Source organism: Mycobacterium sp. (assembly GCF_049683355.1).
Taxonomy (GTDB): domain Bacteria; phylum Actinomycetota; class Actinomycetes; order Mycobacteriales; family Mycobacteriaceae; genus Mycobacterium.
On record NZ_JBAUJB010000218.1, the window covers coordinates 1 to 43,313 of the forward strand.

42 protein-coding genes, 3 pseudogenes and 1 riboswitch are annotated in these 43,313 nt (G+C 68.6%); of the genes and pseudogenes, 21 read left to right on the top strand and 24 right to left on the bottom strand.

Annotated features, from left to right (window positions below; genetic code table 11):
• Both WA944_RS13060 and satS read left to right on the top strand, forming a co-directional pair.
• A partial coding sequence (locus WA944_RS13060; protein WP_526647012.1) for a C40 family peptidase occupies positions 1-576 on the top strand: 576 nt, incomplete at its 5' end.
• Positions 577-657: 81 nt separating this feature from the next.
• Positions 658-1,908, top strand: coding sequence for a protein export chaperone SatS (satS, locus tag WA944_RS13065; RefSeq protein ID WP_526647013.1), 1,251 nt, complete (start codon positions 658-660; stop codon positions 1,906-1,908).
• A gap of 25 nt (positions 1,909-1,933) precedes the next feature.
• Here satS and WA944_RS13070 read toward each other — a convergent pair whose 3' ends face one another.
• The 3 genes from WA944_RS13070 to WA944_RS13080 are packed head-to-tail and all read right to left on the bottom strand — an operon-like array spanning position 1,934 to position 4,738.
• On the bottom strand, positions 1,934-3,022 hold the full coding sequence (locus WA944_RS13070; protein ID WP_526370781.1) for an adenosine deaminase: 1,089 nt from the start codon (positions 3,020-3,022) through the stop codon (positions 1,934-1,936).
• A 10-nt stretch (positions 3,023-3,032) separates the two neighbouring features.
• A complete protein-coding gene (locus tag WA944_RS13075) occupies positions 3,033-4,337 on the bottom strand; it encodes a thymidine phosphorylase (protein ID WP_526370779.1) in 1,305 nt (434 codons plus the stop codon).
• Positions 4,334-4,738, bottom strand: a complete 405-nt coding sequence (locus WA944_RS13080) for a cytidine deaminase (RefSeq protein WP_526370777.1) — start codon at positions 4,736-4,738, stop codon at positions 4,334-4,336. The genes WA944_RS13075 and WA944_RS13080 overlap by 4 nt, the downstream gene beginning before the upstream one ends.
• 236 nt (positions 4,739-4,974) lie before the next feature.
• Here WA944_RS13080 and sdhC point away from each other — a divergent pair, with 236 nt between their 5' ends.
• The 4 genes from sdhC (at position 4,975) to WA944_RS13100 (ending at position 8,461) form a co-directional block, all read left to right on the top strand.
• The gene (gene sdhC, locus WA944_RS13085) at positions 4,975-5,412 is read left to right on the top strand and encodes a succinate dehydrogenase, cytochrome b556 subunit (RefSeq protein ID WP_370330550.1); all 438 of its coding nucleotides are present in this window, start codon (positions 4,975-4,977) and stop codon (positions 5,410-5,412) included.
• 77 nt (positions 5,413-5,489) lie between these two features.
• Positions 5,490-5,909 carry a succinate dehydrogenase hydrophobic membrane anchor subunit gene (locus tag WA944_RS13090; protein ID WP_163895766.1) on the top strand — a complete coding sequence of 140 codons (420 nt, stop codon included), beginning with the start codon at positions 5,490-5,492 and terminating at the stop codon, positions 5,907-5,909.
• Positions 5,910-5,922: 13 nt separating this feature from the next.
• Complete coding sequence (gene sdhA / locus WA944_RS13095; protein ID WP_526647014.1) at positions 5,923-7,677, top strand: succinate dehydrogenase flavoprotein subunit; 1,755 nt, start codon at positions 5,923-5,925, stop codon at positions 7,675-7,677.
• Position 7,678: 1 nt separating this feature from the next.
• The gene (locus WA944_RS13100) at positions 7,679-8,461 is read left to right on the top strand and encodes a succinate dehydrogenase/fumarate reductase iron-sulfur subunit (protein WP_526370773.1); all 783 of its coding nucleotides are present in this window, start codon (positions 7,679-7,681) and stop codon (positions 8,459-8,461) included.
• A 42-nt stretch (positions 8,462-8,503) separates the two neighbouring features.
• Here the strand turns inward: WA944_RS13100 and WA944_RS13105 are convergent, their stop codons facing one another.
• Complete coding sequence (locus tag WA944_RS13105; RefSeq protein WP_526370771.1) at positions 8,504-9,685, bottom strand: AI-2E family transporter; 1,182 nt, start codon at positions 9,683-9,685, stop codon at positions 8,504-8,506.
• Positions 9,686-9,768: 83 nt separating this feature from the next.
• Positions 9,769-9,957 (bottom strand): annotated as a pseudogene (locus tag WA944_RS13110) (alpha/beta fold hydrolase); the annotation flags it as partial.
• A 15-nt stretch (positions 9,958-9,972) separates the two neighbouring features.
• Between WA944_RS13110 and WA944_RS13115 the strand changes: the two are divergent.
• Positions 9,973-10,464, top strand: a pseudogene (locus WA944_RS13115) (amino acid transporter); the annotation flags it as partial.
• Positions 10,465-10,479: 15 nt separating this feature from the next.
• On the top strand, positions 10,480-11,340 hold the full coding sequence (locus WA944_RS13120; protein ID WP_526370769.1) for a universal stress protein: 861 nt from the start codon (positions 10,480-10,482) through the stop codon (positions 11,338-11,340).
• Between the two features lie 73 nt (positions 11,341-11,413).
• Here WA944_RS13120 and WA944_RS13125 read toward each other — a convergent pair whose 3' ends face one another.
• Positions 11,414-12,889 carry an aminobutyraldehyde dehydrogenase gene (locus WA944_RS13125; protein WP_526370768.1) on the bottom strand — a complete coding sequence of 492 codons (1,476 nt, stop codon included), beginning with the start codon at positions 12,887-12,889 and terminating at the stop codon, positions 11,414-11,416.
• A 122-nt stretch (positions 12,890-13,011) separates the two neighbouring features.
• Between WA944_RS13125 and WA944_RS13130 the strand changes: the two genes are divergently transcribed.
• From WA944_RS13130 to WA944_RS13140, 3 genes are all read left to right on the top strand, one after another.
• On the top strand, positions 13,012-13,533 hold the full coding sequence (locus WA944_RS13130) for an Lrp/AsnC family transcriptional regulator (protein WP_526370766.1): 522 nt from the start codon (positions 13,012-13,014) through the stop codon (positions 13,531-13,533).
• Positions 13,530-14,918: an aspartate aminotransferase family protein gene (locus tag WA944_RS13135; RefSeq protein ID WP_526370764.1), complete on the top strand. Its 1,389-nt coding sequence runs from the start codon at positions 13,530-13,532 to the stop codon at positions 14,916-14,918. Before WA944_RS13130 ends, WA944_RS13135 begins: the two co-directional genes overlap by 4 nt.
• A gap of 84 nt (positions 14,919-15,002) precedes the next feature.
• Positions 15,003-16,010, top strand: a complete 1,008-nt coding sequence (locus tag WA944_RS13140; protein ID WP_526611701.1) for an SMP-30/gluconolactonase/LRE family protein — start codon at positions 15,003-15,005, stop codon at positions 16,008-16,010.
• A gap of 611 nt (positions 16,011-16,621) precedes the next feature.
• On the opposite strand, the gene WA944_RS13145 is transcribed toward WA944_RS13140, so the two are convergent.
• A complete protein-coding gene (locus WA944_RS13145; RefSeq protein ID WP_526370762.1) occupies positions 16,622-17,782 on the bottom strand; it encodes a metallophosphoesterase in 1,161 nt (386 codons plus the stop codon).
• A gap of 161 nt (positions 17,783-17,943) precedes the next feature.
• On the opposite strand from WA944_RS13145, the gene WA944_RS13150 reads away from it, so the two are divergent.
• Positions 17,944-19,170, top strand: a complete 1,227-nt coding sequence (locus WA944_RS13150) for a D-alanyl-D-alanine carboxypeptidase family protein (RefSeq protein ID WP_526370760.1) — start codon at positions 17,944-17,946, stop codon at positions 19,168-19,170.
• Between the two features lie 15 nt (positions 19,171-19,185).
• Here WA944_RS13150 and yhjD read toward each other — a convergent pair whose 3' ends face one another.
• The 3 genes from yhjD to WA944_RS13165 are packed head-to-tail and all read right to left on the bottom strand — an operon-like array spanning position 19,186 to position 21,744.
• On the bottom strand, positions 19,186-20,256 hold the full coding sequence (yhjD, locus tag WA944_RS13155; RefSeq protein WP_526370758.1) for an inner membrane protein YhjD: 1,071 nt from the start codon (positions 20,254-20,256) through the stop codon (positions 19,186-19,188).
• An 8-nt stretch (positions 20,257-20,264) separates the two neighbouring features.
• Positions 20,265-21,281: a tryptophan--tRNA ligase gene (gene trpS / locus WA944_RS13160; protein ID WP_526647015.1), complete on the bottom strand. Its 1,017-nt coding sequence runs from the start codon at positions 21,279-21,281 to the stop codon at positions 20,265-20,267.
• 34 nt (positions 21,282-21,315) lie between these two features.
• Complete coding sequence (locus WA944_RS13165; RefSeq protein ID WP_526371177.1) at positions 21,316-21,744, bottom strand: MarR family winged helix-turn-helix transcriptional regulator; 429 nt, start codon at positions 21,742-21,744, stop codon at positions 21,316-21,318.
• A 283-nt stretch (positions 21,745-22,027) separates the two neighbouring features.
• Here WA944_RS13165 and WA944_RS13170 point away from each other — a divergent pair, with 283 nt between their 5' ends.
• Positions 22,028-22,270 (top strand): hypothetical protein, encoded by a 243-nt coding sequence (locus tag WA944_RS13170; RefSeq protein ID WP_526371172.1) that lies wholly within the window; start codon positions 22,028-22,030, stop codon positions 22,268-22,270.
• Here the strand turns inward: WA944_RS13170 and WA944_RS13175 are convergent.
• Complete coding sequence (locus WA944_RS13175) at positions 22,267-23,076, bottom strand: exodeoxyribonuclease III (protein ID WP_526371179.1); 810 nt, start codon at positions 23,074-23,076, stop codon at positions 22,267-22,269. The two genes, WA944_RS13170 and WA944_RS13175, sit on opposite strands and share 4 nt — an antisense overlap.
• Before the next feature lie 130 nt (positions 23,077-23,206).
• Here WA944_RS13175 and ephH point away from each other — a divergent pair, with 130 nt between their 5' ends.
• From ephH to WA944_RS13195, 4 genes are all read left to right on the top strand, one after another.
• Positions 23,207-23,989 carry an epoxide hydrolase EphH gene (gene ephH / locus WA944_RS13180; RefSeq protein ID WP_526371173.1) on the top strand — a complete coding sequence of 261 codons (783 nt, stop codon included), beginning with the start codon at positions 23,207-23,209 and terminating at the stop codon, positions 23,987-23,989.
• Between the two features lie 91 nt (positions 23,990-24,080).
• Positions 24,081-24,197: riboswitch (SAM riboswitch) on the top strand.
• A 127-nt stretch (positions 24,198-24,324) separates the two neighbouring features.
• On the top strand, positions 24,325-25,668 hold the full coding sequence (locus WA944_RS13185; protein WP_526611656.1) for a bifunctional o-acetylhomoserine/o-acetylserine sulfhydrylase: 1,344 nt from the start codon (positions 24,325-24,327) through the stop codon (positions 25,666-25,668).
• Positions 25,669-25,678: 10 nt separating this feature from the next.
• On the top strand, positions 25,679-26,809 hold the full coding sequence (gene metX / locus WA944_RS13190) for a homoserine O-acetyltransferase MetX (protein WP_526369939.1): 1,131 nt from the start codon (positions 25,679-25,681) through the stop codon (positions 26,807-26,809).
• On the top strand, positions 26,806-27,534 hold the full coding sequence (locus WA944_RS13195; RefSeq protein WP_526647016.1) for a class I SAM-dependent methyltransferase: 729 nt from the start codon (positions 26,806-26,808) through the stop codon (positions 27,532-27,534). The genes metX and WA944_RS13195 overlap by 4 nt, the downstream gene beginning before the upstream one ends.
• A gap of 79 nt (positions 27,535-27,613) precedes the next feature.
• Here the strand turns inward: WA944_RS13195 and WA944_RS13200 are convergent, their stop codons facing one another.
• The 4 genes and pseudogenes from WA944_RS13200 to WA944_RS13215 form a co-directional block, all read right to left on the bottom strand.
• Positions 27,614-28,846, bottom strand: coding sequence for a fatty acid desaturase family protein (locus tag WA944_RS13200; protein ID WP_526369935.1), 1,233 nt, complete (start codon positions 28,844-28,846; stop codon positions 27,614-27,616).
• Between the two features lie 10 nt (positions 28,847-28,856).
• A pseudogene (locus WA944_RS13205) lies at positions 28,857-29,959 on the bottom strand (ferredoxin reductase).
• 107 nt (positions 29,960-30,066) lie between these two features.
• Positions 30,067-30,384, bottom strand: coding sequence for a DUF3017 domain-containing protein (locus WA944_RS13210; RefSeq protein ID WP_526369933.1), 318 nt, complete (start codon positions 30,382-30,384; stop codon positions 30,067-30,069).
• A complete protein-coding gene (locus WA944_RS13215) occupies positions 30,357-31,262 on the bottom strand; it encodes a bifunctional methylenetetrahydrofolate dehydrogenase/methenyltetrahydrofolate cyclohydrolase (protein WP_526647018.1) in 906 nt (301 codons plus the stop codon). The genes WA944_RS13210 and WA944_RS13215 overlap by 28 nt, the downstream gene beginning before the upstream one ends.
• A 46-nt stretch (positions 31,263-31,308) precedes the next feature.
• Here WA944_RS13215 and WA944_RS13220 point away from each other — a divergent pair, with 46 nt between their 5' ends.
• Positions 31,309-32,517: an NADH:flavin oxidoreductase gene (locus WA944_RS13220; RefSeq protein WP_526611653.1), complete on the top strand. Its 1,209-nt coding sequence runs from the start codon at positions 31,309-31,311 to the stop codon at positions 32,515-32,517.
• Here the strand turns inward: WA944_RS13220 and WA944_RS13225 are convergent.
• Positions 32,501-33,064 carry a TetR/AcrR family transcriptional regulator gene (locus WA944_RS13225; protein WP_526368406.1) on the bottom strand — a complete coding sequence of 188 codons (564 nt, stop codon included), beginning with the start codon at positions 33,062-33,064 and terminating at the stop codon, positions 32,501-32,503. The two genes, WA944_RS13220 and WA944_RS13225, sit on opposite strands and share 17 nt — an antisense overlap.
• A gap of 58 nt (positions 33,065-33,122) precedes the next feature.
• Between WA944_RS13225 and WA944_RS13230 the strand changes: the two genes are divergently transcribed.
• From WA944_RS13230 to WA944_RS13240, 3 genes are all read left to right on the top strand, one after another.
• On the top strand, positions 33,123-33,518 hold the full coding sequence (locus WA944_RS13230; protein ID WP_163888501.1) for a nuclear transport factor 2 family protein: 396 nt from the start codon (positions 33,123-33,125) through the stop codon (positions 33,516-33,518).
• Between the two features lie 54 nt (positions 33,519-33,572).
• Positions 33,573-36,134, top strand: a complete 2,562-nt coding sequence (locus WA944_RS13235; RefSeq protein ID WP_526607856.1) for an FHA domain-containing protein — start codon at positions 33,573-33,575, stop codon at positions 36,132-36,134.
• Between the two features lie 67 nt (positions 36,135-36,201).
• On the top strand, positions 36,202-36,810 hold the full coding sequence (locus tag WA944_RS13240; RefSeq protein ID WP_526647017.1) for a TetR/AcrR family transcriptional regulator C-terminal ligand-binding domain-containing protein: 609 nt from the start codon (positions 36,202-36,204) through the stop codon (positions 36,808-36,810).
• Here the strand turns inward: WA944_RS13240 and WA944_RS13245 are convergent.
• The 8 genes from WA944_RS13245 to WA944_RS13280 all read right to left on the bottom strand — a co-directional run.
• Positions 36,807-38,018 (bottom strand): globin domain-containing protein, encoded by a 1,212-nt coding sequence (locus WA944_RS13245; RefSeq protein WP_526374506.1) that lies wholly within the window; start codon positions 38,016-38,018, stop codon positions 36,807-36,809. The two genes, WA944_RS13240 and WA944_RS13245, sit on opposite strands and share 4 nt — an antisense overlap.
• A 35-nt stretch (positions 38,019-38,053) precedes the next feature.
• Complete coding sequence (locus tag WA944_RS13250; protein ID WP_526374508.1) at positions 38,054-38,500, bottom strand: RrF2 family transcriptional regulator; 447 nt, start codon at positions 38,498-38,500, stop codon at positions 38,054-38,056.
• Positions 38,501-38,592: 92 nt separating this feature from the next.
• Positions 38,593-40,167 carry an FMN-binding glutamate synthase family protein gene (locus WA944_RS13255; RefSeq protein ID WP_526374510.1) on the bottom strand — a complete coding sequence of 525 codons (1,575 nt, stop codon included), beginning with the start codon at positions 40,165-40,167 and terminating at the stop codon, positions 38,593-38,595.
• 54 nt (positions 40,168-40,221) lie between these two features.
• Positions 40,222-40,773 (bottom strand): pentapeptide repeat-containing protein, encoded by a 552-nt coding sequence (locus WA944_RS13260; RefSeq protein WP_163888496.1) that lies wholly within the window; start codon positions 40,771-40,773, stop codon positions 40,222-40,224.
• Between the two features lie 4 nt (positions 40,774-40,777).
• Positions 40,778-41,350, bottom strand: a complete 573-nt coding sequence (locus WA944_RS13265) for a GTP-binding protein (protein WP_163888495.1) — start codon at positions 41,348-41,350, stop codon at positions 40,778-40,780.
• A complete protein-coding gene (locus WA944_RS13270; RefSeq protein WP_163888494.1) occupies positions 41,331-41,696 on the bottom strand; it encodes a DUF742 domain-containing protein in 366 nt (121 codons plus the stop codon). Before WA944_RS13270 ends, WA944_RS13265 begins: the two co-directional genes overlap by 20 nt.
• Positions 41,697-41,703: 7 nt before the next feature.
• Entirely contained in the window at positions 41,704-42,111 is a 408-nt protein-coding gene (locus WA944_RS13275) for a roadblock/LC7 domain-containing protein (protein WP_163888493.1), read from the bottom strand.
• The coding region (locus tag WA944_RS13280) for a sensor histidine kinase (RefSeq protein ID WP_526610511.1) at positions 42,108-43,313 on the bottom strand (1,206 nt) is incomplete at its 5' end. The genes WA944_RS13275 and WA944_RS13280, both read right to left, overlap by 4 nt.

A 43,313-nucleotide genomic window follows, 5' to 3' on the forward strand; every position in this document is an offset into this window, starting at 1 on the left:
GGGTTCAGCGGCGGCCCGGCGATGGGCTCCGGGATGGGCTCCGGGATGGGCTCCGGCTTCGGCGGCGGTGGCGGCGCACCGCTGGGAACGTCGGGCTGGTCCGGGTCGGGCGGCGCGGCGGATATGGCTGGGTTCACCCGTGCGGATTTCGCGGAGACTACGGACGCGGCGGCGTTCGGCGAGGGGGTGGCGGTGCGGCTGCCTGACGGAACCGTGGTGATGGCACCGAACGCGGTTGCCGCCGCCGCGGTCCGACATGCGCTGACCCAGCTCGGAGTGCCCTACCAGTGGGGCGGCACCACTCCGGGTGTCGGGCTCGACTGCAGTGGCCTGACCCAGTGGGCGTACCGCGAAGCGGGGTTGAACCTTCCGCGGCTCGCCCAGGAGCAGGACATCGGTGCGACGGTCGACGCCGGCTCGTTGCGTCCCGGCGATCTGGCGGTCTGGGACGGTCACGTCGCGATGATCGTCGGCAACGGCATGATGGTCGAGGCCGGTGACCCGGTGCAGCTGTCGCCGATCAGAACCGCCAACGCCGGACAGGGTTTTCAGGGGTTCTGGCGGCCGACGGGGTGACAGTCGGGTCGCACGGCAGCGAAACTGCGAGGGCGGGCCTGCTGAACCGCCATTTCGGCGTCACTGGTTAGGCTGTGCCGCATGGCTGCTGACATCGTGCCGATCCGGCTCAGGCTGACCAAGGGCGACGTGTACACGTTGTGGGCGCCGCGGTGGCGCGCAGACGGTGACGATTGGGAAGCCTTTCTCGGCAAGGACGAGGACCTGTACGTCTTCGACACGGTCGCCGACCTGGTGGCCTTCGTGCGCACCAACACCGACAACGACATCGTCGATCACCCGGCCTGGCAGAAGCTGACCGAGGCCAACGCCCACAAGCTGGACCCGACCGAGAGCCACACGCACGACCTCGCCGGCCTCGAGGAACTGCTCGCCGACAAGCCGACGGACGACAACGTCGCCGAAGTGCACCAGGCGCTGGCCGTGGTGTCGTCCATCGGGACGGTCTGCGAGTTGCCGTCGGTCACCAAGTTCTTCAACGGCAACCCGGTGCTCGGGACCGTCGGCGGCGGGTCGGAGGCGTTCGCCGGGCGGGCCGGACGCAAGCGTTGGGCCGAGATCGCGAAGATCATCGCGCGCGGCTGGGACAAGGTGGTCGACGCGATCGACGAGATCATCACCACCCCCGAGGTCGACAAGGCAGCCGCGGAGAAGGCCCAGGCCGAGCTCGACGAGCCGGCGCCCGAACCCGACGAAGACGACATCGTCATCGACGACGTCGTCGACACCGAGGAGGAGTCCGACGAGCTGACCGCCGCGGCCGAAACCAAGGTTCTCGGCGGTGACGAGGACTTCTGGCAGCGCGTCGGCATCGACCCGGTGCGGATCATGACCCGCAGCGGCACGTCGTTCACGTTGCGCTGCTACCTCGACGACCAGCCGATCTTCCTGGGTCGCAACGGGCGCATCAGCGTGTTCGGATCCGAGCGGGCGCTGGCGCGCTACCTGGCCGACGAACACGACCACGACCTGTCCGATCTGGCCACCTACGACGACATCCGCACGGCGGCCACCGACGGCTCGCTGAGCGTCGAGGTCACCGACGACAACGTCTACGTGCTGACCGACATCGTCGAGGAGCTGGCCGAGGGCCCCGACAGCCTGGACCGCGACCAGCTGGCGCTGGCGGTGGAACTGCTGCGCGACATCGGTGACTACGCCGAGGACACCGGCGTCGACGCCAAGCTCGCGCCCGACGCGCCGCTGGGTCAGGTGATCGCCTACGCGCTGGATCCCCAGTCGGTCGCCCGGCCGAGCCCGCCGTACGCCGACGCGGTCGCGCAGTGGGAGTCGCTGGAGACGTTCGTCGAGTCCCGGCTGCGGGAGGAGTAGCGCGCTCGCGGAACGGGGAGACCCGTCAGCCGATCAGGACCGCGTAGCGCGGCTTGATCACCTCGTCGATGATCGCCAGCCGCTCGTCGAACGCGATGAACGCCGACTTCATCGCGTTGATCGTGAACCGCTCCAGGTCGCTCCACCCGTAGCCGAACGCCTCCACCAGGCGCAGCATCTCCAGGCTCATCGAGGTGTCGCTCATCAACCGGTTGTCGGTGTTGACGGTGACCCGGAAACGCAGCCGGGCCAGCAGGTCGAACGGGTGCTCGGCGATGCTGTCCACCGCACCGGTCTGCACGTTGGAACTCGGACACATCTCGAACGGGACCCGTTTGTCCCGCAGCAGCGACGCCAGCCGGCCCAGCCGCGCCGAACCGTCGGCGCCCAGCTCGATGTCGTCGACGATGCGCACCCCGTGGCCGAGCCGGTCGGCCCCGCAGAACGCGATGGCCTCGTGGATGGAGGGCAGGCCGAACGCCTCGCCGGCATGGATGGTGAAGCGGGCGTTGTTGCCGCGCATGTACTCGAAGGCATCCAGGTGCCGGGTCGGCGGGTAGCCCGCCTCGGCCCCGGCGATGTCGAAGCCGACGACGCCCTTGTCCCGGAACCGGACCGCCAGCTCGGCGATCTCACGCGACCGGGCGGCGTGCCGCATCGCGGTGACCAGGCAGCGCACCACGATCGGGTGACCGCCGGCGGCGGCGGCCTTCTCCCCGTCGGCGAAGCCGGCGAGCACCGCGTCGACGACGGCGTCCAGGGACAGTCCGCCGTCGATGTGCAGCTCCGGTGCGAACCGGATCTCGGCGTAGACGACGTTGTCGGCGACCAGGTCCTCGACACACTCGTAGGCGACCCGGTGCAGCGCGTCGGGCGTCTGCATGACGCCGACGGTGTGCGCGAACGGTTCCAGGTAGCGCACCAGCGATCCGCTGTGCGCGGCGGTGCGGAAGAACGTCGCCAGCGCGTCCGGGTCGGTGGCGGGCACCCCGTCGTACCCGTGCCCCTCGGCCAGTTCCAGCACGGTCGCCGGCCGCAGCCCGCCGTCGAGGTGGTCGTGCAACAGTGCCTTCGGTGCCTGCCGGATGGTGTCCAGCATCAACGGTGTCGTCATGAGCTGCTCCTCACGTGATGCGGTCGATGATCAGCGGCCGGGCGACCGGCGGTTCGTCGTCGACGCTCCATGCGCCGTCGAGTTCGGCCAGCACCGCCGGGAACCGCTCCGGGGTGTCGGTGTACAGGGTGAACAGCGGTTCACCCGCGGCGACGGGTTCCCCCGGCCTGCGGTGAACGCGCATCCCGGCGCCGAACTGCACCCGCGCTCCCGGCTCGGAGCGGCCCGCTCCGAGCCGCCACACCGCCAGCCCCACCGCCATCGCGTCGATATCACCCATCGTGCCACCCCGGGTCGCCGTCACGGTCTCGCTGTGCGCACCGATGGGTAACGCCTCGGCCGACAACATGCCGGCGTCACCGCCCTGGGCGGCGACCAGCGCCCGGAACCGGTCCATCGCGGACCCGTCCTGCAACGTCTGCGCCGGGTCGACCCCGTCGACCCCCGCGGCGTCGAGCATCTCGCGGGCCAGCGCGAGCGTCAGTTCGACGACGTCGTCGGGCCCGCCGCCGGAGAGCACCTCCAGCGATTCGACGACCTCGACGGCGTTGCCGACGGTTCGGCCCAGCGGGGTGTTCATGTCGGTGAGCAGCGCCCGGGTCAGCAGCCCGTGCTCGGTACCGAGATCGACCATCGTGCGGGCCAGCTCGCGCGACTCGGCCTCGGTGTCCAGGAACGCCCCCGAACCCACCTTGCAGTCGAGCACCAGCGCGCGGGTACCCTCGGCGATCTTCTTGCTCATCACCGAGCTGGCGATCAGCGGCAGCGACTCTGTGGTGCCGGTGACGTCCCGCAGCGCGTAGATCTTGCGGTCGGCGGGGGCCAGCTCGCCGGCGGCGAAGATCGCCGCACCCGGGTCGCAGAGTTGTTGGCGGATCTGGGCTTTGGTGATCTCGGCGGTGAAGCCGGGGATGGCCTCGAGCTTGTCCAGGGTGCCGCCGGTGTGGCCGAGTCCGCGCCCTGCCGCCTGCGGCACCACCCCGCCGCAGGCCATGATGACGGGCACCAACGGAATCGTGATCTTGTCGCCCACGCCCCCGGTGGAGTGTTTGTCCACCAATGCCAGCGGGCTGCCGCCGCGACGAAGATCCGAGAAGTCCAGCTTGTCCCCCGAAGCGACCATTGCGGCCGTCCACCGGGCGATCTCGGCGGTCGTCATACCTCGCAGGAAGATCGCCATCAACAGCGCCGACATCTGCGCGTCGGCGACCCTGTCGTGGGTGTAGGCGTCGATCACCCAGTCGATGGCGTCGTCGGACAGCACCCCGCCGTCTCGCTTGGTCCGGATGACGGTGGGCGCATCGAATGACGTCACCGCACCGCCCGGGCCAGATCGTCGGGGCCGAAGGCGTCGGGCAGCAGTTCGGACAGCTTTCGCGGCCCATGAGGATGGTCGATGAGCATGTCGGGTCCGCCGTGCTCGAGGAGCACCTGCCGGCATCGCCCGCAGGGCATCAACGTGTTGCCCGCACCGTCGACACACGACAGCGCGACCAGCCGGCCACCCCCGCTGGAATACAGGGCGCAGACCACAGAACACTCGGCACAGAGACCTAGGCCATATGAGACATTCTCCACATTGCAGCCGGTCACGATTCGGTCATCGTCCACCAGTGCGGCGGCCCCCACCGGGAAGCCCGAGTACGGCGCATAGGCCCCCGCGGACGCTGCGATAGCCTTGTTCCGCAACGTCTTCCAGTCAACAGTCACCGTCACCGCACTCTCCCTGAACATAATTCTGAATGCATTCCGAAACCTCGCCCGTCGACCGCGCTTTGTGGACAGGTACGCCTAACTTTGCCAATGAGCGCCCTGATCGGCTCCACGGTAGTTCGATTAGCAGTAGAACTGGGTTTAGAGTCGCCCCGAGGTTAGGGGCAGCGGTCCGGGCCACGCCTGTCGGAGCCAGTGGACCACCGCCCCGAGCGTCCACCGATGGCGTTGGAGGCCAGATGAGCACTCAGACACCGAGTCTGACACCCGGTAGCGAGGAAGTACCCGCTCCGCGTACCCAATCGCGGAGATGGACCCTCTACCGCGGCGATCCGGGTATGTGGTCATGGGTGCTCCACCGCATCACCGGCGCGACGATCTTCTTCTTCCTGTTCGTCCACGTGCTCGACACCGCGCTGGTGCGGGTCAGCCCGGAGGCCTACAACCAGATCATCGAGACCTACAAGACCCCTCTGATCGGCCTCATGGAGATCGGCCTGGTCGCCGCGGTCCTCTACCACGCGCTGAACGGGGTGCGCATCATCCTGGTCGACTTCTGGCAACACGGACCCAAGTACCAGCGGCAGATGCTGTGGGTGGTCGCAGGCGTCTGGATCGCCGTCTTCATCGCCTCACTCGGGGTCATCGGCATGCACATGGCGGAGCGGTTCCTGTGAGCACCACCGAGCATTCACGGGGCCGGGGCGAGAACCCGTATGACCACATCAGCGACCGCGGCGGCCCCGCGCCGGTGATGCAGCGCAGCTACGACCGGCCGCCCGGGCTGGACAATCCGCGGTCGGCGCGCCGCGGCAGCGGGATGCCCAACTTCGAGAAGTACACCTGGCTGTTCATGCGGTTCTCGGGCGTCGTGCTGGTCTTTCTGGCCCTCGGCCACCTGTTCATCATGCTGATGTGGGACGGCGGTGTGTACCGCATCGACTTCAACTACGTCGCGCAGCGGTGGTCCTCGCCGTTCTGGCAGACCTACGACCTGTTGCTGCTGTGGCTGGCACAACTGCACGGCGGCAACGGAATGCGCACCATCATCGCCGACTACAGCCGCAAGGACTCCACGAAGTTCTGGCTCAACGCCCTACTGGCGCTGTCGATGGTGTTCACGCTGGTGCTGGGCACCTATGTGCTGCTGACCTTCGACGCGACGATCGCCTGACCGGGAGCTGGACATGATTGTTGAACATCGCTACGACGTCGTCATCGTCGGCGCGGGCGGCGCCGGGATGCGTGCCGCCGTCGAGGCCGGTCCCCGGGTCCGCACCGCGGTGCTGACCAAGCTCTACCCGACCCGCAGCCACACCGGCGCGGCCCAGGGAGGCATGTGCGCGGCGCTGGCCAACGTCGAAGAAGACAACTGGGAATGGCACACCTTCGACACCGTCAAGGGGGGCGACTACCTGGCCGACCAGGACGCCGTGGAGATCATGGCCAAGGAGGCCATCGACGCGGTGCTCGACCTGGAGAAGATGGGGATGCCGTTCAACCGCACCCCCGAGGGCCGCATCGACCAGCGCCGGTTCGGTGGGCACACCCGCGACCACGGGAAGGCCCCGGTGCGTCGCGCTTGCTACGCCGCCGACCGCACCGGCCACATGATCCTGCAGACGCTGTACCAGAACTGCGTCAAGCACAACGTCGAGTTCTTCAACGAGTTCTACGCGCTCGACATCACGTTGACCGAGACGCAGTCCGGCCCGGTGGCCACCGGCGTCATCGCCTACGAACTGGCCACCGGTGACATCCACGTCTTCCGCGCGAAGTCGATCGTGTTCGCCACCGGCGGTTCCGGCCGGATGTACAAGACCACCTCCAACGCCCACACCCTCACCGGCGACGGTCTGGGCATCGTCTTCCGCAAGGGACTTCCGTTGGAGGACATGGAGTTCCACCAGTTCCACCCGACAGGTCTGGCCGGTCTGGGCATCCTGATCTCCGAGGCGGTGCGCGGCGAGGGCGGCCGGCTGCTCAACGGCGAGGGTGAGCGCTTCATGGAGCGCTACGCGCCGACGATCGTCGACCTGGCGCCCCGCGACATCGTGGCCCGCTCGATGGTGCTCGAGGTGCTCGAGGGCCGCGGCGCCGGCCCCAACAAGGACTACGTCTACATCGACGTGCGTCACCTCGGCGCCGACGTGCTCGAGGCGAAGCTGCCCGACATCACCGAGTTCGCCCGCACCTATCTGGGCGTGGATCCGGTCAAGGAACTCGTCCCGGTGTACCCGACCTGTCACTACGTGATGGGCGGCATCCCGACGACCGTCAACGGCCAGGTGCTGTCCGACAACACCACGGTGGTCCCCGGGCTGTACGCCGCCGGCGAGTGCGCGTGTGTGTCGGTGCACGGCGCAAACCGGTTGGGCACCAACTCGCTTCTCGACATCAACGTGTTCGGCCGGCGCGCGGGGATCGCCGCGGCCAACTACGCCCGCGGCCACGACTTCGTCGACCTGCCCGCCGAGCCCGCCTCGATGGTGACCGGCTGGGTCGGTGACATCCTCTCCGAACACGGCAACGAACGCGTCGCCGACATCCGCGGCGCGCTGCAGCAGTCGATGGACAACAACGCCGCGGTGTTCCGCACCGAAGAGACCCTCAAGCAGGCCATGACCGACATCCACGCCCTCAAGGAGCGGTACTCGCGAATCACCGTGCAGGACAAGGGCAAGCGCTACAACAGCGACCTGCTGGAGGCGATCGAACTGGGTTTCCTGCTCGAGCTGGCCGAGGTCACCGTGGCCGGGGCGCTGAACCGCAAGGAGTCCCGCGGCGGGCATGCCCGCGAGGACTACCCCAACCGCGACGACACCAACTACATGCGCCACACGATGGCCTACAAGGAGGGCAGCGACCTGGTCTCCGATGTGCGGCTGGACTACAAGCCGGTGGTCCAGACACGGTACGAGCCGATGGAACGGAAGTACTGAGATGAGTGCACCCACGATCGACAAGCAGGACACCCCGCCCGTTCCCGACGGCGCGGTGATGGTGACGCTGAAGATCGCGCGGTTCAATCCGGAGGACCCCGACGCCGCCGGCTGGCAGAGCTTCCGGGTGCCGTGCCTGCCGTCGGACCGGCTGCTCAACCTGCTGCACTACGTGAAGTGGTACCTCGACGGCACCCTGACGTTCCGGCGGTCCTGTGCGCACGGGGTGTGCGGATCGGATGCGATGCGCATCAACGGCGTCAACCGGCTGGCGTGCAAGGTGCTGATGCGCGACATGCTGCCCAAGAACAAGGCGGGCAAAGCGGAAAAGGCACTGACGATCACCATCGAGCCGATCCGCGGCCTGCCGGTGGAAAAGGATCTGGTCGTCGACATGGAGCCGTTCTTCGACGCCTTCCGCGCGATCAAGCCGTACCTGATCACCAGCGGCAACCAGCCGACGCGGGAGCGGATCCAGAGCCAGACCGACCGGGCCCGCTACGACGACACCACCAAGTGCATCCTGTGCGCGTGCTGCACCACCAGCTGCCCGGTCTACTGGACAGAGGGGTCGTACTTCGGGCCGGCGGCGATCGTCAACGCGCACCGCTTCATCTTCGATTCCCGCGACGAGGGCGCCGCCGAGCGGCTGGACATCCTCAACGACGTCGACGGCGTGTGGCGCTGCCGGACCACGTTCAACTGCACGGAGTCGTGCCCGCGTGGCATCCAGGTGACCAAGGCGATCCAGGAGGTCAAGCGCGCGCTGATGTTCGCACGCTAACTGCCCGCCCACTTCTCGCCGGAACGGTGTTCCAGCAGGGCGTCACTCGACTTCTTCCTGCTGGAATACCGTTCCGGCGGGGTCTGGGTCGGGGTCTGAGTCGGCGGGCTCTGGGTCGGCGGGCTCTGGGTCGGCGGAGTCGCTGGCCCGCAGGCTCACCTGCTCGTCGTAGTACCGCAACACCACCGCCAACCCAGCCGCCACCGGTACGGCCAGGAACGCGCCGATGACCCCGAACACCGTGGCGCCCAGGGTCACTGCCAGCAGGACGACCACCGCGTGCAGCTTCATCGACTTCGACTGCAACCACGGCTGCAGGACGTTGCCCTCGAACTGCTGCACCGCCAGGATGATCCCCAGCACGATGAGCGCGTTCACCGGACCGTTGGCGACCAGCGCGACGAGCACCGCCAGACCACCGGCGACGAATGCGCCGACGATCGGCACGAAGCCGCCGATGAACGTGATGATCGCGAGCGCGTAGGCCAACGGCACCCCGAGGATCACCAGGCCGATCCCGATCAGGACCGCGTCGACCAGGCTCACCAGCGCCTGGGTCCGGATGAAGCCGCCGAGAGTCGACCACACGCGCTCGAGTAGCTCCGCCACATGCGTCGCCGCAGGCCTGCCGACAACGCGACGCAACCATGGGACGAACCGCGGACCGTCCTTGAGCAGGAAAAAAGTCACGACGATCATCGTGAACAAGGTGACCAGGGCCGAGGTCGCAGCCCCGACCCCGGTGAACAGACCCGACGCGATCTGGGCGCTGCTCGAGTTCAGGGTGTCGTTGATCGCCTCTACCGCCGAGTTCAGTTGCGCTTCACTGATGTTCAGCGGTGGGCCGCCCAGCCAGTCCCGCACCTCGACGATGCCCGCCGTCGCCTGCTCGGCCAGCTCGCCGGACTGGTTGACGATCGTCGGCGCCAGGGCGGACACCACGCCGGCGATCACGCCCGCGGCCAGCACGAGAACGGCCATCACTGCCGCCGCCGGGGGCAGGCCCCTGCTCCGCAACCACCGCACCGGCGGCCAGAGCACCGTGCACACGATCACCGCCAGCACCACCGGCAGCACGATCACCCATGTCTTGCCGACCACCCACGCCAGCACCCACAGCGCCGCCGCCACCGCGACGAACTGCACCGCCACCGTCGCGCTCCGTTGGAGATGGGCACTGTAGACCGGCCCGCGGGCAGGAAGTTCCGATGTCTGATCGTCCACGCGTCACTTCTACCCGCCGCGCACCCGATTACCCGCGAGTTCGGCGTGTTCGTCGTCGCCGAGCGATGATCTTCACGCCGAAATCACAGCCGCCGGCTCAGAAAATCGCGGATCAGCGCGGCCACTTCGGTGCCCGCACTCTCCAGCAGGAAGTGGCCACCGTCGAGCAGGTGGATCTCCGGGTCGACGGCGTCCTCGGCGAACGCGCGGGCACCGTCAGGCCCGAAGATCTGGTCGTTCTCGCCCCAGACCGCCAACACCGGGACACCGCTGCCCACCGCGCGCGGATCCCCAAGCGATTCGCCAACGTGCACCCGCGCTACATGACCCCGGCGTTCGGCACCATCGTGATGGGCGTCTCGGCGCTGTCGTTCTACCTGCTGCTGACGGCTCTGTCGGAGAACGCACTCGCCGACTCGGTGGCCTCGCTCGGCCTGGCCGTTGCGTTCTACTACGGCGACACCGCCTACGCCTGCGTGTGGTACTTCCGCAGAACCCTGTTCGCCTCGGCGCGAAACCTGATGTTCCGCGGCATCTTCCCGCTGATCGGCGCTCTGGCCATGACGTGGGCGTTCTTCCAGAGCGCCAAGGACATGATCCAGCCCGACTACGGCTACACCGCCTTCGGGCCGGTGGGTGGGGTGTTCGTGCTCGGGCTCGGGATGCTGGTGCTGGGCATTCCGTTGATGCTTGCGTGCTTCGCATTCGGCACCAAGAGGTTCTTCCGCGGTGAGACGCTGAACGCACAGACTGAAGTCAAGGTCCCGGACGTCTACTAGAGAGCAGGACCCGCCATGCACTTGACCGTCGGTTATCTAGCCACCCCTACCGGTGACGATGGGGTCGCACTGGCCAGCGCGCTGGCCAAGACGTTCGGCGCCCGCGTCGACGTCGTGCTCGTCGTCCGCGAGGAGCTGCCCGACGGCCACCCCGGACGTGCGGAATACCAGCGGATGCTCGTCGAGCGCGGCGAGCAGTGGGTCGCCAGGGCGATCTCACTGCTCGCCGACGACGGGGTGGCGGCAAAGTCGACGGTGACCGTCGGCGAGTCATTCGCCCAGTCGCTGATCGACTTCGCGGTGGAGAAGTCGTCGGACCTGATCGTGGTCGGCGGTGCGCGCGACGGGTTCTTCGGCCGGCACACCATCGGGCCGGTCACCGGCGCGCTGCTGCACTCCTCGCCGATTCCGGTGGCGCTGGCGCCGCGCGGCTATGCCGAGGATCCCGACGAGGTGATCGAGGCCGTGACCGCCGCGGTGCCGACGCGGCCGGGTGACGACAACCCGCTGCCGTTCGCGATCACGCTGGCCAGCGCGGCCGGGTTGCCGATCCGGATGCTGTCGCTGGTGTCGGCGGAGAATCTCGCCGAGGCCGGCAGCGCGCGCGAGGTGCGGCAGATTCAGGTGGCGGCGGCCGAGGAGAACCTGGTGCTCGCGGCCCGCGCGCTCCCGGATTCCCCCGAGATCGCGTCGCTGGTGGCCGACGGCATGACGCTGGAATCGGCGCTGAAGAAGCTGCGGTGGGACGACGGCGATCTTCTTGTCGTGGGCTCGAGTCGGTTCGCCGCGCCTCGGCGCATCTTCTTGGGGTCGACGGCGGCGCGCATCCTGGCCGGGGTCGACGTGCCGGTGATCGTCGTCCCGCGCGAAGCGTAGACCCGCGGAAGCGCATTCCGGGCTGCGATCGAGGGCCCGATCACGACCCGGAACGCTATTCCGCGGCGGGCGGCTAGCGCTGGGTGAATACCGTTCGGTGCCAAGCCTTGTCGACGGTGCCGGTGATATCGCTCATCACATGCTTGATCGACAGGTACTCCTCGAGCGAGTACTGGCTCATGTCCTTGCCGAAGCCCGACGCGCCGAAGCCGCCGTGTGGCATCTCGGAGATGATCGGGATGTGGTCGTTGATCCACACGCAGCCCGCGTGGATCTCCCGCGACGCCCGCTGCGCCCGGTACACATCACGCGTCCAGGCCGAGGCCGCCAGCCCGTAGACAGTGTCGTTGGCCTGCCGGAGAGCGTCGTCGTCGTCGGTGAACGCGCGCGCGACCAGGACCGGGCCGAAGATCTCCTCGCGCCACACCTCCGACGACTCCGACACATCCGCGATCAGCGTCGGCCGGTAGAACGATCCGGGCCCTTCGGGCGCCACGCCACCGGTGACCACGCGCCCGCCCTCCCCCGGCGCCCGCGACACCATGTCGGCCACCTTGTTCCGATGCGCCGAGGTGATCAGCGGGCCGAGGTCGGTGTCGGGATCGTGCGGATCGTCGACCACGATCTTGCCCATCAGCTCGGCCACCCCGGCGACGAAGTCGTCGTACAGATCCTGCGCGACGATCGCCCGCGTCGCCGCGGTGCAGTCCTGGCCGGTGTTGATCAGCGAGCCCGCCACCGCGCCCTGGATCGCCGCGTCGAGATCGGCGTCGTCGAAAACCACGAACGGCGCCTTGCCGCCGAGCTCCAGTTGCGTGCGATGACCGTGCACCGCGGCCGCAGCCATGACGCGACGTCCCACCGGCGTCGACCCGGTGAACGTCACCATGTCGACGTCCGCGTGACCGGCCAGGGCGGTGCCGACGTCCCCGCCGGCGCCGGTGAGCACGTTGAACACCCCGTCGGGCAGTCCGGCCTCGGTGGCCAGCCGCGCCAAGGTCAGCGTCGTCAGCGGGGTGATCTCGGCGGGCTTGATCACGACGCTGCAACCGGCGGCAAGCGCCGGGATCACCTTCCACACCGCCATCTGCAGCGGGTAGTTCCACGGCGTGATCGTGGCGACCACACCGACGGCCTCGCGGCGGATCGAGGACGTGTGATCGCCGGAATACTCCGCGGACGCCTTGCCCTCGAGGTGGCGCGCGGCCCCGGCGAAGAAGTCGATGTTGTCGACGCTGCCCGGGATGTCGAACTCGCGGGCCAACCGCACCGGCTTGCCGCACTGCGCGACCTCCTCGGCGATGAACAGATCGGTGGCCTCGTCGGCCAACTTCGCGAGCTTGGCCAACACCGCCGACCGCTCAGCGGGGGTGGCGCCGGACCAGTCCCGCAGAGCGGCGCGCGCCGAGGCGACGGCGGCGTCGACGTCGGCGGGCTGGGCCAACGCCATGTCGGCGACGGTTTCACCTGTCGCGGGGTTGATCACCGTGTGCACGGCGCCCCCGGTCAGCACCGGCGCACCATCGATCCAGCTGCTTGCCACAGTCATGGCACAACGCTATCGCGACCCCGCGGCCGAGTGCTACGTATTACGGCAGTGCCAGCCACCCGAGACAAGTGATTTCATGGTCATGGTTGCTTGGCACGACGGATTCCGTGCACAATCACTGCATGGCCAATCCGGGGGTTCCGCACGCCGTCGGGCCCGTCTCGTTCCGCGTCAACCAATCGCGCCCCGGTGCCGCATTCCAGCTCGACGACCTGTCCAAAGCGATCATCGAGAAGCTGCAACAGGACGGCCGCCGCTCCTATGCGGGCATCGGCAAGGCGGTCGGCCTGTCCGAGGCCGCCGTCCGGCAACGGGTGCAGCGCATGGTCGACGCCGGGGTGATGCAGATCGTCGCGGTCACCGATCCGATGCAGCTGGGCTTCGCCCGCCAGGCGATGATCGGCATCAAATGCACCGGTGACACCACAATGATCGCCGAGAAGCTCGCCGCGATGGAGTCGGTCGACTATGTGGTGCTCACCGCGGGATCGTTCGACGCGATCATCGAAGTGGTCTGCGAGGACGATGACAGCCTGCTCGAACTTCTGAACACCAAAATCCGCGCGTTGCCGGGAGTGATATCCACCGAGACCCTTGTCTATCTGAAACTTGTTAAACAGCAATATAATTGGGGTACACGATGACGATCATTTCCGAAACCGAGCAGAGCGCCACCTCCGATCTCGCCGCCAAGGCCAACCGCCACCTGTGGGGCCACTTCGCCCGGCACGGCGCCGGCATCAACCCGCCGATCATCACCCGCGGCGAAGGCGTGCACATCTTCGACGACAAGGGCAAAAGCTACATCGACGGGCTCTCAGGCCTGTTCGTGGTCCAGGTCGGCCACGGCCGCAAGGAACTCGCCGAGGCCGCCGCCAAGCAGGCCGAGACGCTGGCGTTCTTCCCGCTGTGGTCCTACGCCACACCCACCGCGATCGAGTTGTCCGAACGGCTCGCGGGCTACGCGCCCGGCGATCTGAACCGGGTGTTCTTCACCACCGGCGGCGGCGAGGCCGTGGAGAGCGCCTGGAAGCTGGCCAAGCAGTACTTCAAGCTCACCGGCAAGCCCGGCAAGCACAAGGTGGTCTCGCGGTCGATCGCCTACCACGGCACCCCGCAGGGTGCGCTGTCGATCACCGGCATCCCGGCGTTCAAGGTTCCGTTCGAGCCGCTCGTCCCCGGGGGCTTCCGGGTGCCGAACACCAACTTCTACCGTGCTCCGGCGCCGTACGACACCGACATCAAGGCGTTCGGCCGCTACTGCGCCGACCGTATCGCCGAGGCCATCGAGTTCGAGGGTCCCGACAGCGTCGCCGCGGTGTTCCTGGAGCCGGTGCAGAACGCCGGCGGCTGCTTCCCGCCGCCGCCCGGGTACTTCGAGCGGGTCCGCGAGATCTGCGACGAGTACGACGTGCTGCTGGTCTCCGACGAGGTCATCTGCGCGTACGGCCGTATCGGATCGATGTTCGCGTGCAACGACTTCGACTACGTCCCGGACATCATCACCTGCGCGAAGGGACTGACGTCGGGGTACTCGCCGATCGGCGCGATGATCGCCAGCGACCGGCTGTTCGAGCCGTTCAACGACGGGCACACCGTCTTCGGGCACGGCTACACGTTCGGTGGGCATCCGGTGTCCTCGGCGGTGGCGCTGGCCAACCTCGACATCTTCGAACGCGAGGGCATCAACGAGCACGTCAAGCAGATGGCGCCGGCGTTCCGCTCCACGCTCGAGCAGCTCTCGGATCTGCCGATCGTCGGCGACGTGCGCGGTGAAGGGTTCTTCTACGGCATCGAGTTGGTCAAGGACAAGGCCACCAAGGAGACGTTCGACGACGACGAGAGCGAACGGCTGCTGCGCGGCTACCTGACGCCGGCGCTGTGGGAGGCCGGGCTGTACTGCCGCGCCGACGACCGCGGCGATCCAGTGGTGCAGTTGGCTCCCCCGTTGATCAGCGGGCAGAAGGAGTTCGACGCCATCTACGACATCCTGCGCAGCGTGCTCACCGAGGCCAGCCGAAGAATGTAAACCTTCCGCCGGAACGGTATTCCAGCAGCAGAATCGCGAGAATCGGCCTGCTGGAATACCGTTCCGGCGACAATCGGTGGCGTGGTGTCGACGAGCAAGAGACCTCCCGTCCATCCGGTCCGCTGGCAGGCGCCGCCCGTCGATCCGCTTCCGGCGGTCCCTTCTGCCCAGCTCGCACTGATCCGGGTGCCCGGCGGCGAACCCGAAGACGTGGTGGTCGACGCCGAGGGATGCCTGTGGATGGGCGCGCTCGACGGAAGCATCGTCCGGCTGCCTCCCGGCGGCGGCCCGGAGGTCGTCGCCAACACCGGCGGACGACCGTTGGGATTGGCGGTGGCACGCAACGGCCGGCTGCTGATCTGCGACAGCCCGAAGGGGCTGCTGGCGCTGGACACCACGACGGGCCAGATCGACACCCTGGTCGACAGCGTGGGTGGCCGCAGACTGCAGTTCTGCTCCAATGTCACCGAAACCGCAGACGGCACCGTCTATTTCACGGAATCGACCAGCGGGTTCACGGTGGCCGACTACGTGGGCGCGATCCTGGAGGCGCGCGGTGACGGTCGGCTGAACCGGCTCGACCCCGACGGCACCGTCACGTGCGTCGTCGACGGCCTGTACTTCGCCAACGGGGTGACACCCACCGCGGACGGTTCGGCCCTGGTACTGGCCGAGACGCAGGGGCGCCGGCTGTCGAAGTACTGGCTGACCGGTCCGGACAGAGGTTCGGTGACTCCGCTGGCGGTGAATCTGCCTGCAATGCCCGACAATCTGTCCACCGGCTCCGACGGGCGGATCTGGTGTGCGATGGTCACCCCCGCCAACCCGCTCGCCGACCGGCTGGCTGCCGGACCCCCGGTGGTGCGGAAGGTGATCTGGCGGCTGCCCAAGCCGCTGCAGCCCAAGCCGGCGCCGGTGGTGTGGGTGGTGGCCTTCGATCCGGACACCGGGGACGCCGTCGCGGGCCTACGCACCACCCACCCGTCGTTCAGCATGGTGACCTGCGCGGTGGAAGCGCACGATCGGCTGTGGATGGGCAGCATCGCCGCTCCATATCTCGGTTACGTCGAGTTGGCAGCGACGGCCCTCTGAGCCGGCGACCCGGCGGGTTCCTGCCACCGGTCGATCAATTCCTGCCAGCGGAATTAATCCCCTGACCAGCCCGTTCAAGCCCATGTACGACCACGAACCACCGAGAACGTCGAAACCGCGTGACCCGCTCCACGGCTCCGACCCGACACCAGGGAAGAGCAACACCATGAAGAAGTTCACCCTCGCCACCTCCGACGTCCGCTGACACCTGAGCCAGAAAGGGGCACCCTCCCTATGGGGTGCCCCTTTCGTGCGCCCGGTCCTGCGATCCGCGAGTACCCAGTTGTGCAGAAAGGGGCGCCCCCACCACCAGGGGCGCCCCTTTCTCATGCAGATGGTTCAGCGGGCAACGGGTTCATTGCGGGATTGGAAAGATGGGTGCCGGCGCATCGCTTCGGCGAGCTCCCGTTCGCGACGTTGGGCCCGGAGCCAGGCAGGGTGCGACTTGAGATGTACCACGGTCGCGCCAGCGGTCGTGGTCGTCATATCAGCGCCTTCCGCTGAGAACTTCAGGGTCGCTCCCAGCCTTCGCCTTCAGCTTGCTCGGTTGACCTGAGCATCACCCTCAGATTTAGCCGTGAGCTTGATAAGAGATTCCCGCGGTCACGGTTTTATAAACCGCTCTGCAGCGACAGCACGCTGATGTCGGGAGGCGCGCCGATCCGGACCGGCGGGCCCCAGAACCCCGCACCCCGGGTGACGTAGAGCTGGGTGTCCTGCACCGTCGACAAACCGGCGAGCGCCGGCTGAACCTGCGACACGATGTAGTGGAAAGGCCACATCTGGCCGCCATGGGTGTGTCCCGACAGCTGCAGGTCCACCCCGCGCTCAGCGGCCTGCTCCACCTGCACCGGTTGATGGGCCAGCAGGATCGTCGGCCCCGACGGGTTCACCCCTGCCAGTGCCCGGTCGAGATCCGGTGGATCGGAACGGGACTCGCCGGCGGGATCATTGATACCGGCGAGGTCGAACGCGGCCGACCCACGGCTGATCCGGGTGTTCTCATTCGTCAACACCTGGAGTCCGAGGCGCTCCAACTCGGCCAGCCAGGGGACGGTGTCGTCGACGAAGTACTCGTGGTTGCCGGTGACGAAGAACGAACCCTCCCGCGACACCAGGTCGCGCAACGGTGCCGCCGCGGAACCCAGCTCCTCAACCGTCCCATCCACCAGATCGCCCACCACTGCCACCAGGTCAGGCTCGGTCTCGTTGATCATCCGGACGATCCGCTCGGTGTGGGCACGGCCCAGCAGTGGGCCGAGGTGGATGTCGGACACCACCGCGATACGGAACCCATCGAAGGCCGGGTCGAGCCGGCTCAGGCGCACGGGGACACGCAGCACCTTGGGAGGTCCCAGCGCGGTCGCCGCTCCGGTACCGACCAGACCGACGGCGGTGGCTCCGGCGGCCACGGCTCCGGCCCGGGCGAGGAACACCCGCCGCTGCACCGACGGCGCCTGTTCCGGCGCGGACGGTGCGCGCTTGACCCAGCCGCGAAGCGCCAGCCGAATCGGTTCCAGCACCAGAAGCGCCAGGAACAGGTACACGATCAGGCCGAACCAGAAGTACCCCGGCCATGCGTACCAGCCGGCCTCGGGGATACCGAAGATCCGCGGACCGACCAGGGTGAGGAGCAACAGGGCAAGGGCTGCGAGCAGGACGATCGACAACAGCCGGCGGGTGCGGCCCGGCCCGGTGGTGTCCTTCACCATCCGCTTCCAGACGTAGAGGTGCATCAGCCCGAGAATCGAGCCGAGAACAACTATGAACATGTACGTCCTTTGTGCGGGCCAGGGTTTCCGCCAGCCTAGTTACTGCGCCGTCGGGAGCCCGTCTCGTCACTACCTGATGAGTCACATTTGAAACTCTGACCACACCAGTCACCGCGTGGCTCCCGGATCGACGGGGTCGGATCGCCTAATCTGCGCAGACGATGGCGACCTTCAGAACGAGCTCCGCGCGGGTGTCTGCGCTGGTCATCGCGGCACTGCTGATCGGCGCGCCGGTCGCTGCCGCGGAGCCGGACGCGGCGATGGATGCCAACACCTGCCCCTACCGGGTGGCGACGCCGCCCGCGGTCGACGCGTCGGAGATCCCGAAGGTCGGCCCCCCACCGGAACCCTTGCCGGTACCGGCCACGCCACTGGGCGGCGAAGCGCTGGCCGGGTGCGGCGTCATCACCGCCCCCGGTACCCCGCCGGTGCCCACCGACATCTCCGCGGAGGCCTGGCTGGTCGCCGACCTCGACACCGGCGACGTCATCGCCGCCCGGGACCCCCACGGCAGGCACCGCCCCGCGAGCATCATCAAGGCACTGACCGCGATGCAGGCGATCCGCGACCTGCCCCTGCACAAGGTGGTTCCGGGAACCGCCGAGGATGCGGCCGTCGAAGGGACGAACGTCGGCGTCGGCGAAGGCGGCCTCTACTCCGTCAACGACCTGCTGCACGGTCTGCTGATGTACTCGGGCAACGACGCCGCCCACGCGCTGGCCATGCAGCTGGGCGGCATGGAAAGCGCTCTCAACAAGATGAATGTCCTGGCGGGCAAGCTGGGGGCACGTGACACCCGGGCGGCCACCCCGTCCGGACTCGACGGCCCCGGCATGAGCACCTCGGCCTACGACATCGGACTGATCTACCGGTACGCGTGGCAGAACCCCGTCTTCGCCGACATCGTCGCCACCCGCTCGACGACGTTCCCCGGGCGCGACGGCACCGGCTATCCGATCGAGAACGACAACAGGCTGCTCGAGCACTACCCGGGGGCACTCGGCGGCAAGACCGGTTTCACCGACGACGCCCAGCAGACCTTCGTCGGCGCAGCCGAGCGTGACGGCCGCCGCCTGGTCGCCGTGCTGCTGCGCGGCGCCCGGCAACCGATTGCCCCGTGGGAGCAGGCCGCCCGACTGCTCGACTACGGATTCGCGACCGCCCCCGGGACCAAGGTGGGCACCCTGATCGAGCCGGACCCGTCCCTGGGCGCCACCGACGCCGATCCAGCCGCCGCGGCCGCCGCGACGACCACGACCAATGCCAACGCCACGTTGCCCGACGTCAACGCGCTACCGGTGCGGGTCGGGGTGGCCGTGATCGGGTCGGTCATCGTGTTCAGCCTGATCATGTGCGCCCGATCGCTCAACCGTCGCCCGGTGCGCTGAGCCTCCGGCGGAGCGTCAGCGCCTGCGCCACCGCGTGAGGCTCAGCGCGCCGAGCGCTCCCGCAGCGACTGCCGCGGTCGCCTGTAACGGCCCCAGCCCCGGCCGGGTGATGATCCGGTTCTTGATCACGGCGGGCCCGGGAGCGGGCAGCTCGTCCTCGCCCATGTTCTCCGGCGTCGTCGCCGCCCATGCGGTGGCGAACAGGATCAGCCGGGCGGTGATGTAGGCGAACACCATCAGCCCGAGCACCGGACCGAACGTCGCACCCGCCGGACCGGTGACCACCGAGCGCAGGTAGATGGCGGCGACGAGCTTGAAGATCTCGAACGCCACGGCGGCGATCAACCCGGCCCGCACACTGCTGCGGAAGCTGACCGACTCCCGCGGCAACCGCGCGATCACCAGGGTGAATAGCAGCCAGGACACCAGCACCGACACCAGGATCGAGGCGCCGCGCAACACCAGGTTCAGCCCGGTGGTGTCGACGAAGCCGAACCAACCCAACACGTCCTCCATCACCGAGGTGCTGCCCAGCGCCGTCAGCGCGACGGTGGCGACGATCGCGACAAACGCCGAGAGCAGCGTCACCAGATCCGACAGCTTGGTCCGGACGAAACCTGGGCGTTCCCCTCGGAAGCCGCCCCACATCTGGCTGAGCGCCTCGCGCAGGTTCGCCATCCAACCCAGACCTGCCCATGCGGCCACCGCCAGACCGATGACGCCCACCGACGCCCGCGACTCGATCGCCGACTCCATCAGCTCGATGAGCTGCTGACCGAGTTGGCCGCTGACAGCGCCCCTGATCTGGTTCTCGACCTCGGCGAGCAGCTCGGGCCAGCTGGCCAACACGAAGCCGCCGACGGCGAAGCCGACCATCAGCAGCGGGAACAACGCGAAGATCGTGAAGTAGGTGATGCCGGCGGCGTAGAAGTCACCCTTGCAGTCCTTGTACCGCTCCTGGGCGCGCATCACGTGGTCGAACCACGGCATTCGCGCGCGCAACCGGTCAAGGAATCCGGGCTTTTCTTCGGGGTCGGTCGAGTCCGTCGAGTCGCCGGTAGCTACCGGCGTGGGCGGCGCGGTCATCCGATCCCCTATTTCGTCGGTGCTAGGAACCCTATCCGGTCGTATACCCGTCGCAACGTTTCCCCAGACACCTCCCGGGCCCGAGCGGCACCCCCGGCCAGCACGCTCTCCAGTTGAGCCGGGTCGGCGAGCAACTCGTCGACCCGCGCCTTGATCGGCGTCACGAACTCCACCACCGCTTCGGCGGTCTCCTTCTTCAGATCCCCGTAGCCGCGCCCGGCGTAGCTCTCGACGAGCTTGTCGATGTCGGTTCCCGTCACCGCCGACTGGATCGTCAGCAGGTTGGACACCCCCGGTTTGGCCTCGCGGTCGAACCGGATCTCGCGGTCGCTGTCGGTGACCGCGGAGCGAATCTTCTTGGCCGTCTTGCCCGGATCGTCGAGAAGGCTGATCAAGCCGGCCTCGGTGGCCGCCGACTTGCTCATCTTGGCCGTCGGTTCGGCGAGGTCGTAGATCTTGGCGGTGGCCTTCGGGATCATCGCCTCGGGGACGACGAACGTGTCGGGAAAGCGGGCGTTGACCCGCTGGGCGACATCGCGTGCCAGCTCGAGGTGCTGGCGCTGATCCTCACCGACCGGCACCAGTTCGGTGTCGTAGAGCAACACATCGGCGGCCATCAGCACCGGGTAGGTGAACAAGCCGACCGTGGTGGCTTCGGCGCCCTGCTTCTGGGATTTGTCCTTGAACTGAGTCATCCGCGAGGCCAGCCCGAAACCGGTGAAACAGCCCAGCACCCATGCCAATTCGGCGTGGGCGGGCACATGGCTCTGCACGAACACCGTCGCCCGGGCCGGGTCGACTCCGAGCGCGAGGTACTGCGCGGCCGTGACCAGGGTGCGCCTGCGCAGCGTCTCGGGATCCTGCGGGACGGTGATGGCGTGCAGGTCCACGACGCAGAAGTACGCGTCGTGGCCGTCTTGCAGGCCGACCCACTGGCTCACCGCTCCCAGGGCGTTGCCCAGGTGCAGGGAATCCGAGGTGGGCTGCGCGCCGGAGAAGACGACCGGCCTGGTGTTTGGGCTCATGATGCCCTCCAGTTTTTCATGCGCGCCGCCGGGCTCAGTCGGGGGCCATCCGACGCAGCGCACGTAGGAACACCCGCCGTTCCTCGGCAGACAGCTCTGCCAACCACCGTTCTTCGCCGCGCTGTATCTCGGCCTGTGCCGCGTCCTTGACCGCGCGGCCGTTTTCAGTGATCGCCAGCAGCCGCACCCGACGATCGTCGGGGTCGGGGAATCGTTCGATGTAGCCGCGCTGCTGCAGTTCGTCGAGCGTCGGGATGATGCGGGTCTTGTCGGCGTTGATCGCTTCGGCGAGCGCTGCCTGGGTGCGCATCGCACCTCGGTCCAGCGCCGACAGCACCGCATAGCCCCACATCGTCAGGCCGTGCGCAGCGAGGACCGGCCGCTCGGCGGCGATCAACTCCCGTGCGGCGTTCCGGGTGCTGCAGGGCCTGGGCTCGCCGGTGCGGATCCGGTCACTGACCACCCTGGGCACGCCCTGGCAGGGCAGCTACAGTATCTGTCCGACTACGCCAACGGGTCCGACCGTTGTCGGACTGCGCGGGTGATGCGTTCTGCGAGCAGGCCGCCACCGCGTTCCAGGCCGAGATGTTGCGGCTGCAGACCGGTTCGGCACGCGAGGTCAACCAGGGTTACCTGATGGGGCCGCTGGGCTGGAACGAATACCAGGCCGGGGTGCTCGACCAGATCCCCGTCGTCCTGATCGGCGGGGCCCGCTTCACCCGGCCCGAACCGGTGAACCCGATGACGTGGCCCCGAACGACGGCCTGGTGTCGCGGCACAGCGCGCTGGCCACCGATGTCAGCGACCGGGTGCTGCCGCACCGCCGGTGCGCAGCGTTCGACGACACCCACAGCATCTTCATCTCCGATGCGACGGGGCTGCCGTGGGAGACCGCGATGACCTGGGATCCGCGGGTACTCGAGACGGTACGGGGCGCGACAGCCGGCGCCGACGGAGCCCTCCAGACGCCCAATCGGCAAGGCTGCTAAGTGATCTCGGTGTAGTCGACGGTGACCGGGCAGTGGTCGGACCAGCGCAGCGCGTAGGCCGCCGGCCGTTCGGTGTACGTGGACGCCACCCGTGCCGCCAACCCGGGCGTGGCCAGCTGGTAGTCGATCCGCCATCCGGCGTCGTTGTCGAACGCCTTGCCCCGCCACGACCACCACGCGTACGGGCCCGCGACCCCGGGGTGCGCCCAGCGCACCACGTCGACCCAGCCGGTGTCCAGCAGATCGGAGAGCCACTGCCGCTCCTGTGGCAGGAACCCCGACTTCTTGAGATTGCCCCGCCAGTTCTTGATGTCGTTCTCGGTGTGGGCGATGTTCCAGTCGCCGCACAACACCGCCTCGCCGCCGCGGGCCAGCAGCACCGCCATCCGCGCGGCGACTGCCGCCATGAACCGTTCCTTCTCCAGCTGCCGGTCGGTGTCGGCCTCACCGGTCGGGAAGTACACGCTCGACACCGTCAGCCCGCCGGTGTCCACCTCGATGTAGCGGCCGTGCTCGGCGAACTCGTCGGCGCCGCAACCGATCCTGATGTCACCGAACGGCGTGCGCGACAACACCGCGACCCCGTTGCGTCCCTTGACGTGCGGCGCCGCCGACGCCAGATGCCACCCGTCGGCCAGCACCGGGGCCAACGCGTCGGCCAGTTGCTCGTCGTCGGCGCGCGTCTCCTGCAGGCACACCACATCGGCGCGGGTCTCCTTGAACCACGGCAGCAGCCCGAGGTTGTCGACCGACCGCTGCTTGACGGCCGCGCGGATGCCGTTGACATTGATGGTGCTCACCGTGATGGGTCGCGTCACGACCGCCGACCCTAACGGAACCGGTCACACGCTTCTTGCGGTACCGGCGGTATCACCTTAATGTCGGGCTCAGGCACCCCGAGAGCCGATCCATGCCGGATCGGGCGAACCGATCCTGATGCTGCACCCGTTCCTGTGCTCCCAGAACGTCTGGCGCACCGTCGCCGACGACCTTGCGGGCACCGGCCGGTTCGAGGTGTACGCGCCGACGATGGTCGGCCACCACGGGGGCCGTAAGTCGCCGACGTGGCTGCTGCACACCGAGCTGCTCGTCGACGACATCGAAGAGCGGATGGACCGGCTGGGCTGGCAGACCGCCCACATCGTCGGCAACTCGCTGGGCGGCTGGGTGGGCTTCGAGCTGGAACGTCGCGGCCGGGCCAAGACCCTGACCGCGATCGCCCCTGCCGGGGGCTGGTCGCAGCACTCCCTGACGAAGTACGAGACCGTGCTGAAGTTCATCGCGGGCGGCCCGGCGCTGATCGCCGCGCGCCTGTTGGGCCCGCGCATCCTCAAGCTGCCGTTCGCGCGTCGGATCGCCACCCTGCCGGTCAGCGGCCCGGCCGACGGGCCGCCCGACGCCGAGCTGCACGACCTGATCGAGGACGCCACCCACTGCCACGCCTACCTGCAGCTGCTGGTCAAGACGCTGCGCATGCCCGGCCTTCTCGAGCTCGCCAACCTCGGCGCACCCACCCAGCTGGTCATCTGCGAGAACGACCGGGTGTTCCCCGCGCCGCGCGGCCATCTCTACTTCCTCAAGCACATGCCCGACACCGCGGAGGTGATCGAGCTCGACGGCGTCGGCCACATCCCGATGCTGGAGGCACCGGAGCGCGTCACCGCGGTGATCGCCGACTTCGTCGACCGGCACAGCCAACCACAGCAGGCCATCGGCTGAGACCCCGCAACCCGCGTGGTCCTCGCAGGTGGAGCCGCATTCGGCAGAACCCACTGGCACCCCTGTAGCAACGTGCGATAGTGTTCGTTTCGGTCATGAGCGCCAGCGTCAAGCCCCGGCTCGCTGGCCGGCAACCCTCCAACCGCGGTGGGGTGCCCCGGGTGATGACCAGGTTGAGCAGCCACCGGCTGTAAGGCAAGCGCGGGTCCGCCGTGAACGGGCCCCCTGAGTAGACGGGGAAACCTGATGGCGAGGTCCACGCCGCGCAGTTGTCGCTGACCGACACTGCACTTCGTCGACCCACCCCCAGGCGCCCCTCACGACTGGAGAACATGATGACCGACACCACCGATCCCACCGCCAACTGGGCATTCGAGACCAAGCAGGTCCACGCCGGGCAGACCCCGGACAGCGCCACCAACGCGCGGGCCCTGCCGATCTACCAGACCACCAGCTACACGTTCAACAGCACCGACCATGCGGCGGCGCTGTTCGGCCTTGCCGAACCCGGCAACATCTACACCCGCATCATGAACCCGACACACGACGCCGTCGAGCAACGCATCGCGGCGCTCGAAGGCGGTGTCGCAGCACTGTTCCTGGCCTCCGGGCAGGCCGCCGAGACGTTCGCGATCCTGAACCTGGCCAACGCCGGCGATCACATCGTGTCGAGTCCGCGGCTCTACGGCGGCACCTACAACCTGTTCCATTATTCGCTGCCCAAGCTCGGCATCGAGGTCAGCTTCGTCGACAACCCCGACGACCCCGAGTCCTGGCGGGCCGCAGTGCAGCCCAACACCAAGGCGTTCTTCGGCGAGACCATCTCCAACCCGCAGATCGACGTGCTCGACATCCCGTCGGTCGCCGCGGTCGCGCACGACGCCGGTGTCCCGCTGATCGTCGACAACACCATCGCCACGCCGTACCTGATCCAGCCGCTCGCCCACGGCGCCGACATCGTCGTGCACTCGGCCACCAAGTACCTCGGTGGTCACGGGACGACGATCGCCGGTGTCCTCGTCGACGGCGGCACGTTCGACTGGACGAACGGCAAGTTCCCCGGCTTCACCACCCCAGACCCGAGCTACCACGGCGTGGTCTACGCCGAACTCGGCGCGCCGGCCTTCGCGCTCAAGGCCCGGGTGCAGTTGCTGCGTGATCTGGGGTCGGCGGCTTCGCCGTTCAACGCGTTCCTGGTGGCGCAGGGACTCGAGACGCTGAGCCTACGGGTCGAACGGCACGTCGAGAACGCGCTGAAGGTCGCCGAATACCTCGCCGGGCACGACGACGTCCTGTCGGTCAACTACGCGGGACTTCCCACCTCGCCGTGGTATGAGCTGGGAAAGAAGTTGGCGCCCAGGGGAACCGGTGCGGTGCTGGCATTCGAGCTGGCCGGCGGCGTCGACGCGGGCAAGGCTTTTGTCGACGCCCTGACCTTGCACAGCCACGTCGCCAACATCGGCGACGTGCGTTCGCTGGTGATCCATCCGGCCTCGACGACACACGCCCAACTGTCCCCTGAGGAGCAGCTTTCCACCGGCGTGACACCCGGCCTGGTTCGGCTCGCCGTCGGCATCGAGGGTTTCGCCGACATCATCGCCGACCTGGAGCAAGGCTTCGCCGCGGCCAAGCGGTGCAGCGCCACCCACACCGATCCGCACGCCGTTGCGTCGTTCTGAGGGTCGTGTTGTGACAATCATCGACGTGGCAACCGACGAGCGGGTGACGCTGCCCCCCGAGGGCGAGGTCGGCGTCGTCGAGATCGGCCCGCTCACACTGGAGAACGGTGCGGTTCTCGACGACGTGTCGATCGCTGTACAGCGGTGGGGGGAACTGTCCCCCGAACGCGACAACGTCGTCATGGTGTTGCACGCACTGACCGGCGACTCACACATCACCGGCCCTGCCGGACCCGACCACCCGACCCCGGGCTGGTGGGACGGAGTGGCCGGTCCGGGCGCGCCGATCGACACCGACCGGTGGTGCGCGATCTCGACCAATGTCATCGGCGGATGCCGGGGCTCCACCGGGCCCAGCTCCCTGGCACCCGACGGAAAGGCCTGGGGTTCAAGGTTCCCCACCACAACGGTGCGCGATCAGGTCGCCGCCGACGTGGCCGCGCTCGAGCGGCTGGGCATCACCGAGGTCGCCGCGGTCATCGGCGGATCCATGGGTGGGGCGCGGGCGCTCGAGTGGATGGTCACCCACCCCGACAACGTCCGCGCCGGACTGGTTCTCGCGGTCGGGGCACGCGCCACCGCCGACCAGATCGGCACGCAGAGCACGCAGGTGTCGGCCATCAAGGCCGACCCGAACTGGTGCAACGGCGACTACTACGGCACCGACCGCCGCCCGGACATGGGCATGCAGATCGCGCGGCGCTTCGCGCACCTGACCTATCGCGGTGAGACCGAACTCGACGACCGCTTCGCCAACGACCCTCAGGGCGACGAGGATCCGACCACCGGTGGTCGCTACTCGGTGCAGAGCTATCTGGAGTACCAGGGCCGAAAGATCGTGTCGCGCTTCGACGCCGGAACCTACGTCGCGCTCACCGACGCCCTGTCGAGCCACGACATCGGCCGCGGCAGGGGTGGCGTGGAGGCGGTGCTGCGCGGGTGCCCGGTACCCGCGGTGGTCGGCGGTATCACCTCCGACCGGCTCTATCCGCTGCGCCTGCAGGCCGAATTGGCCGAGCTGCTGCCTGGCTGCGACGGGCTCGACGTGGTCGATTCGATCTACGGCCACGACGGCTTCCTGCTCGAGACCGACGCCGTCGGCAAGCTGATCCGCCGGACGTTGGAGCTGGCGTCGCGGTGACCGGCTCCCCCGAACAGCGTTCGCTGTCGTTCGGTGCAGAGGCCGCGGCCTACGAACGCGGCCGCCCGTCCTACCCGCCGGAGTCGATCGACTGGCTGCTGCCGCCGGGAGCCCGGACCGTGCTGGACCTGGGCGCCGGGACCGGCAAACTGACCACCCGGCTGGTGGAGCGCGGCCTCGACGTCTTCGCCGTCGACCCGATCCCCGAGATGCTCGAACTGCTGAGTTCGTCGCTGCCCGAAACCCCGGCGCTGCTGGGGACCGCCGAGGAGATCCCGCTGGCCGACGACAGCGTCGACGCGGTGCTGGTGGCGCAGGCATGGCACTGGTTCGACCCGGAACGGGCGATCAAGGAGGTGGCCCGCGTGCTGCGCCCCGGTGGCCGGCTGGGCCTGGTGTGGAACACCCGCGACGAGCGGATGGGCTGGGTGAAGGACCTCGGTCAGATCATCGGCCACGACGACGCGCACAGCCACACCGCGGACCTCCCCGTCCCGTTCGGTGATGTCGAACGGCACCAGGTGGAGTGGACCAGCTACCTGACACCGCAGGCGCTGACCGACCTGGTGGCATCGCGCAGCTACTGCATCACCTCGCCGGAGCGGGTCCGCGCCCAGACCCTGGACCGGGTGCGCGAGCTGCTGGCCACCCATCCCGCGCTGGCCAACGTCGGCGGCCTGGCGCTGCCCTACGTCACGGTGTGCCTCCGCGCGACCCTGACCTGAGCCGCGGAATAGCGTTCCTGGTCGTGACCAAGGCCTGATTCACTGCCCTGGCTTCACTCTCACGCGGCGGCGAGCCGGCTCACGCGGCAGCCGGGTTTCCGGCCTGCCGCAACGCGGTGAGCAGTCCGCGCCGGGGACCCGACGACGGCGCCGCCTCCCCGTTGCGGAGGGCCTGGACAGCCCGGCCGAACCCGCGCTCCGATCGGGTCTCGGGTACGTCGTCGGCGGTGGCCCGCAACATCCGGTCCGGCAGCGCGAGCTTGAGGATCGTCCAGAACGACTGGAAGTACTGGCGCGCACGAGGACCCGTCGTGTAGGGCAGGTCGTACTTCTCGCACAATGCCCGCACCCGCACGCTGATCTCCGCATAGCGGTTGCTCGGCAGATCCGGGAACAGATGGTGCTCGATCTGGTAGCACAGGTTGCCGCTCATGAACGCCATGACCGGCCCGGCGTGAAAGTTCGCCGACCCCAGCATCTGTCGCAGGTACCACTCGCCCTGCGTCTCGTTCTCGAACTCCTCGACGGTGAACTTGTCCGCACCGTCGGGGAAGTGACCGCAGAAGATCACCATGTAGGACCAGTAGTTGCGGATCAGGTTGGCCACGAAATTGGCCTTCATGGTGTGCTTCCAGTTGGTGCCGGCCAGCGCCGGGAACACGATGTAGTCCTTGCCCACCTGCTTGCCGACCTTGCGGCCGATGATCTTGAGGTCCTTTCGCACCTCGGCCATCGACTTCTCACCTTTGCGGTACTTCGTCGTCTCCACCCCGTGCAGCGCCACCCCCCACTCGAACAGGGTGCCGAGCGTCAGGTTGTAGATCGGGTTGCCGATCATCCACCCTTCCCACCGCTGGTCCCGGGTGAGCCGCATGATGCCGTAGCCGATGTCGTCATCCAGCCCGACCACGTTGGTGTACTTGTGGTGGATGAAGTTGTGAGACTTCTTCCAGTGCACCGACGGCGACATGGTGTCCCACTCCCATTCGGTGGAGTGGATCTCCGGGTCGTTCATCCAGTCCCACTGCCCGTGGGTGATGTTGTGGCCCAGCTCCATGTTCTCGATGATCTTGGCCGTCGCCAGCATCGCGGTGCCGGCGACCCGCGCGATCCGGCTGCTGCTCGCGAACAGCGCCGCCCGGCCGCCGGCCGCCAACGCGCGCTGCAACTGGATGGTGCGCCGGATGTACTGCGCGTCGCGCTCGCCGCGTGATTCCTCCACGTCCGCCCGGATCGCGTCGAGTTCGGCGGTGATGTTCTCGACGTCCTCGGTGGTCAGATGCGCGTAGGCCTTGATGTCGGTGATCGCCATGATGTTCCCTTCAGACGTTGATGGTGCAGTTGCCGGATGCGGTGGAGATGCAGGTCTGGATCCGGTCGCCGGCGCCGTGCTCCTGCCCTGACCGGAAGTCGCGCACGTTGCCCGCCTCCAGCGGCAACACGCAGGTCTGGCAGATGCCCATTCGACAGCCGAAGGGCATCTGGATGCCGACCTCTTCCCCGGCCTGCATGATCGACGTCGCGCCGTCGATCTCGATGGTCTTGTCGGAGATCGCGAACGTCACGGTGCCGCCCTCGCCCCCCTTGTCGGTGGCGGCGATGCTGAACCGCTCCATGTGCAGCGAATCTTCGAGGCCGTTCTCCTCCCAAATCTTCTCGACGGTGTCGAGCATCGCGGTGGGCCCGCACGCCCAGGCCGAACGCTCACGCCAGTCGGCCACGATGTCGTCGAGCCTGTCGAAGTCGAGCTTGCCGTCCTGTTCGGTGATCTGCAGGTGCAGCCGGTAACCGTCCTGCTCGCTTTCCAGCCGGCGCAGCTCGTCGTGGAAGATCACCGCGTCGGCCGACGGCGCCGAGTGCACGTGCACGATGTCCGGCCGGTCACCTCGAGCCCGCAGGGACCGCAGCATCGCCATGATCGGGGTGATGCCGACGGAGGTGGGTCCGGAAGCGCGAAATCGCCTTTGGCGGACGCGAGTCGGATGATGGTCCCGGGTTCGACGCCGTTGACCAGGTGCGTGGACAGGAACCCCTCGGGGGTGGCCTTGACCGTGATCGAGATGTCGTCGTCTTTCAGATCGGAGACCGAGGTCAGCGAGTACGACCGCCAGTGCCAGCGACCGGCCACCCGCAGCCCGATGCCCACGTACTGCCCCGCCCGGTAGTCGCCCGAGAATCCCCACCCGGGACGGATGATCACCGTGGCCGTGTCGTCGGTCTCCGGCCGCACCTCGACGATCTCGCCGCGCAGCTCCCGCGCCGACCACAGCGGGTTCAGCAACGACAGATAGTCGTCGGGCAGCAGTGGCGTGGTGGCCCGCGCAGCCAGGCCGCGAACCATGTTGACCCAGGATCCCGAGGGGGCGGACACATCACGGGCGGGCGCTTTGCTCCACCGCGCCAAGGTCTTCAACGCCGACACCATCAATCGCCTTTCACTCGCGGATGACGGGCTGTGACCGCTGTCACAAGCCCGATGCGAGCGGTCTACCCTACTCGCGAGTAGCTAAAACGCATCCGGCCCTAAAGTCGCTAGCTGGTGCCGAGCGGATCGATGGTCCACGCGATGTAGAGCATGGCTGCGCTGACCGACGCGGTGGTGAGGAAGTCGACCGTGCGGGAGCGCACCGCCAGCAGTCCGATCCGGTCGTCGGACAGCGTCAACCGCAGCCCGGCAGCGACCGCGACGCCGACGGCCATCACCGCCGCGCCGCGGCGCCAGTAGCCCATCGCCACCAGCACAAAAGCCGCCAGCAGGAACAGGCCGACCACCAGGATGGGCCACTGTCCGCCGAAGACCCTGCGGCCCCACTCCCGCAGCGTCACCGGCGCCGTCTGCTCTTCGCGCAAGCGCTCATCGGCGCCGTCTGCTCTTCGCGCTCGGCCCGCTCGGCCCGCTCGACGACGTTGGTGAGCAGAAACGCCCGCGTCAGCGGCCCGACGCCACCGGGATTCGGGGAGACATGGCCGGCCACGTCCCACACGTCGGGATGTACGTCGCCGACCAACTTGCCTGCGTCGTCGCGGCTGACCCCCACGTCGGCGACCGCTGCGCCCGGCCGCACCATCTCGGCGGTCACCATGTGCGGCACCCCGGCCGCGGCGACGATGATGTCGGCCTCGCGGGTGATCTGGGGCAGGTGCCGGGTGGCGGTGTGGCACAGCGTCACCGTGGCGTTCTCCGAGCGACGGGTCAGCAACAGCCCCAGCGGGCGGCCGACGGTGACCCCACGTCCGATGACGACGACGTGCGCGCCGGCGATCTCGACCGGGTAGCGCCGAAGCAGGTGCACGATGCCGCGCGGGGTGCACGGCAACGGGGCCGGCTCGTTGAGCACCAGCTTGCCCAGGTTCATCGGGTGCAGCCCGTCGGCGTCCTTGTCCGGATCGACCCGCTCCAGGGCCGCGTTCTCGTTGAGATGCCTGGGCAGCGGCAGTTGGACGATGTAGCCGGTGCAGTCGGGGTTGGCGTTGAGCTCGTCGAGCACCTCGAGCAGGGCGCCCTGGCTGATGTCGGCGGGCAGGTCGCGGCGGATCGAGTTGATGCCGACCTTGGCGCAGTCGCTGTGCTTGCCGCGGACGTAGGCCTGCGAACCCGGGTCGTCGCCGACCAGCACCGTTGCCAGCCCGGGGGTCCGGCCCGCCGCGGTCAGAGCCGCGACGCGTTCGGTGAGGTCGACGAAGATCTCGTCGCGCGTGGCCTTGCCGTCCAAAGTGATCGCACCCACGGCAGCCATTGTGTCAGGCTCGGTTCTTTCTCCACGGAGGCGTGGCATGCTCGGCGACATGACAGCCCCGCATGATGTGTTCACCCCCGCCAAGCTCGGGCCGATCACGCTCCGCAACCGGATCATCAAAGCCGCGACGTTCGAGGCGTCGACGCCCGACGCGCTGGTCACCGAGGACCTGATCACCTACCACCGGCTGCCGGCCGCCGGCGGGGTCGGGATGACGACGGTCGCCTACTGTGCCGTCACCCCCGGCGGGCGCACCGACGGCTGGCAGCTGTGGATGCGTCCCGAGGCGGTGCCCGGGCTGCGCCGGCTGACCGATGCCATCCATTCCGAGGGCGCGGCGATCAGCGCACAGATCGGTCATGCCGGACCGGTCGCCAACGCGCGCACCAACAAGGCGCAGGCACTGGCCCCGGTGCGGTTCTTCAACCCGTTGTCGATGCGGTTCGCGAAGAAGGCCAGCCGCGAGGACATCGACGCCGTGACCGAGGCGCACGCACGCGCCGCTCGGCTGGCGATCGAATCGGGCTTCGATGCCGTGGAGATCCATCTCGGCCACAACTACCTCGCCAGCGCGTTCCTCAGCCCGCTGATCAACCGCCGCACCGACGAGTTCGGCGGGTCGCTGGAGAACCGCGCGAAGGTGGCCCGCGGGGTCGTGCTGGCGGTCAAACAAGCGGTCGGCGACCAGATCGCGGTCACCGCGAAGCTGAACATGTCCGACGGCGTGCGCGGCGGCATCCCGCTGGAGGAGTCGATCCAGACCGCCAAATGGCTCGAGGAGGACGGCGGGCTGGACGCGCTGGAACTGACCGCGGGCAGTTCGCTGCTCAACCCGATGTTCCTGTTCCGCGGCGGCGCCCCGATCAAGGAGTTCTCCCGGGCGTTCAAGCCACCGCTGCGGTGGGGCATCCGGATGTCGGGCAAGAAGTTCATCCGCGAGTACCCGTACCAGGAGGCCTACCTGATGCGGGAGGCCAAGCAGTTCCGCGCGGAGTTGACGATGCCGCTGATCCTGCTCGGCGGAATCACCAACCGCGAGACGATGGACCGCGCGATGGCCGAGGGTTTCGACTTCGTCGCGATGGGACGTGCGCTGCTGGCCGAGCCCGATCTGCTCAACCGGATCCAGGACGACAACAGCGTGAAGTCGATCTGCGACCACTGCAATCTGTGCATGCCGACGATCTACAGCCACACCTACTGCGTGCGCACCGGTTCGCCGTCACCGGTCAGTTCGGGGAGATGAGTGCCCTGGCGCAGTCCGCCACGATCGTGTCGGCGCCCGCCGGAACGGGCTGGCGTGCCCGCAGGTGGCGCCGCACCACCGCGTAGGGCACATCGATCAATGCGGCGCTGACCCGCCCGGGGTCCTCGGGGATCTCGTTGAGCACCTTGCGGAGCTTGCGCTGCAACCGTTTCCGTCGACCGGTCAGCGGCTCGGGCCACTCGTGCAACCCCAGTTCGTCGGGGCCGGCCAGCAGGACCTGCGCCTCGACCGGGTGTTCGCGGCACCACGCGACAACGCTGAGCGCGGCGGCCACACACCGCTGTTGCGGATCGTCGCCGCTCGTCAGGGCCTCGACGAACGCCTCCTGGAACCGTTCCTCGGTGCGCACCCACAGCTCGCCGCACAACGCCGCGCGGGTCGGGAACCGGTGGTAGACCGAGCCGCTCGGCGCCCCGGTGGTGCGGGCGACCGCCGACATCGTGACCGCGGCGGGACCGTCGGCGGCAAGGAGTTCGGCCGCCGCGTCGAGCAGTACGTCGACGGTGTATCGGGCGGGTCGCGGCATTGCTCCACCCTAAAATAGAGGATAGCCTCTAATAGGTGATCGACACTCGGGAGATTTGATGAATACCGCCACACACACCGCGCGACGCTTCTACAGAGCTCTGTCCGAGCACGACGGCCAGGCGCTATTCGACTTGCTGACAGAGGATTTCGAGGGCCGGGTGAGCGACGGTATGCCCGACGGCGTCGGCGGTGCGCACCATGGGCGTGTCGCGATGATCTCCGACGTGTGGGGACGCATCGACGCCCTCTACGACCTCGACGTCGAACCGGTGGAGTTCCTGGCCGTCGAAGGCGGCGACCGTGTCGTCGTGCTCGGCCGCTACCGGGGCTCGGCGCGCGAGGCCGACACAGGCGTCGACGCCGCCTTCGCACACGTCATCGCCGTGCGGAACGGGCAGATAACGGCGCTGCATCAGATCACAGACACCGTCAGGTGGCACCTCACCGGGTGAGCCGATACCGATAGAGTTGCTCCCGATGTCTAATGTCGCCGCTGGAGCGGCTCCGTGAGCCGACCAGCACCCCCCGCGCTGACCGTTCGGTACGACGGATCCCCACGCACCTTCGCCCCCGGCAGTGACGTCGTCGTGGGCCGGGATCTGCGCGCCGACGTTCGGATCGCCCACCCGTTGATCTCCAGGGCGCACCTGGTGGTGCGGTTCGACCAGGGCCGGTGGATCGCCATCGACAACGGCAGCCTCAACGGGATGTACGTCAACGGGCGCCGGCTGCCCGCCGTCGACATCACCGACGGCCAGCAGATCCATGTCGGCAACCCAGACGGGCCACTGCTGACCTTCGAGGTCGGCCGTCATCAGGGTTCGGTCGGCGCACCGCCACCGACGGCGGCGGTTCCCGTCGCGGGCCGCTCCGGCACAGCCTGGCCCAGCCAGCCGCCGGCCCCGACGATCCGGCCGCCGGCACCGCGCCGACAGCCCGGATATCCCACCGGACCCTCGAATCCGGCGCCGCCGGCACGGCCGGCTCCCGTACCGCAGCCCCTGTCGTCGCCGGGGTTGGAGTCGGCCACCGTGATGGGCCCGGCGGCAGCGCCACGCTCCGCGGACGGCAACCTCGCGACCAGCATGCTGCGGATCCTGCGGCCCGGACGCCCGCAGGAGGCGCCGCCCGGCTCGATCAAGATCGGCCGCGCGCCCGACAACACCATCGTCATCCCCGACGTGCTGGCCTCGCGACACCACGCCACCTTGATCCCGGGACCGTCCGGGACCGCCGAGATCCGCGACAACCGCAGCATCAACGGCACCTTCGTCAACGGCGCCCGGGTGGAGAGCGCGACGCTGACCGAAGGCGACACGGTCACCATCGGCAACGTCGACCTGCTGTTCCGCGACGGCACCCTGGTCCGTCGCACCGCGACCGCCGCCGACACCACCACCGGCGGCCTGGACGTGCACGGCGTCACCTGGACCATCGAGGGCAACAAGACGCTGCTGGAGAACATCTCGATCTCCGCACGGCCGGGGACGCTGACCGCCGTGATCGGGCCCTCGGGCGCGGGCAAGTCCACGTTCGCCCGGCTGGTCGCCGGCTACACCCACCCGACCACCGGCCAGGTGTCGTTCGAAGGCCACGACGTGCACGCCGAGTACGCATCGCTGCGGTCCCGGATCGGCATGGTGCCCCAGGACGACGTGGTGCACGGCCAGCTGACGGTCCGGCAGGCGCTGATGTACGCCGCCGAGCTTCGGCTGCCCCCCGACACCACCAAGACCGACCGCGAGCAGGTCGTCAACGAGGTGCTCGAGGAACTCGAGATGACCAAGCACCTCGACACCCGCGTCGACAAGCTCTCCGGCGGGCAGCGCAAGCGGGCCTCGGTGGCGCTCGAACTGCTGACCGGCCCGTCACTGCTCATCCTCGACGAGCCGACCTCGGGTCTGGACCCGGCGCTGGACCGCCAGGTGATGACGATGCTGCGGCAGCTGGCCGACGCCGGCCGCGTGGTGCTCGTCGTCACCCACTCCCTGACCTACCTCGACGTCTGCGACCAGGTGCTGCTGCTCGCCCCGGGGGGCAAGACCGCCTTCTACGGCCCGCCCGACCAGATCGGCGCGTCGATGGGGACGACCAACTGGGCCGACATCTTCTCCGGCGTCGCCGGTGACCCGGACGCCGCAGCGCAGCGCTACCTGGCCCAGCACGGGCCGCCGCCACCGCCACCGGCCGCCCTGACCCCGTCGGAGCTGGGCAACCCGGCCCGCACCAGCGTGCCGAGGCAGTTGTCCACGATCGCCCGGCGCCAGATCCGGCTGGTGATCTCCGACCGCGGCTACTTCGCGTTCCTGATGATGCTGCCGTTCATCATGGGTGTGCTGTCGCTGTCGGTACCCGGCGACGTCGGGTTCGGCGTGCCGAGGACCGCGATGGAAGGCGGTGAAGCGCCCAACGAGCCGGGACAGATCCTGGTGATGCTCAACGTGGGTGCGATCTTCATGGGCACCGCCCTGACCATCCGCGCACTGATCGGCGAGCGGGCCATCTTCAAACGCGAGCAGGCCGTCGGCCTGTCCACGACCGCTTATCTGATGGCGAAGGTGGTGGTGTTCACCGCCTTCGCCATCGTGCAGTCGGCGATCGTCACGTCGATCGCGATCGCGGGCAAGGGCTGGGGTCCGGGGTCGGTCGAGAGTGGCGCGGTGATCGGCGACCGCAGCCTGGAGTTGTTCGTCGACATCGCGGCGACGTGCGTGGCCGCGGCGATGGTCGGCCTGGCGCTGTCCGCTCTGGCCAAGTCGTCCGAGCAGATCATGCCGCTGCTGGTGGTCGCGATCATGAGCCAGCTGGTGTTCTCCGGTGGCATGATCCCGGTGACCGACCGGCTGGTGCTCGACCAGATGTCTTGGGCCACACCGGCGCGGTGGGGTTTCGCAGCCTCGGCGTCCACGATCGACCTGATCCGGCTGGTGCCCGGACCGTTGACACCGAAGGACCGGCACTGGGAGCATACCTCCGGCGCATGGCTGTTCGACATGGCGATGCTGGCGGCGATCAGCGTCTTCTATCTGGGGTTCGTGCGCTGGCGGCTGCGGCTCAAACCCGCCTGACAGAAGCGGTAGGCAAGCCGCGTCATCTTCCGTAGGGTCATGCGCGGGGGTGGCGATGGAACAGCAAGTGTCCGAGAACGACGTGTCCGAAAACAACGTGTCCGAAAGCGACGTGTCCGAAAGCGACGTGACGATGCGCAGTGCCGCACTGGACGGCGCGCTTGCAGAGATGCAGCAGTGGGGCGTGGACCGCTTCAGCTTCGAAGGGGTCGCACACCGCTCCCGCCTGCCCACCGAGTACCTCCGCCAGACCTGGGTCAGCGAACGACAACTCATCATCGACACGATGACCGGCTACAGCGAAACGCTGATCGCACTGCGCGACACCGGCTCGCTGCACAGCGACCTCACCGCGCTCGCGCTGTCCCTCGGCACAATCCTCAACGATCCCGTCGGACGCAGGATCACCCGGATGTTCGTCGTCGACTGCAAGTCCATGGCCGTCGACTCCGAGACCAGGGTGCAGTTCTGGATGTTGCGCCGCAAAACGATCGAGGACATCTTCGCGCGAGCCGCCGCCCGCGGTGAGCTGCGCGGCGACGCGGACCCGTTGATGACGCTGCAGCTGCTGACCTCGCCACTGCACAGCGTCGCCCTGTTCACCGACCTGCCGGTCACGCCCAAGTACTGCCGCGCCATCGCCGACATGGTGACCCGCGCAATCCGCGCCGGTTAGCCGAGCAGCCAGTCGTTGGGCGAGAACAGCTCGCAGTGCATCCGCTCGGCGAGCACCCCGCGACCGACCAGCTGGGAGCGGACCGCCTGCACGAAACCGCTGTTGCCGCACAGGTAGAAGTGGGCGCCGTCGGGAAGCTCGACACCGTCCAGTGACAACAGGCCGGGATGCGCGCCGGCGGTGATTCCGTCCTCGTACCAGACGTCAAGGTCGGCGCGAGGCAACTGGGTGACCAGTTCGTGCTGGCGTTCCCGCAGCGGATGGCTCTGGTCACTGCGGTCGGCGTGCAGCACCCGCACCGCGGTGTCCGGCGCCTCGGCGGCGAGGTGTTCCAGGATGCCGACCATCGGGGTGATCCCGATGCCCGCCGCAATCAACACCAGCGGCACGTCACCGGTCGGGGCGGGCAGATCGCCGAACGGCACGGTGACATCGAGCAGGTCGCCGACACACACGTTCGCCGCGATCCAACCGGACACCTCACCGGCGGGCTGATCGGCGATGGCCGACACCGGCTTGACCGCGAAGGTCAGCTCGTCGCCGGGGGCGTTGACCAGGCTGTACTGGCGCAGCTGGCGGGCGCCGTCGGGCAGCGTCACCCCGACCGAAACATACTGTCCCGGAAGGAAATCGGAGAACGGCTCATCGTCTGACCGGACGGTGAGGAGCACGGTGCCGGACGGGTCGTCGACCCTCGAGACCACCCGGGCCCGGCGGTACACGTTGCCGTCGTCGACCCCCGCGGCGCGGTAGAGGTCGCGCTCGAGAGCGATCAGGGTGTCGGCCATGATCCAGAACACCCGGTCCCAGGCCCCGGCCACCTCTTCGGTGACGGTGTCGGCGCCCAGCACCGCCACGATCGCGGCGAACAGATTCTCGTACACGATCGGGTACTGGTCTGCGGTCACCCCGAGCGAGGCGTGCTTGTGCCCGATCCGCGACAGCAGCTCGGCCGGGTGCGGCAGCGCCGGGTCGACCAGATGGGTGGCGAAGGTCGCGATGGACGCCGCCAGCGCACGCTGCTGGCCGCCTTGGGCCTGGTTGCCGCGGTTGAAAAGGTTGCGCAGCAGTTCCGGGTGGGCGTCGAACATCCGGCGATAGAAGTCGGTGGTGATCTCGTCGATGTGCGCACCGATCAGCGGAAGCGTCGCGGACACGATCTGCGCGTGCGCGGGCTCGAGTTCGGCGGGTGCGGCGGTGACGTTCATCGTGGGCCTTTCGGTGGTGGTGGGTGGGCCGTTACTCAGGTTGTGGGCGGGCCGTGGCTCATGGTCAGCAGCGACAGGTTCGCTCCCCGGGACAGATCGCTGACGTTGTAGCGGTCCAGCTCGCGGTAAAACGCTTCCTTGGCGTCGGCGAGCGCGCGCCGCAGCCGGCATGCCGAGATCAGCGGGCACGGGTTCTCGCCACCGCACTCGATGACCTCCCGGTCGCCTTCGAGGCGACGGACCAGCCACCCGACGGACGCTCGCCGTCCCTCCTCGGTGAGGGCGAGACCCCCGGTGCGGCCGCGACGGGCGTGCACCATGCCGAGGTCGGCCAGCCGGGAGACCGCCTTGGCGATGTGGTTCTCCGAGGCGTTGGCGCCGGCGGCGATCGAACCGGTGGTGACCCGCTGACCGTCGGCCTCCCCGGCAGCGAGCAGCATCATCGCCCGTAGCCCGAGATCGGTGAACCGGGTCAGTTGCATGCCACTGACGCTAGTAATTGCGCATCGCAGATGCGACTTTTAGCGGCGTGCCGTCAAACACCCCATGACGTGCGGTTTTTTGACCAGGCTCATCAGCTGACGGCGGACGGCGACGGTGGCGCCGTACCGCCCTGCGGTTCCCGAACAGCCATCAGGCGGACGATCTCGTCACAGTCCGCCGCCGACGGGAGCCCCATTCCCGGCTTGTACCCGTAGACCTCGTGCAGCGGCGTGGAGCCGGTGCGGCCGTCGAGGACGTCCACGGAGTCGGTACTGATCAGGCCGGGATGCTCCACTCCACACGCCTCGGCCACCTTCACCAGGTCCCGGCGCATCGTCTTGATGTAGTTCGCGGTCCGGACCGCCTTCTCTTCGGGCACCAGGCCGCGGGCCAGCCAGGCGTTCTGGGTGGCGACCCCGGTGGGGCAGGTGTCGGTGTGGCACTTCTGAGCCTGGATACACCCGATCGCCAGCATCGGTTCGCGCGCCACGCTCACCATGTCGCAGCCCAGCGCGAAGGCGACCACGGCGTTGTCGGGCAGGCCGAGCTTGCCGCCGCCGATGAAGGCGACCCGCTCCTGCAGACCGCGTTCGGCGAAGATCTGATACACCCTGGCGAAGCCGAGCTGGAACGGCAGCGACACGGTGTCGGTGAAGATCAGCGGCGCCGCGCCAGTGCCGCCCTCGCCGCCGTCGATGGTCACGAAGTCGACCCCGCGGTCCGTTCTGCACATCAGGTCGGCGAGCCCGTGCCAGAACTCGAGATCGCCGACCGCCGACTTGATCCCCACCGGTAGCCCGGTCTCGGCGGCGAGTAACTCGACCCAGTCGAGCAGGCTGTCGGTGTCGTCGAACTCGGCGTGCCGCGACGGGCTGGCGCAGTCGCGCCCCTCCGGGATGCCGCGGGCGGCGGCGATCTCGGCGGACACCTTGGTCGCGGGCAACAACCCGCCCAGACTCGGCTTGGCCCCCTGGCTGAGTTTGATCTCCAGGGCCCGCACGGGCGCACCGGCCACCACGTCCTTGAGCTTGTCGATGCTGAAGCGGCCCTCGGCGTCGCGGCAGCCGAAATAGGCGGTTCCGATCTGGAAGATCAACTCGCCGCCGTGGCGGTGGTAGCGGGACAGCCCACCTTCCCCGGTGTTGTGCAGGCAGCCGGCGATCGCGGCGCCGCGGTTGAGAGCCTCGACGGCGTTGGCCGACAGCGAGCCGAAACTCATCGCCGAGATGTTGACCACCGATCTCGGCCGAAACGCCTGCCGGCGGCCGCGCGCGGCACCGATCACCTTTGCGCACGGCAGCTCGACCGCGCGGGTGGCCTGCGGCCCGGTGGCGGGTGCTGCGCGGCTGAAGGTGCGGTGCTTGATCACCGGATAGCCGGCCGTGTACTCGAGATCGTTGTCGGTGCCGAACCCGAAGTAGTTGTTCTCGCTCTTCGCCGAGGCGTAGACCCACCGGCGCTGGTCACGGGTGAACGGCCGCTCCTCGTCGTTGGCGGCGACGATGTACTGCCGCAGCTCCGGGCCGACGGATTCCAGCAGGTACCGGGCGCGCCCGAGGAGAGGATAGTTGCGCAGCAACGCGTGCTTGCGCTGGAAGAGGTCGCGGGCCACGACTGCTGCCGCGGCCGATCCGACGGCTGCGACAACGCTGCGAACGCGGCTCATGCGCGAAGTGTTTCCCGCCCAGCACGAGCCGAAACGGTCCCGGACTCACCCGACTCACCCGCCGATGTCGAGTCCGTGCGCCGCCGCGTAGGCCAGCCCCTGCTCGATGTCGACCTTGGCGCCCCGCAGTTTCGCGGTGGTCCAGAACGTCGGATCGGTACGGGCGCCCCGCAGATCGGCACCCTCGAGGCGCGCGTCCTGTGCCCGCACGCCGCTGAGGTCGGCGCGCCGCAACACCGCCTCGCGCAGGTCGGTGCCCACCAGGCTGGCCTCACGCAGCCTGCAATCGGACAGGTCGACCTTGCGCAGGTCGGCGCCGCCGAGAACGGCCAGCGTGAAATCCACCTCGACCATCGTCACCGGCCGCATCCGGCACTCGGTGAACGTCGACCCCAGGAAGCTGCAGTGGCGGAACGTGCTGTGCCACAGCGAAGTTCGGCGAAACGTGCAGTTGCGGAACGCGGAGCCGACATGCTCGGAGTCGGACAGGTCGACACCGGAGAAGTTGCACCCGGTGAATATCACCCGCTCGGTCTTGAGCCGGCTGAGGTCGTCGTCGCGGAAATCGCAACCGTCGAACTCACGATCGGCCTCGAAGGAGTCCACCCCGTCAGCCGGCCGGCGTGAGCCGGCTCAGCGCGTACTCGGCGACCGCGATCAGCGCCGCCTTCGCCGAGTCCCGACTGCGGGCGTCGACGGCCATCACCGGCACGTGGTCGGACAGGGCGAGCGCCGTGCGCACCGCTCCGAGCGGATGTCGCGGCGCACCGTCGAACTCGTTGACGGCAACCAGAAACGGTAGGTTCCGCGCCTCGAAGAAATCCACCGCGGCAAAGCTGTCGGCCAGTCGGCGAACGTCGACAAGGACGATCGCACCGATCGCGCCGCGTACCAGGTCGTCCCACATGAACCAGAACCGTCGCTGCCCCGGGGTGCCGAACAGGTACAGCACCAGGTCCTCGCCCAGGCTGATCCGGCCGAAATCCATGGCGACCGTGGTGGTCGTCTTCATCGGGGTGGCATCCAGACCGTCGACCCCCGCCGAGGCGTTGGTCACCAGGGCCTCGGTGCGCAGCGGAACGATCTCCGACACCGCGCCCACGAACGTCGTCTTTCCGGCCCCGAAGCCACCGGAGATGACGATCTTCGTCGACGCCGCCCCCCTAGAGTGCCCTGAGACCACGCAGAGTCCTCCCGATCAGTTCACGTCGTTCGTCGGCCGTCGCGGCCCCGCCCAGGGTGGTGTGCACCCGCAGATAACCCTGCACCACCAGATCCCCCACCAGCACCCGCGCCACGCCGAGCGGCAGTGAGAGATGCGCGGCAATCTCGGCGACCGAGGGACGCTCGGCACACATCGCCAGAATCTGCCCGCGGACGTCGTTGCCCGGCCACCCCGGCGGCTGCGCGGGGGACACCGCGCCCACCGGCGCCTCCAGCGGGAGCTCGACACGTGCGTCGGTGCGCCCGGCGGTCAGCGTGTACGGGCGGACCAGACTCGGCTCGTCGTCGCTGCGCCCCTGATCCATCGGGCGCTCACGAGTGTTGCGGGGTGCGTCGCGCGGACTGGACGACCGATCCCACCTGTTCCACCAGGATCGCCATCTCGTAGCCGATCTGTCCGATGTCGCAGTGGTGCACGGCCAGCGTCGCGAGGTTCGACCCGTCGCCGACCCTCATCAGCAGCAGGTAACCGTTCTCCATCTCGACCACCGACTGCAGCACGTGTCCGCCGTCGAAGAGTTGAGCTGCACCGGTCGACAGACTCGCCAGGCCGGAAGCGACCGCCGCGAGCTGGTCGGCCCGCTCCCCCGGCATGTGCTCGCTGGCCGCCATCAGCAGTCCGTCCGCCGACACCAGGATCGCGTGGGAAACCCCCGCCACCTCTCGGGCGAACCGGGACACCAGCCAGTCGAGCGAATCGCGCTGCTGCGAGTCGGTCATTCGGTGTCGGCTCCTCCGGTCTGCCGAACGCGGGAGCGGGCGGCGTGCACGCCGCCGAAGTGGTTACCGATGCTCGCCCGGACGGCGTCGGGATCACGGACAGGCGTCGTGTGAGCGCCGCTGCCGTTACCCCCCTCGACGGGCGATGTTACCCGCCGACGGTGCTGCTCGCCTGCGGCATGCTCGGCGGCTCCGGGCACCAGACGCGCTCCCGGTTGACGCATCGGCAGGCCCTCGGCTGTGTGGTCGCGCACCGGCGCGTCGTCCGCGGCGGCGGCGGCCGACCAGCCGTGGTCCCAGACCGACTTCCAGTTCAGGTCGGTGCTCTGGGACAGCTCATGCGGGTCGACGAGCCACTCGGAGAGCATCTTCTGATAGATGGCGTCCGCGCTGTCGGGTTCCTCGGGGGCGGCGTGACGGGAATGTCCGTTGCGGGGCGCGAAGAACGCGGCGACGTCGGAGCGGCCGGGTGGCTGCTGGGCCGCGACCGGTTCGGGGGCGGTGATCCCGCTGGCGCCGGGCCGGCGCTGCGGCAGCTGATCCGCCGCTGGGACAGCGACGGGCTCGGTGTGCCGCGGCTCGTCGAGGGCGAGGGCGGTGGCGATACCGGCGTGCGCGTCGGCCTGCTGTTCGTCGGCCACGCTATAGGTCAGCCGCGGTGCGGCGCCGACGAGCTGCCCGGCCGGCACGTACACCCCCGCGGTGGTGCCCGAGCCGGGTTCCTCGGCGACGGTGCTGCGCAGCCGCACCACCAGCCCGTGCTGAGCGGCAAGCCGTCCCACCACAAAAAGGCCCATGTGCCGGGCGGTGTAGGGGTTGACCTCGCCACCGGACTGCAGGCGGGTGTTGGCCACCCGCAGGTCGGGTTCTGTCATTCCCAGGCCGGTGTCGGCGACCTCGACCACCAGGCCACCGGTGCCGGTGGGCACCGCCGAGACCTTCACCTGCGACGTGGGCGGCGAGTATCGCAGCGCGTTGTCCAGCAGCTCGGCAAGCAGGTGCACGAGGTCGCCCGCGACTGCCCCGGCGATCTCGGTGTCGGGCAGGCCGGCGGTGGTGATGCGGGTGTAGTCCTCCACCTCGGAGGCCGCCGCGTTGACGAGCGCGGTCACCGGCACCGGGTCGGCCTGCTCGCGGGGAATCCGGGCACCCGCCAGCACCATCAGGTTGGCGCCGTTGCGACGCATCCGTGCCGCCAGGTG

Excerpts from the sequence above, each read along its gene's own strand:
- WA944_RS13120 (WP_526370769.1), top strand. The coding sequence starts at position 10,480 with ATGCACTTGACCGTCGGTTATCTAGCCACCCCTACCGGTGACGATGGG.
- WA944_RS13090 (WP_163895766.1), top strand. The coding sequence starts at position 5,490 with ATGCAGCGCAGCTACGACCGGCCGCCCGGGCTGGACAATCCGCGGTCG.
- sdhA (WP_526647014.1), top strand. The coding sequence starts at position 5,923 with ATGATTGTTGAACATCGCTACGACGTCGTCATCGTCGGCGCGGGCGGC.
- WA944_RS13125 (WP_526370768.1), bottom strand. The coding sequence starts at position 12,889 with ATGACTGTGGCAAGCAGCTGGATCGATGGTGCGCCGGTGCTGACCGGG.
- WA944_RS13250 (WP_526374508.1), bottom strand. The coding sequence starts at position 38,500 with ATGCAACTGACCCGGTTCACCGATCTCGGGCTACGGGCGATGATGCTG.
- WA944_RS13220 (WP_526611653.1), top strand. The coding sequence starts at position 31,309 with ATGCTCGGCGACATGACAGCCCCGCATGATGTGTTCACCCCCGCCAAG.
- WA944_RS13130 (WP_526370766.1), top strand. The coding sequence starts at position 13,012 with ATGGCCAATCCGGGGGTTCCGCACGCCGTCGGGCCCGTCTCGTTCCGC.
- WA944_RS13150 (WP_526370760.1), top strand. The coding sequence starts at position 17,944 with ATGGCGACCTTCAGAACGAGCTCCGCGCGGGTGTCTGCGCTGGTCATC.
- WA944_RS13270 (WP_163888494.1), bottom strand. The coding sequence starts at position 41,696 with ATGGATCAGGGGCGCAGCGACGACGAGCCGAGTCTGGTCCGCCCGTAC.
- WA944_RS13100 (WP_526370773.1), top strand. The coding sequence starts at position 7,679 with ATGAGTGCACCCACGATCGACAAGCAGGACACCCCGCCCGTTCCCGAC.
- WA944_RS13275 (WP_163888493.1), bottom strand. The coding sequence starts at position 42,111 with ATGACCGACTCGCAGCAGCGCGATTCGCTCGACTGGCTGGTGTCCCGG.
- ephH (WP_526371173.1), top strand. The coding sequence starts at position 23,207 with ATGCTGCACCCGTTCCTGTGCTCCCAGAACGTCTGGCGCACCGTCGCC.
- WA944_RS13185 (WP_526611656.1), top strand. The coding sequence starts at position 24,325 with ATGACCGACACCACCGATCCCACCGCCAACTGGGCATTCGAGACCAAG.
- WA944_RS13255 (WP_526374510.1), bottom strand. The coding sequence starts at position 40,167 with ATGAGCCGCGTTCGCAGCGTTGTCGCAGCCGTCGGATCGGCCGCGGCA.
- yhjD (WP_526370758.1), bottom strand. The coding sequence starts at position 20,256 with ATGACCGCGCCGCCCACGCCGGTAGCTACCGGCGACTCGACGGACTCG.
- WA944_RS13200 (WP_526369935.1), bottom strand. The coding sequence starts at position 28,846 with ATGGCGATCACCGACATCAAGGCCTACGCGCATCTGACCACCGAGGAC.
- WA944_RS13230 (WP_163888501.1), top strand. The coding sequence starts at position 33,123 with ATGAATACCGCCACACACACCGCGCGACGCTTCTACAGAGCTCTGTCC.
- satS (WP_526647013.1), top strand. The coding sequence starts at position 658 with ATGGCTGCTGACATCGTGCCGATCCGGCTCAGGCTGACCAAGGGCGAC.
- WA944_RS13225 (WP_526368406.1), bottom strand. The coding sequence starts at position 33,064 with ATGCCGCGACCCGCCCGATACACCGTCGACGTACTGCTCGACGCGGCG.
- trpS (WP_526647015.1), bottom strand. The coding sequence starts at position 21,281 with ATGAGCCCAAACACCAGGCCGGTCGTCTTCTCCGGCGCGCAGCCCACC.
- WA944_RS13070 (WP_526370781.1), bottom strand. The coding sequence starts at position 3,022 with ATGACGACACCGTTGATGCTGGACACCATCCGGCAGGCACCGAAGGCA.
- sdhC (WP_370330550.1), top strand. The coding sequence starts at position 4,975 with ATGAGCACTCAGACACCGAGTCTGACACCCGGTAGCGAGGAAGTACCC.
- WA944_RS13245 (WP_526374506.1), bottom strand. The coding sequence starts at position 38,018 with ATGAACGTCACCGCCGCACCCGCCGAACTCGAGCCCGCGCACGCGCAG.
- WA944_RS13145 (WP_526370762.1), bottom strand. The coding sequence starts at position 17,782 with ATGTTCATAGTTGTTCTCGGCTCGATTCTCGGGCTGATGCACCTCTAC.
- WA944_RS13135 (WP_526370764.1), top strand. The coding sequence starts at position 13,530 with ATGACGATCATTTCCGAAACCGAGCAGAGCGCCACCTCCGATCTCGCC.